The organism is Pseudarthrobacter sp. NIBRBAC000502772, assembly GCF_006517235.1.
Classification (GTDB): domain Bacteria; phylum Actinomycetota; class Actinomycetes; order Actinomycetales; family Micrococcaceae; genus Arthrobacter.
Map to the genome: position 1 here is coordinate 3986625 of NZ_CP041188.1, position 54847 is coordinate 4041471.

General features: G+C 64.9%; 54 protein-coding genes, 3 tRNA genes and 2 pseudogenes (2 of these 59 only partly in view). 24 read left to right on the top strand and 35 right to left on the bottom strand.

The annotated features are described in order from the left end of the window. From NIBR502772_RS18475 to NIBR502772_RS18495, 5 genes are all read right to left on the bottom strand, one after another. Positions 1-133, bottom strand: partial view of a low molecular weight phosphatase family protein gene (locus NIBR502772_RS18475; protein ID WP_141141248.1) — the beginning only. It extends 290 nt beyond the left edge of the window; only the first 133 of its 423 coding nucleotides appear in the window; its start codon is at positions 131-133; the stop codon falls past the left edge of the window. After that, complete coding sequence (locus tag NIBR502772_RS18480) at positions 130-801, bottom strand: arsenate reductase ArsC (RefSeq protein WP_141141249.1); 672 nt, start codon at positions 799-801, stop codon at positions 130-132. The genes NIBR502772_RS18475 and NIBR502772_RS18480 overlap by 4 nt, the downstream gene beginning before the upstream one ends. Positions 802-853: 52 nt before the next feature. After that, positions 854-2239: an FAD-dependent oxidoreductase gene (locus tag NIBR502772_RS18485; protein WP_141141250.1), complete on the bottom strand. Its 1386-nt coding sequence runs from the start codon at positions 2237-2239 to the stop codon at positions 854-856. A gap of 182 nt (positions 2240-2421) precedes the next feature. Then, a complete protein-coding gene (locus NIBR502772_RS18490; protein WP_141141251.1) occupies positions 2422-2844 on the bottom strand; it encodes an arsenate reductase ArsC in 423 nt (140 codons plus the stop codon). 149 nt (positions 2845-2993) lie between these two features. Further along, positions 2994-3668 carry a helix-turn-helix domain-containing protein gene (locus tag NIBR502772_RS18495; RefSeq protein ID WP_141141252.1) on the bottom strand — a complete coding sequence of 225 codons (675 nt, stop codon included), beginning with the start codon at positions 3666-3668 and terminating at the stop codon, positions 2994-2996. Positions 3669-3713: 45 nt separating this feature from the next. Here NIBR502772_RS18495 and NIBR502772_RS18500 point away from each other — a divergent pair, with 45 nt between their 5' ends. Further along, positions 3714-4454: an MIP/aquaporin family protein gene (locus tag NIBR502772_RS18500; RefSeq protein WP_141141253.1), complete on the top strand. Its 741-nt coding sequence runs from the start codon at positions 3714-3716 to the stop codon at positions 4452-4454. 111 nt (positions 4455-4565) lie between these two features. Further along, positions 4566-4916 carry a metalloregulator ArsR/SmtB family transcription factor gene (locus NIBR502772_RS18505; protein WP_141141254.1) on the top strand — a complete coding sequence of 117 codons (351 nt, stop codon included), beginning with the start codon at positions 4566-4568 and terminating at the stop codon, positions 4914-4916. Between the two features lie 6 nt (positions 4917-4922). Here the strand turns inward: NIBR502772_RS18505 and NIBR502772_RS18510 are convergent, their stop codons facing one another. The 5 genes and pseudogenes from NIBR502772_RS18510 to NIBR502772_RS18530 all read right to left on the bottom strand — a co-directional run bounded on the left by NIBR502772_RS18510 (position 4923) and on the right by NIBR502772_RS18530 (position 10978). Then, positions 4923-5891, bottom strand: coding sequence for an aldo/keto reductase family oxidoreductase (locus NIBR502772_RS18510; RefSeq protein ID WP_141141255.1), 969 nt, complete (start codon positions 5889-5891; stop codon positions 4923-4925). Between the two features lie 84 nt (positions 5892-5975). Beyond that, positions 5976-7688: a glycoside hydrolase family 13 protein gene (locus tag NIBR502772_RS18515; RefSeq protein ID WP_141141256.1), complete on the bottom strand. Its 1713-nt coding sequence runs from the start codon at positions 7686-7688 to the stop codon at positions 5976-5978. 53 nt (positions 7689-7741) lie between these two features. Then, positions 7742-8626, bottom strand: a complete 885-nt coding sequence (locus NIBR502772_RS18520; protein ID WP_141141257.1) for a carbohydrate ABC transporter permease — start codon at positions 8624-8626, stop codon at positions 7742-7744. Positions 8627-8636: 10 nt separating this feature from the next. Then, a pseudogene (locus NIBR502772_RS18525) lies at positions 8637-9563 on the bottom strand (carbohydrate ABC transporter permease); the annotation flags it as partial. A 26-nt stretch (positions 9564-9589) separates the two neighbouring features. After that, on the bottom strand, positions 9590-10978 hold the full coding sequence (locus tag NIBR502772_RS18530) for an ABC transporter substrate-binding protein (protein ID WP_246848582.1): 1389 nt from the start codon (positions 10976-10978) through the stop codon (positions 9590-9592). A gap of 131 nt (positions 10979-11109) precedes the next feature. Here NIBR502772_RS18530 and NIBR502772_RS18535 point away from each other — a divergent pair, with 131 nt between their 5' ends. Beyond that, positions 11110-12312: an ROK family protein gene (locus tag NIBR502772_RS18535; protein WP_141141258.1), complete on the top strand. Its 1203-nt coding sequence runs from the start codon at positions 11110-11112 to the stop codon at positions 12310-12312. 116 nt (positions 12313-12428) lie between these two features. On the opposite strand, the gene NIBR502772_RS18540 is transcribed toward NIBR502772_RS18535, so the two are convergent. The 3 genes from NIBR502772_RS18540 to yidC are packed head-to-tail and all read right to left on the bottom strand — an operon-like array spanning position 12429 to position 14487. Then, entirely contained in the window at positions 12429-13085 is a 657-nt protein-coding gene (locus tag NIBR502772_RS18540) for an SDR family oxidoreductase (protein WP_141141259.1), read from the bottom strand. Between the two features lie 16 nt (positions 13086-13101). Beyond that, entirely contained in the window at positions 13102-13659 is a 558-nt protein-coding gene (locus NIBR502772_RS18545) for a dihydrofolate reductase family protein (protein WP_141141260.1), read from the bottom strand. Between the two features lie 45 nt (positions 13660-13704). Then, a complete protein-coding gene (yidC, locus tag NIBR502772_RS18550) occupies positions 13705-14487 on the bottom strand; it encodes a membrane protein insertase YidC (protein ID WP_141141261.1) in 783 nt (260 codons plus the stop codon). Between the two features lie 529 nt (positions 14488-15016). On the opposite strand from yidC, the gene NIBR502772_RS18555 reads away from it, so the two are divergent. From NIBR502772_RS18555 to NIBR502772_RS18570, 4 genes are all read left to right on the top strand, one after another. After that, positions 15017-15262: a hypothetical protein gene (locus NIBR502772_RS18555; protein ID WP_141141262.1), complete on the top strand. Its 246-nt coding sequence runs from the start codon at positions 15017-15019 to the stop codon at positions 15260-15262. 75 nt (positions 15263-15337) lie between these two features. Beyond that, positions 15338-16069, top strand: coding sequence for an ABC transporter ATP-binding protein (locus NIBR502772_RS18560; RefSeq protein ID WP_168223571.1), 732 nt, complete (start codon positions 15338-15340; stop codon positions 16067-16069). Continuing rightward, positions 16056-17477, top strand: a complete 1422-nt coding sequence (locus NIBR502772_RS18565; RefSeq protein WP_141141264.1) for a hypothetical protein — start codon at positions 16056-16058, stop codon at positions 17475-17477. Before NIBR502772_RS18560 ends, NIBR502772_RS18565 begins: the two co-directional genes overlap by 14 nt. Beyond that, positions 17470-17787 (top strand): hypothetical protein, encoded by a 318-nt coding sequence (locus NIBR502772_RS18570; protein ID WP_141141265.1) that lies wholly within the window; start codon positions 17470-17472, stop codon positions 17785-17787. The genes NIBR502772_RS18565 and NIBR502772_RS18570 overlap by 8 nt, the downstream gene beginning before the upstream one ends. An 816-nt stretch (positions 17788-18603) precedes the next feature. Here the strand turns inward: NIBR502772_RS18570 and NIBR502772_RS18575 are convergent. The 5 genes from NIBR502772_RS18575 to NIBR502772_RS18595 form a co-directional block, all read right to left on the bottom strand. Beyond that, on the bottom strand, positions 18604-18870 hold the full coding sequence (locus tag NIBR502772_RS18575) for a hypothetical protein (RefSeq protein ID WP_168223572.1): 267 nt from the start codon (positions 18868-18870) through the stop codon (positions 18604-18606). 307 nt (positions 18871-19177) lie between these two features. After that, positions 19178-19251: transfer RNA gene (locus NIBR502772_RS18580), tRNA-Met, on the bottom strand. 62 nt (positions 19252-19313) lie between these two features. Continuing rightward, a tRNA-Thr gene (locus NIBR502772_RS18585) sits at positions 19314-19385 on the bottom strand. Between the two features lie 235 nt (positions 19386-19620). Beyond that, the gene (locus tag NIBR502772_RS18590) at positions 19621-21852 is read right to left on the bottom strand and encodes a DEAD/DEAH box helicase (RefSeq protein WP_141141267.1); all 2232 of its coding nucleotides are present in this window, start codon (positions 21850-21852) and stop codon (positions 19621-19623) included. A gap of 406 nt (positions 21853-22258) precedes the next feature. Beyond that, entirely contained in the window at positions 22259-22915 is a 657-nt protein-coding gene (locus tag NIBR502772_RS18595; RefSeq protein ID WP_141141268.1) for an MOSC domain-containing protein, read from the bottom strand. Positions 22916-23086: 171 nt separating this feature from the next. Here NIBR502772_RS18595 and NIBR502772_RS18600 point away from each other — a divergent pair, with 171 nt between their 5' ends. The 4 genes from NIBR502772_RS18600 to NIBR502772_RS18615 are packed head-to-tail and all read left to right on the top strand — an operon-like array spanning position 23087 to position 27667. Further along, complete coding sequence (locus NIBR502772_RS18600) at positions 23087-23680, top strand: Tat pathway signal protein (RefSeq protein ID WP_141141269.1); 594 nt, start codon at positions 23087-23089, stop codon at positions 23678-23680. A 2-nt stretch (positions 23681-23682) separates the two neighbouring features. Further along, entirely contained in the window at positions 23683-24894 is a 1212-nt protein-coding gene (locus NIBR502772_RS18605; protein WP_141141270.1) for a glutathionylspermidine synthase family protein, read from the top strand. A gap of 31 nt (positions 24895-24925) precedes the next feature. Next, on the top strand, positions 24926-26449 hold the full coding sequence (locus NIBR502772_RS18610; RefSeq protein ID WP_141141271.1) for an APC family permease: 1524 nt from the start codon (positions 24926-24928) through the stop codon (positions 26447-26449). Between the two features lie 9 nt (positions 26450-26458). Continuing rightward, the gene (locus NIBR502772_RS18615) at positions 26459-27667 is read left to right on the top strand and encodes an acyl-CoA dehydrogenase family protein (protein ID WP_141141272.1); all 1209 of its coding nucleotides are present in this window, start codon (positions 26459-26461) and stop codon (positions 27665-27667) included. A 36-nt stretch (positions 27668-27703) separates the two neighbouring features. On the opposite strand, the gene NIBR502772_RS18620 is transcribed toward NIBR502772_RS18615, so the two are convergent. Next, entirely contained in the window at positions 27704-28162 is a 459-nt protein-coding gene (locus tag NIBR502772_RS18620) for a TetR/AcrR family transcriptional regulator (protein ID WP_246848826.1), read from the bottom strand. Next, positions 28163-28315, bottom strand: a pseudogene (locus NIBR502772_RS22870) (TetR family transcriptional regulator); the annotation flags it as partial. It abuts the gene before it with no gap. A 172-nt stretch (positions 28316-28487) separates the two neighbouring features. On the opposite strand from NIBR502772_RS22870, the gene NIBR502772_RS18625 reads away from it, so the two are divergent. Continuing rightward, the gene (locus NIBR502772_RS18625) at positions 28488-31661 is read left to right on the top strand and encodes a glycoside hydrolase family 2 TIM barrel-domain containing protein (RefSeq protein WP_141141274.1); all 3174 of its coding nucleotides are present in this window, start codon (positions 28488-28490) and stop codon (positions 31659-31661) included. On the opposite strand, the gene NIBR502772_RS18630 is transcribed toward NIBR502772_RS18625, so the two are convergent. The 5 genes from NIBR502772_RS18630 to NIBR502772_RS18650 form a co-directional block, all read right to left on the bottom strand. Further along, positions 31662-32978: an MFS transporter gene (locus NIBR502772_RS18630; RefSeq protein ID WP_141141275.1), complete on the bottom strand. Its 1317-nt coding sequence runs from the start codon at positions 32976-32978 to the stop codon at positions 31662-31664. Beyond that, positions 32975-33463: a helix-turn-helix domain-containing protein gene (locus NIBR502772_RS18635; RefSeq protein ID WP_141141276.1), complete on the bottom strand. Its 489-nt coding sequence runs from the start codon at positions 33461-33463 to the stop codon at positions 32975-32977. The genes NIBR502772_RS18630 and NIBR502772_RS18635 overlap by 4 nt, the downstream gene beginning before the upstream one ends. 79 nt (positions 33464-33542) lie before the next feature. After that, entirely contained in the window at positions 33543-34706 is a 1164-nt protein-coding gene (locus tag NIBR502772_RS18640; RefSeq protein ID WP_141141277.1) for a cystathionine gamma-synthase, read from the bottom strand. A 13-nt stretch (positions 34707-34719) separates the two neighbouring features. After that, on the bottom strand, positions 34720-36105 hold the full coding sequence (locus tag NIBR502772_RS18645; RefSeq protein WP_141141278.1) for a cystathionine beta-synthase: 1386 nt from the start codon (positions 36103-36105) through the stop codon (positions 34720-34722). A gap of 43 nt (positions 36106-36148) precedes the next feature. Next, positions 36149-36541: a VOC family protein gene (locus NIBR502772_RS18650; protein ID WP_141141279.1), complete on the bottom strand. Its 393-nt coding sequence runs from the start codon at positions 36539-36541 to the stop codon at positions 36149-36151. 131 nt (positions 36542-36672) lie between these two features. Between NIBR502772_RS18650 and NIBR502772_RS18655 the strand changes: the two genes are divergently transcribed. From NIBR502772_RS18655 to NIBR502772_RS18665, 3 genes are all read left to right on the top strand, one after another. Next, positions 36673-37644: a DNA-3-methyladenine glycosylase gene (locus NIBR502772_RS18655; protein WP_141141280.1), complete on the top strand. Its 972-nt coding sequence runs from the start codon at positions 36673-36675 to the stop codon at positions 37642-37644. Between the two features lie 96 nt (positions 37645-37740). Beyond that, the gene (locus tag NIBR502772_RS18660; protein ID WP_141141281.1) at positions 37741-38709 is read left to right on the top strand and encodes an ATP-binding cassette domain-containing protein; all 969 of its coding nucleotides are present in this window, start codon (positions 37741-37743) and stop codon (positions 38707-38709) included. Beyond that, complete coding sequence (locus NIBR502772_RS18665) at positions 38709-39512, top strand: ABC transporter permease (protein WP_141141282.1); 804 nt, start codon at positions 38709-38711, stop codon at positions 39510-39512. Before NIBR502772_RS18660 ends, NIBR502772_RS18665 begins: the two co-directional genes overlap by 1 nt. Here NIBR502772_RS18665 and NIBR502772_RS22875 read toward each other — a convergent pair. Then, positions 39505-41187 carry a LuxR C-terminal-related transcriptional regulator gene (locus NIBR502772_RS22875; protein WP_246848583.1) on the bottom strand — a complete coding sequence of 561 codons (1683 nt, stop codon included), beginning with the start codon at positions 41185-41187 and terminating at the stop codon, positions 39505-39507. The genes NIBR502772_RS18665 and NIBR502772_RS22875 overlap by 8 nt on opposite strands. A gap of 192 nt (positions 41188-41379) precedes the next feature. On the opposite strand from NIBR502772_RS22875, the gene NIBR502772_RS18675 reads away from it, so the two are divergent. Further along, positions 41380-41802 (top strand): ester cyclase, encoded by a 423-nt coding sequence (locus NIBR502772_RS18675; RefSeq protein WP_141141283.1) that lies wholly within the window; start codon positions 41380-41382, stop codon positions 41800-41802. 99 nt (positions 41803-41901) lie between these two features. On the opposite strand, the gene NIBR502772_RS18680 is transcribed toward NIBR502772_RS18675, so the two are convergent. Continuing rightward, the gene (locus NIBR502772_RS18680) at positions 41902-43578 is read right to left on the bottom strand and encodes an AMP-binding protein (protein WP_141141284.1); all 1677 of its coding nucleotides are present in this window, start codon (positions 43576-43578) and stop codon (positions 41902-41904) included. 104 nt (positions 43579-43682) lie between these two features. Here NIBR502772_RS18680 and NIBR502772_RS18685 point away from each other — a divergent pair, with 104 nt between their 5' ends. Continuing rightward, complete coding sequence (locus NIBR502772_RS18685) at positions 43683-43961, top strand: putative quinol monooxygenase (RefSeq protein WP_141141285.1); 279 nt, start codon at positions 43683-43685, stop codon at positions 43959-43961. Between the two features lie 99 nt (positions 43962-44060). Here NIBR502772_RS18685 and NIBR502772_RS18690 read toward each other — a convergent pair whose 3' ends face one another. Beyond that, complete coding sequence (locus NIBR502772_RS18690; RefSeq protein WP_141141286.1) at positions 44061-44507, bottom strand: co-chaperone YbbN; 447 nt, start codon at positions 44505-44507, stop codon at positions 44061-44063. Between the two features lie 4 nt (positions 44508-44511). Further along, positions 44512-44637, bottom strand: a complete 126-nt coding sequence (locus NIBR502772_RS22955; RefSeq protein WP_256370760.1) for a hypothetical protein — start codon at positions 44635-44637, stop codon at positions 44512-44514. Between the two features lie 31 nt (positions 44638-44668). Between NIBR502772_RS22955 and NIBR502772_RS18695 the strand changes: the two genes are divergently transcribed. Then, positions 44669-45622 (top strand): ABC transporter ATP-binding protein, encoded by a 954-nt coding sequence (locus NIBR502772_RS18695; protein WP_141141287.1) that lies wholly within the window; start codon positions 44669-44671, stop codon positions 45620-45622. After that, entirely contained in the window at positions 45619-46419 is an 801-nt protein-coding gene (locus NIBR502772_RS18700; RefSeq protein ID WP_141141288.1) for an ABC transporter permease subunit, read from the top strand. The genes NIBR502772_RS18695 and NIBR502772_RS18700 overlap by 4 nt, the downstream gene beginning before the upstream one ends. Before the next feature lie 18 nt (positions 46420-46437). Here NIBR502772_RS18700 and NIBR502772_RS18705 read toward each other — a convergent pair whose 3' ends face one another. Continuing rightward, the gene (locus NIBR502772_RS18705; RefSeq protein WP_141141289.1) at positions 46438-47007 is read right to left on the bottom strand and encodes a thioesterase family protein; all 570 of its coding nucleotides are present in this window, start codon (positions 47005-47007) and stop codon (positions 46438-46440) included. Between the two features lie 71 nt (positions 47008-47078). Here NIBR502772_RS18705 and NIBR502772_RS18710 point away from each other — a divergent pair, with 71 nt between their 5' ends. Next, entirely contained in the window at positions 47079-47813 is a 735-nt protein-coding gene (locus NIBR502772_RS18710; RefSeq protein ID WP_141141290.1) for a potassium channel family protein, read from the top strand. A gap of 373 nt (positions 47814-48186) precedes the next feature. After that, positions 48187-49185 (top strand): LysM domain-containing protein, encoded by a 999-nt coding sequence (locus NIBR502772_RS18715; protein WP_141141291.1) that lies wholly within the window; start codon positions 48187-48189, stop codon positions 49183-49185. 107 nt (positions 49186-49292) lie between these two features. On the opposite strand, the gene NIBR502772_RS18720 is transcribed toward NIBR502772_RS18715, so the two are convergent. The 3 genes from NIBR502772_RS18720 to NIBR502772_RS18730 all read right to left on the bottom strand — a co-directional run bounded on the left by NIBR502772_RS18720 (position 49293) and on the right by NIBR502772_RS18730 (position 50537). Then, complete coding sequence (locus tag NIBR502772_RS18720) at positions 49293-49724, bottom strand: CBS domain-containing protein (RefSeq protein ID WP_104061841.1); 432 nt, start codon at positions 49722-49724, stop codon at positions 49293-49295. 296 nt (positions 49725-50020) lie between these two features. Further along, positions 50021-50102, bottom strand: a tRNA-Tyr gene (locus NIBR502772_RS18725). A 180-nt stretch (positions 50103-50282) separates the two neighbouring features. Further along, positions 50283-50537, bottom strand: a complete 255-nt coding sequence (locus tag NIBR502772_RS18730; RefSeq protein ID WP_141141292.1) for a hypothetical protein — start codon at positions 50535-50537, stop codon at positions 50283-50285. Between the two features lie 225 nt (positions 50538-50762). On the opposite strand from NIBR502772_RS18730, the gene NIBR502772_RS18735 reads away from it, so the two are divergent. Next, positions 50763-51254, top strand: coding sequence for a YajQ family cyclic di-GMP-binding protein (locus NIBR502772_RS18735; RefSeq protein ID WP_104061835.1), 492 nt, complete (start codon positions 50763-50765; stop codon positions 51252-51254). Positions 51255-51395: 141 nt separating this feature from the next. On the opposite strand, the gene htpX is transcribed toward NIBR502772_RS18735, so the two are convergent. Beyond that, positions 51396-52262, bottom strand: coding sequence for a zinc metalloprotease HtpX (gene htpX, locus NIBR502772_RS18740; protein ID WP_104061934.1), 867 nt, complete (start codon positions 52260-52262; stop codon positions 51396-51398). Between the two features lie 76 nt (positions 52263-52338). After that, positions 52339-53610, bottom strand: coding sequence for an MFS transporter (locus NIBR502772_RS18745; RefSeq protein ID WP_141141293.1), 1272 nt, complete (start codon positions 53608-53610; stop codon positions 52339-52341). Positions 53611-53688: 78 nt separating this feature from the next. Here NIBR502772_RS18745 and NIBR502772_RS18750 point away from each other — a divergent pair, with 78 nt between their 5' ends. Together NIBR502772_RS18750 and NIBR502772_RS18755 are read left to right on the top strand one after the other, a co-directional pair. Continuing rightward, a complete protein-coding gene (locus NIBR502772_RS18750; RefSeq protein WP_141141294.1) occupies positions 53689-54453 on the top strand; it encodes a hypothetical protein in 765 nt (254 codons plus the stop codon). Positions 54454-54483: 30 nt separating this feature from the next. Further along, a protein-coding gene (locus tag NIBR502772_RS18755) for a Fur family transcriptional regulator (protein ID WP_104061832.1) crosses the window boundary here: on the top strand, positions 54484-54847 show its 5' portion. 119 nt of this gene lie beyond the right edge of the window; the window shows 364 of its 483 coding nt (coding positions 1-364); the start codon lies at positions 54484-54486; the stop codon falls past the right edge of the window.

Sequence of the window (54847 nt, forward strand, 5' to 3'; positions counted from 1 at the left end):
GCTTGGTGCCTGCCGAATAAACGGTGACCCCTTCGCCGGCGAGGTCCCGCATGAGACCGGCCGCCAGCTGGGACTTCCCGCCGTTCTTGCTGCAGACGAACAGGATGCGGGGAGTCTTGGTGCTTTCGGTCATGAGTGGGTGTCTTCTTTCTGTTGTGCGGTCAGGAGTGAGCCGACGAGGGTTTTGATGCGGGCGTGGATTTCGTCGCGGATTTCCCGGACGGTCTCCAGGGAATGTCCGGCGGGGTCGGTGAGGTCCCAGTCTTCATAGCGTTTCCCGGGGTAGATGGGGCAGGAGTCCCCGCAGCCCATCGTGATGACGACATCAGATGCCCGCACGACGTCGTCCGTGAGTGGCTTCGGATAGTCCTTGCCCAGGTCCAAGCCCATTTCGGACATTACAGTCACAACCGTTGGATCCAGCTCAGCCGCCGGCATGGAGCCTGCCGACCGGACGCGGATCCTGCCCTTGGCTTCAACAGTGAGCAGCGCGGCAGCCATCTGAGACCTCCCGGCGTTCTGCACGCAAACGAACAGGACCTCCGGGACCTCGGAGACCACCGTCCCTTTGGATTTGGCCAGGGCGGCCAGCCGGTCGTTGGCGAAGTGTTCTGTGGTGGCAGGCAGGTAGGCGCTGATCTTCGCTGTCCGGGCCAAGGCCGTGTACGACTCGAAGACGTAGCGTTCGACGGTCTCGACGGCGAACACCCCGGTGAAACGCTCGGCGAGGCGTTCGCTGATCCGGTGCAGGATTTCAGTGTTGTCCTGCAATCCCAGCGTCGTTTTCTGGTGTTCGGTCATGGCAGTACTCCCTTGGCGTGCGTCCGGAACGGTGCGTCGTGGTCTGTTGTGGTCAGTGTTCCCCGGAGCGGCCGTGAGCCAGCCCGGTGGGGAATCCAACGAGGACCGGTTCCGGGGCGGCGCAACAGCCGCTCTCCGCCGATCCGTCAGTGTCTGCTATTGAGGCCGCGGGGACGTCGCAGCTGGTGCCGGCGTCTGTGGAGCAAACCCCGGTTTCGGGCAGTTCAAGGTGGACAGTGTCCGCCCCGGCCTGGTCGCCGGCGAGGGCCGCGGCGACGGACCTGACCTGTTCGTAACCGGTGGCCAGCAGGAACGTCGGGGCACGGCCGTAGGACTTCATGCCGACGATATAGAAGTCCTTCTCCGGGTGGGCGAGCATCTTGGCGCCGTGCGGCTGGACAGTGCCGCAGGAGTGGAATTCGGGGTCGATCAAAGGGCCCAGCTCGACGGGTGCTTCGACAGCGGGGTCAAGGTTGAGCCGGAGTTCGTGCAGGATGACCAGGTCCGGCCGGAAGCCCGTGCAGGGGACGATGATGTCCGCTTCCAGAGTGCGTCCGTCGACTGCTTCTACGGTGACGCCGGAATCCAGTGTTTTGAGGGCAGCGATCCCGAAGCCGGTGTGCAGTTCGATTGTTCCGGCCTCCACGAGTCGGCGGAGCCTGGCGCCTAGTTGGCCGCGGGCGGGCAGGCCGTCGGCGTCGGCGCCTCCATAGGCCTTGTCAGCGGATGCTCCGCGCACGGCCCACAGGATGGTGGTTCCGGGTTCGTCCTTGGCGAGGTCTGCCAGATTGATCAGGGTGTTCGCGGCCGAGTGCCCGGCTCCCACGACCAGGACGCGGCGGCCCGCGAAGGACGTGCGGTCCCGTCCTGTGACGTCCGGCAGGGGCGAGGAGATCCGGGCGGCCGCCGTGTCTTCGCCGATGGCGGGCAGCCCGGAAGTTCCGAGCGGGTTGCGGGTGGACCACGTGCCGGAGGCGTCAATGACGGCCGCCACCGTGTGGTCACGGATTTCACCGCCGTCGTGTACGACCCGGACGGTGAAAGGGGTGGCGTCACGGTCCCGGACGTGGGTTTTGTCCATGCCCTGGCGTGTAACGGCAATGACGCGTGCGCTGGTCTGGAGCCGGGAGGAGATCTCCGGGGTTGCAGCCAGCGGGGCGAGGTAATTGTCGATCAGTTCCCCGCCGTAAGGCAGTGCCGTCAGGCGAGGGGATTCCCAGCCGGCGTCCTCCAGCAAACGCACGGCCGCGGCGTCGAGGTTGAATCGCCAGGGTGAGAACAGCCGGATGTGGCGCCACTGTTCGATGGCGGATCCCGCTGTCGAGCCTGCCTCGAAGATCAGCGGCTCGAGGCCACGTTCGAGCAGGTGGGCTGCGGTAGCAAGACCGACGGGGCCGGCGCCGATGACGGCGACGGGAAGGGTCTTTAGCGGATCCATGCTGTCCTCTGTTTCATCCGTTGGTGTGCGGTTCGATCGGGGTGCCTGCCGGAGCCTTGTGGGACCGGCAGGCCGGGGCGCCTGTTCAGCAGCAGTCCAGATCGTCCTCGTCGCAGCAGCCCGTATCGGTGCAGCAATCGGTGTCCATCCAGTTCACCCCCCTCCCTAACGGCGGCGTGTGGTTACTTGGCGGCCGGGACCAGGGACTCGATGAGTCCTTCGATGCGGGTCTTGATCTCGTCACGGATGGGGCGGACAGACTCCACGCCCTGCCCGGCCGGGTCTTCCAGGACCCAGTCCTCGTAGCGCTTGCCGGGGAAGTACGGGCATTCGTCACCGCAGCCCATGGTGATCACGACGTCGGACTCCTTCACGGCCTCGGTGGTGAGGACTTTGGGGATCTCTGCAGACATGTCGATGCCCAGTTCGGCCATGGCCTCGACGGCGGCCGGGTTGACCTTATCCGCAGGCTGGGAACCGGCGGAACGCACCTCGATCCCGCCCTTGGAAATCGTGGTGAGGAAGGCAGCGGCCATCTGCGAACGGCCGGCATTGTGGACGCAGACGAAGAGGACGGACGGCTTCTTGGCGGTTTCGGTGCTCACGTGTTTCTCCTGGAATCAGTTGCGTGTGGATCAGTTTTGATGAGGTCGTCGTGTCCGCACCACCCACACCGACTAGACATTGATATGCGTCGATGTATGCAGTATCGGACAATATATTGATGGTTGTCAATATTTACGGGCGTGGACTATCAGGCAGCGTGCAGTCGGGGCGCGAGGCCGGTAACGCGGTGGAAGATGTCAGTGAAGGCGCCCTCGAAAGCATCCTCCGTGTTTAGGCGCAGTGGATCCGGAACAGACCAATGGATCCCTCCCAGGTTGAGGATTTCCTCGTGGGCGTTGTCGCACACGGTCACGACGAAGTCATCATCGTGCGCCACTTCATCGAGCCGGCGCGGGGGATGGTCCGCGAGAGCAACACCGTGGCGACTCGCGACATCAATGGCACCCAGGGCGATGCGGTCCGCGGGGTGGGTGCCCGCCGAGGCCGAGGGGATGTCGCTGACCTGATTCCAGAGTGCGACGGCCAGCTGGGACCTGGCGCTGTTGCGCGTGCAGACGAAGAGGACACGGCGGGCGCCGTGTTCGCGGCCGGGGGCCAGTCCCTCCAACGCCCCTGCGGCCAGCCGGATGTAGCTGCGGCGCTTGTCCGCCTCCGAACGGTGGCGCGTCGCCAGGCCCGCGGCTTCGAGTGTGCGCAGGTGGTGCGACAGCAGGTTCGACGGCATCCCGAGCTCGGCCTGCAGCTCCGTGGGGGAAAGATCCCCCAGGGTCAGCAGGTCCACGATGCGCAGCCGCGCGGGATCCGCCAGGGCCGCATGCTTGGCGACCCGCGCGCGGAAAACTTCAACTGGGTCAATGATCATTGATTCAATTTTGACTGAGTAAATATCTTGAGTCAAGCTGTTGGTATGACTTCTCAACAACCGCCGTTGTGGCGCCGCGCCTTCGCCGAACTACTCGGTTCCAGTTTGCTCGTTATGATCGTCGTTGGCTCGGGGATCATGGCACAGCAGCTCTCCCCCAGCGACATCGGCCTGCAGCTGCTGCAGAACAGCACGGCCACGGTTCTGGGTCTGACGGTGCTGATCCTCGTCTTCGGACCCGTCAGCGGCGCACACTTCAACCCCGTCGTCTCGCTCGTGGACTGGGCCCTCGGCCGGCGCAGCGGAACCGGATTAACACTTCCGGACCTGGGCACATATGTAGTTGCCCAAACCGTCGGTGCAATCAGCGGCAGCGTGGTGGCCAACGCCATGTTTGAGGTGGGCACTTCCATCTCGGTGAAGGACCGCGCCACCACCGGGCACCTGCTGGGCGAAGTCGTCGCGACGGCAGGGCTCGTCCTGTTGATCTTCGCCCTGGCAGCCACAAACCGGGGCACCCTCGCAGCCCCCGCCGTGGGTGCCTACATCGGCGCCGCCTACTGGTTCACGTCCTCAACGTCCTTCGCCAACCCCGCCGTGACGGTCGGCCGCATCTTCAGTGACACCTTCGCCGGCATCGCACCCGCTTCAGTTCCCGGGTTCGTCGTGGCGCAACTGCTCGGGGCGGCCGTAGGCCTGGGGCTTCTGCTCATCCTGTTCCCGTCTGCGGCCCGCAACGCAGACGACGTCGTTCTTCCGCACGCATCGGAAAAGGCCAGCTCCTAAGACTTCGTCGACCGGTCCGACGGCGGGCAAGCCTCCGGAGCGTAGCCACCTCCGGGTCGAGCGGCGGGATTAATACATTGATGATGGTCAATATTCGGGCATAATGGGTACATGAACTTGCTGCCCGTAATCGATCAGGCCACGGATGACGCCTGCTGCACCCCGGCAGGTCCGCCCGCATTGGGGGCCGAGGAAGCCAAGCAGAAGGCCCTGGTCTTCAAAGCCCTGGCCGACCCCAACCGACTGCGGCTGCTGTCCATCGTTAAGGCCGAATCCTCGGGCGAGTCCTGCGTGTGCGACCTGACCGACCCGCTGGACCTGGGCCAGCCCACGGTTTCCCACCACCTGAAAATCCTGGTGGACGCCGGTCTGCTGCACCGCGAAAAGCGTGGAACCTGGGCCTATTACTCCCTGGTTCCGGGGGCACTTGACGACGTAGCAGGGCTTCTGGCAACCCTCTGACCGGCCTCAGGGGAGGGTGCCGCCCCGCGCCGCAATCCACAGTCCGTACCAGTCGGCCCGGGTCATGGCCTCCGCCACGCGGGCGGCGTCCGCGCAGGCCGCGATTCTCGCCGGATTCACGGTGCCGATCACGGGCGCAATGCCGGCCGGATGCTTCATCAGCCACCCCAGGAGGACGGCCTCCCCGGTGGTGCCGTACTGACCGGCAAGCTCCGCAACCATCGCGGCCGCGGCAGTCTCCGCCGCCGTCGGGTTTTCCGGAACTGCCCCCGTGTACAACCCTTGCGCCAGCGCGCCGTAAGCCTGCACGGTAACACCGTTGCTGCTGCAGTACTCCAGGGTCCCGTGCGGGAAGCTGTAGTCCACCGACTCCGGATGGTTCACCAGTACCTGGCTTTCCAGCCAGGCCCGCTTCAGCAGGCTCATCTCCAGCTGGTTGGCCACCACCGGCACCTCCAGCCGTTCCTGCAGCGCCTCGATCTGCGCGCCGGACATGTTGGACACCCCAAGCGCCCGCACCTTGCCGTCGGCCAGCAGTTGCCCGACGGCGGCCGCCACCTCCGCCAGGTCCGTCAGGGGATCCGGGCGGTGCAGCAGGAGGACGTCCACGTAATCCGTCTGCAGCCTCTTCAGGCTCCCGTCCACCCGCTCGAGGATGGATTCGCGGCTGAGGTCATAGTGTGTGGCCAGCCCGCGTTCGCGGAGCCGGATCCCGCACTTGGTCTGCAGCCGGATCCGGTCGCGCAGGCCTGGTGTTGCCGCGAGAACCTCGCCGAACACCGCCTCGGACTTGCCGCTGCGGTAGATGTCCGCGTGGTCGAACAGCGTGATGCCGGCGTCCAGCGCGGCCTCGACGGCGGCGGCTGCCTCGTCCACATGCTGCACCTGATGCGGTTCGTCGGTCCAGCTGCCGCCCAGGCCCATGCAGCCGTAGATGAGTTCCTGCGCGGGGGATGGAACGGTGTGTTGGGTCATTGCTTCACCCTTTCATGAGCCGGGGCAGACGCACAGGTGGCGGGGCCCGGCCGGGTCCCGCCACCTGTTTGATCTTGGGTTATGTCAGCGCAGCCAGACGGTGCTGTTGGCGCCGAGTTTGCCGTCCACCAGCGGGGCGCTGCTGACCAGGACGGTCCCTGCCGGAAGGTCGACGGCGGTGTCCCCGAAGTTGGTCACGGACTGCCAGCTACCGGGGCGGCGGAAGTGCAGGACCTCCGGGTTTCCGGTCTCCACCCACTCCAGCTCCTCGCCGGCCTGCAGTTCGCGGCGCAGCTTCAGGGCAGTGCGGTACAGCTCCAGAGTGGAGTTTTCGCTGCCGTCCTGCGCCTCCACCGCATACTTGCTGAACCAGTCCGGCTGCGGCAGGTGCGCGCCGCCGTCGCCAAAGCCGAATGAGGTCCCTTCAACCTTCCAGGGCAGGGGCACCCGGCAGCCGTCACGGCCCACCTCAACGCCCCTGTTCCGGAAGAACGCGGGATCCTGGCGCTCGGAGTCCGGAATCTCCGCCACTTCCTGCAGGCCCAGTTCCTCGCCCTGGTACAGGTAGGCCGAGCCGGGCACAGCAAGCATCAGCAAGGTGGCGGCGCGGGCACGGCGCTCGCCAAGGTCCACGTCGAGTTCTTCCTTGGGTCCGCCAGCCAGCAGCCAGCCTTTCCCGTCCTGACCCTTGGCGTGCTTCTTGCCCTTGGACGCCTTGGGCAGGCCATAGCGCGTGGCATGCCGGACGACGTCGTGGTTGGAGAAAACCCAGGTGGAGGACGCGCCGGTCGCGGCGGCTTCGGCGAGGTTGCGGGTGATGATTTCGCGGAAATCCTCGGCATCGAAGTCGGCCTGCAGCAGGTCGAAGTTGAAGGCCTGGCCCAGGCCCTCCGGGCTGGCATAGCGGGCACGGCGGGTAGCGTGCACCCATGCTTCGGCGACGGCGGTGCGGGGCGGGTTGTACTCGTTGAAGACTTCGCGCCATTCGAGGTAGATGTCGTGAACGTCGTCCCGGTCCCAGAAGGGGTGCGAACCGTCGTCGAACCCGTCCGTCCCCGAGTTGGCCTCGGTCAGCTCCACCTTGGAGATGAGCGGCTCGGTGAGGTCCTTGGTGAGGGCATGGGCCACATCCACGCGGAAGCCGTCGACGCCGCGGTCGGACCAGAAGCGCAGGGTCTTGAGGAAGTCGTCGCGGACCTCCCGGCTGGCCCAGTTCAGGTCCGGCTGCTCCTTGGCGAAGATGTGCATGTACCACTGGCCGGGGGTGCCGTCCGGCTCGGTGATGCGCTCCCAGGCCGGGCCGCCGAAGACGGAGTCCCAGTCCGACGGCGGGAATTCGCCGTTGGGTCCTTTGCCGTCACGGAAGATGTAGCGCTCCCGCGCGGCGGAACCCTTCGGCGCGGCGAGCGCCTCTTTGAACCATTCGTGCCGGTTCGAGGAGTGGTTGGGGACGATGTCGGCGATCAGCTTGATGCCGGCGGCGTGCAGCGCCTTGGCCATCTCGTCGAAGTCCGCCAGCGTGCCCAGCTTGGGGTCCACGTCGCGGTAGTCGTCCACATCGTAGCCGCCGTCGGCCAGGGCCGACGGATAGAAAGGGCTGAGCCACACGGCGTCGATCCCCAGCGCCTTCAGGTACGGGACCTTGGCCGTGATGCCCCTGATGTCACCCATGCCGTCACCGTTTGAATCGGCGAAGCTGCGCGGATAGATCTGGTAGACCGCGGCCTGGCGCCACCAGTTGGGATCGGCCAGACGATCGGAATCGGACAGGGTTGCCAGCGTGGCAGTGGTGGACAAAGGATGATCCTTTTCTCTTGTTTGGGTTGTTCTTGCTGGGTGGATAGGTCTGGCTATTTAACGGCCCCGCGCATGACTCCGGACAGTACCCAACGTTGGGCCAGGATGTAAACCACCAATGTGGGTGCCATGGCCATCAGGTAGGACGCGAACGCGAGGCTGTAGTCCGTATTGAATTCGCCCTGGAACAGCATCTGGACCACGGGGAGGGTCTGCAGGGCCGGGTCGGCGATCATCATCTGCGGCAGCAGGAAGTCGTTCCACGAGCCCAGGAAGGCGAAGATGCCCACCGTGGCGTTCATGGGGGCCAGCAGCGGGAAGATGATCTTGCGGAATACCTGCCACGTGGTGGCGCCGTCAATCCGGGCCGATTCCTCCAGCTCCACAGGTATGGACCGGACGAAGGCGATGTACAGCAGCGCGTTGAACGAGATCCCGCCCAGCACGTGCAGGAAGACGACGCCGGCCGGGTTGTCCAGGCCGAGCAATGCCGTCTGCTTGATCAGCGGAAGGATGATCACCGGGAACGGAATGAACATGGCGGACAGAAGGTACACAAAGGAGCCGCGGAAGAACCGGTGGTTCCAGTTCCGCGCGATGGCGTAGGCAACCAGCGAACTGCAGGCCAGCGAGCCCAGGACGCTGAAAACGGTGACGAATGCCGTGGACATAAAGGCCCGGGGGAAGTTCGTGGCCACGTAGGCAGCGGCGAAGTTCTCCCAGTTCAGCGGGTTCGGCCAGGCAAGCCCTGTACCGGTGCCGATCTGGTCCGGTGACTTCAGCGCCATGGCCACGGTGAAGTACAGCGGCAGCAGGACAGTCAGCGAAGCCACCAGCATCAGGGCGGTGAGCCACCAGTTGATCTTGAAGCCTTCGCGGCTGGACGGGCGTTTTGTGAGGACGCGGGCGCTGCGCTGTGGAAGTAGTGATGCGGTCATTAGAGAGATACCCCCGGCGCTGGATGAGGCGCAGCTGGATGACGGAGATCAGCAAAGTGATCAGGAAGTAGATGACCGCATTGGCCATCTGGTAGGAATAGTCGCCACCCGTGAAGCCGGAGAAGATGCGCATGGCCACTGACTGGGTTGCCATGCCGGGTCCGCCGCCGGTGAGGCCCACGATGATCTCGTAGGTCCCCAGGAATCCCTTGAACCCGAGGATCACATTGATGACCAGGTACCCGAGGATGAGGGGCAGTGTGAGGCTCAGGAACTGGCGGAAGCTGCCGGCACCATCCAGGTCCGCGGCTTCGTAGACCTCCGCCGGGACGCTCTGGAGCCCGGCGAGGAAGATGATGGTGGCTCCGGGCGCGGCCTGCCATACGGTGACAAGCACAATGGCCAGCCAGGCGAGGTTTTCGTTGGCCAGGATGCTGGTGGCAAGCGGCGTTAAGCCGAACCGTTCAGCGAGCACCGGCAGGGTGTTGGAGAACAGGTAGTTGAAGACAAACGACACCACCAGGGCTGAGAGCACCATGGGGATGAAGAACACGGTGCGGATGCCGGTTCGCCACTTGATTTTCGCATTCAGCCCAAGGGCGATCGCCAGGGCCACGATATTGACCACCACGGTGGTGGTCAGGGCAAAGACGAACGTGAAGATGTAGGACTGCAGGATTGCAGGGTCCTTGAAGATGTTGACGTAGTTGGACAGGCCGATGAACTTCCAGTCACCGTAGCCTGCGTAGTTGGTAAGGCTGAAGAACACACCAACCAGCGCTGGCAGGGTGATGAAGAAGGCGAAAAGTGCGAGGACCGGCACCACCATCCAGTAGTACGTGGGGTCGATCCGGCGCTTGGACCGGATGGCGGGCGCACGGGCGGGCTCGTTGTGCGCGGCCGTGGCTGTCTCGGCCGGCAGGGCAGTTGCGGTCATGGGGGCTCCTGGAATCGTAGTGGGCATCAGACCGCTGTCCGCTCGGCGACGCGGCGCCATTCGTCGTCGACCGTGGTCAGGAACTGTTCACCGTTCTTGTTGAAGACGAAGGACTGGATGTAGTTGTTCATGGGGACCGACGGCGGGAAGTACGTTCCGGCGCCCTGGTAGTAGCGGCCTTCGGCCACGTGGGCGGCAACACCGCGGAGATGGGGGTTGCTCACGGCAGGGGCGCCTACCAGCGGAGAGAACGCCGCGTTCTTCTCGTTGTACCTGTTGACCACGGACGGTTCCAGCAGGTAGTTGAGGAACCTCTCCGCAGCGGCCCTTTTCCGCGTGTTCCGGGTGATGGAGAGGGCCATGTCCACGTTGACGCGCACCTTGGTCTGGTCCGGGTCGTTGGTAACCGGCAGCGGAAAGGTGCCCAGCTTGATGTCCTTGTTGGCCTGAACCAGCTGGGAGAGCGCCCACGGCCCCTGCAGATACATGGCGGCCTGGCCCTTGCCGAAGGCGGCATTTCCGTCAGAGTAGTTCTTACTGGCCGCCCCGTTCTGTGAGTAGGACGCAAGCTGCAGGATTTTTGGCAGCGAGGAGCGGTAGTGATTGCTGAATGACTCGGGGGCGGACTGCGGGATGTTGGCCCCCTTGGCCATCAGGTCCCGGAAGAATCCCCCGACGTCCAGCATTCCGCCGGTGACGTAGTCGAAGGCACCCTGGCGGAGGGTCCAGGCGTCCTTGAACGTCCCGTAGATCGGCGTGATGCCTGCTGCCTTGAAGGTCTCACACGCGGCGATGAAGGCGTCCCACGTGGTTGGAACAGCCACACCGTGGGCTGCGAAGATGTCCCGGTTGTAGATGACCCCGGCCGCAGCAATGGAGAACGGCAGGGCGCTGGTTTCGTTCCCCTTGTATTGTCCCCACGAACTGATGAGGTCCTGGAACTTCGGATCGACAGTCTTGGCCACGGGAAGGCCGGACAGGTCTGCGAAGATTCCCTTCCGGACGAACTCAGCCGTTTCGGTCGCGAATCCCCGGGTCACGACGTCGGGCGGATCGTTGCGGACCAGGCCGGGGACGAAGTTGCCCTCATTGAAGTCCTGGATGACCCGGAGATCCGGGTTCAGGGCTTCGAAGTCCTTGATCACCTGGTTGAAGTAGCCCACCACCTCGGGCTTGTTCTGCATAAACCGCAGGGTGGTGACGCCGGCCTGCTGCCCTGCGCCGGCGGCGCAGCCGGTGAGGGGAAGGAAGGCGGCTGCTCCGGCCAGGCCGGCCGCCCGGAACAGCGAGCGCCTGCTGGCCAGTGTTGCGGGCACGGTGCCGCTCACAGGGCGGGAGCCGACGGACGGCAGGGAGAGGACTGTGGTGAAGGCGGGCAGTGCTTCGGGATGCGGTTCACTGTTGCTCCTTTGCAAAGGCTGAATGAAGGATTTTGAAGACCGGTGGCTCGGCGGCCGTCCGGCCCACCTGGCCAAGCATTGTTTATTTGGAATCTAAATTTAGTTTCTCAAGTATTATGTGGTGCAGAACACAGGGGGTCAACACCATGTCCGAAATTTCCGTCGCAACGCCCCAGTTGCTCAGGCGCGTGAGTGCCGGAGCCGTCCTGGATTTTCTGCGCGCGTCGCAGGCCGTAACGGTCACCGACGTTATGGAAGCCACCGGACTGACCCGGGCCACGGCCATCTCCGTGTGCGAGGACCTCATGCACCGAGGCTGGATCCGGGAGCTGGAAAACCAGCGGGCCTTCGGCGGCTACCAGAAAGGCCGGCCGGCACGGCGGTTCGAACTCAACGAACGCGCAGGCTACGTTCTGGGCATGGACGTGGGTGTCTCCAAGGCCACCGTGGTGGTGTCCGACCTTCGCGGAAAGGCCCTCGGCAGGTCCAGCCAGCCCTTCGCGGAAGCAGACATCCCGGCCGAGGAACGCATCGCCGTCATTGACCGCACCGCCATGATGGCCCTCCACAGCGTGGGAGCCTCCCCCGATTCCGTTCTGGCGGTCTGCGCCGGCATTGCGGCGCCGGTGGACCGTAACGGCGAGGTGCTGGTGACGCAGCACTTCTGGGGACTGTTCGACGTCGGCCTGAAGGCCGCCCTGCGGGACCGGCGGGGCTGGGCGCTGCTGCTGGAAAACGATGCGAACCTGGCCGCCCTGGGCGACCGCTGGCGGGGCGCCGCTGCCGGCGTGGACGACGTCGTGGTCATCCTCGCGAGTGAGCGCCTCGGGTCGGGCGTGATCGACGGCGGACGGCTGCTGCACGGCCGCGGCGGAGGCGCCGGCGAGCTTGCCTTCCTCGACAGGCTGGAGGGAGTGGGAGACACCTACGGAATAGCGTCCCTGGCCAGGAGATGGGCCGCAGAGGCGCTTGCGGGCAAGGCCAAGACGTCGCTCCGGGATCACGCCGCCAAAGGCGCGGAAGCAGAGCACGTCTTCGCGGCCGCCGCGGACGGCGACGCCGTGGCGCTGAAGATCCTTGAACGGCTGGCCGACAGGATGGCCCGGATCATCGGGGCCGTCGCCACCATGATCAACCCCGAACTCGTGGTCATTGGCGGGGCCGTGGCGAACTCCGCCGGCGTGCTGCTCGAGCCGATCGCCAGGCACCTGACCAAGTACACCGCCACTCCCCCGCGGGTGGCGGTCTCGCCCTTGGGGGATTCAATCGTGACCGTGGGAGCCGTGCGGTGCGCCCTCGACTACGTGGAAAAGAACACCCTGGACCTGGAGCTCGCGGTTCCGGAGTAGGCTTCGTGCTCCAACGGCGCGAAGGGACATTTGAGGCCCGGAGCCGCATCGGTTCCAGGGGCCTCAGCCGTCCCTTCGCGCTGTGTTATTCCAGCGTCGCGGCCGGTCCCTCTCGGCTACGGCTGCGGCTCCAGCGCGGCGGCAATCGGGAGTGTGCCGTCACGGAATTCGATGGTCCGCCCCGCCGTTTCGGGCAGGTCAAGCACCGCGGCGGCCACACTGGCCGTGTTGCTGCGGGAGGTTGCCCGGCTGCCGTCCGTTCCGGGGTCCACTTCGATGAGTCCTGTTCCCGGCTGGTCCGTCAGCGTCCCCGGACCCAGGATGGTCCAGGCCAGTGAGGTGCCGCGCAGGTACTCATCCGCCGCTGCTTTGGCGTCCGCGTAGGCAAAGAAGCTGTTCTCGGCCGGAACGCCATGGTCCGGCCCCGCGCCCAGGTAGGACACCATCACATAACGCCCGACGCCGGCCTCCGCCGCCGCGTCCATCGACCGGATGGCCGCGTCACGGTCCACCGCATAGGTGCGTTCCGGGCTTCCTCCCCCGGCCCCGGCGGACCAGACCACGGCGTCATGGCCCCTGAGGGCGTCGGCGATTGCGGCCGTCGTCGAATTTTCAACGTCCAGGACCGACGGCGTAGCGCCGGTAGCCGCGACGTCTGCGGCATGGTCCGGGTTGCGGATGATCGACGTGACCCTGTGACCTTCGGTTGTAAGAAGCGTGGACAGGTGGAGGGCCACTTTGCCGTGGCCGCCAATGATAACGATGCTGGTCATGCCCCCATTCTGCCCCTTATGCCTGTGTGCGGTAGCGGAGGTAGACCACGCCGTTTCCAAAGGTGTGCTCTTCGAGGAGTTCCAGCCGCAGGCCCTGCCCGTCCGGCAGGAAGCGAAGGCCTCCTCCCACGGCCACCGGATTGAGGAACACGCGGCATTCCTCCACCAGCCCGGCCCGGAGCGCGGCAGCGGCCAGCGTGGGGCCGCTGATGCTGATGTGCGCGTCCGTGGCGTTCCTGAGGTCCCGGACGGCGTCGGGAACAAAGGTCCGCTCGATCCTGGTTTTGGCCGTGGATGCGGCGGTGAGGGTGGTGGAGTAGACAACTTTGTCTGCCTCTTGCCAGATCCGCGCGAAGTCCCGGATGTAGTCCGGCTGATCGGGGGTATCGAAGGTTTCCCACGCAGCCATGACCTGGTACATGCGGCGGCCGAAAAGGTAGGTGCCCACATCGCGTTCGAGATCATTGACGAACGTATGGACTTCCTCGTCCGGCTCGCTCCAGCTGAAGTTGCCGTTGCGGTCCGCGACGTAGCCGTCCAGGGACATGATGCCTGAGTAGATGAGCTGGCCCATCCGCCCATTGTGCCGCCGTCGCCCGCCGGTGGATAGGCGCACCCTTCATTTGATGGTGAACTGCTGCGCCATGGTCCAGAGGTTGGTGGTGGTCCAGTAGATCAGGACGCCGATTGGGAAGAGTACGCCGCCCACACCGAAGACGAACGGCAAGATGTACATGATCACCTTCTGCTGGCGCGCGAGCGGATTGTCTGCGGCATCGTCAGGCACGGTCCGGGCCACGATCCGTCGTTGCGTGATGAACTGCGCGGCCGTCATGGCCAGGATCATAACGATAGTCAGTACCAGGACCGCCGCTGGGTCGCCACCACTGCCGTGCAGCACGGACGCTGACAGCGGGGCGCCGAAAATGCTTGAGTCGTCGAACTGCACAGCCTGTTCGTGGGTCATCGCTCCGATGCCGTGGGCTTCCCTGGCTGCGGCTGGGATGCCGGAGAGTACTTGGAAGAGCGCGAAGAAGAACGGCACCTGGATGAGCATCGGCAGGCAGGCGGACAGCGGATTGGTCCCGTGTTCCTTGTAGAGGGCCATCTGTTCCTGTGCCATGGCCTGCCGGGACAGCTGATCGGTCTTGCCCTTGTACTTTTCCTGCAGCCTCTTCAGGTCCGGCTGCAGGAGCCGCATCCGGCGCTGGGCCTTGACCTGCTGCAGGAACACCGGAATCAGGGCGGCACGGATGATCAGCACCAGGCCGATGATGGACACAGTCCACGTCCAGCCGCTGGCCGCAGGCATCCCCATGCTGCTCAGGACGTCATGGATTCCGACCATGACGGCGGATACAAGCCAATTGAACGGACCCATGATGGTTCCGAAGAAGTCCACAACAATCCCCCATCGCCACGTGCAGCAAAGCTACGGCGAAAAGGAGCACTTGTCACGGCCTCGCGCCGCCGCAAACACACGGTCCTGCGGGGTTTTTGGGATCGGAACTGTTCGCGACCTCCGGGACATGGTCGCGTCCCTGAATTGTAGACGCCCGTCTACGGGTACCAACGTTGTCAGGACGATGACCTGCGGCCTCTCACCGAATGTCAGAGCATCGGGATAGAGGCCAGAGATTTCCGACCGCCTGAGGCCTGTTGTGCCGGCGAAAGGATCAGAAGTCTGTACACGTCGTGGGCTGCGTCCACCATTTGCAGCTTGTTCGGCGAATGCCGGGAGCTGTGCAACCGTCCGCGCGGCGGGATTCCTGATGGACTTGAAACTAGGGAAAGCCCTCTATGTCGTTCAGTAAACCATTACTCCATCGTTTTGACTAACTCATCGACGCTAGCTACGCTCATGCGGGGGTGCCGGTTAAAGGAGGGAATAAACTTTCCGCCGGCTCGCTCAAATAAGGGGGAAAATCTAAATGGGAACAGCACTTCAGCTCATGATTCCTGGGGGAGCCGTTATTGAAGCAGACATCAAACGTCGCTTTGACGAATCACTTGTTCGGTTTGATGCCTGGTATCTCGTGGCAGTTGCTATCTTGATTGTGGTCGGAGGCGCTGTGCTGCTCGGCATGGCTGCGTGGTGTGTCATCTTCCAGAATAAGCGCTTCAGCGGCCGGTTCTACTTCAATAATGGCTTTGAGGTCTTCATGGAGTGTGTGTAACTAGTTAGGTACTAGGGGAGCCTGTGGAGGTCTGCTTGGCAGGCTCCCCTTCACTTGGGAATTAAGGCAAAATTTGTGAAGACTATACTCGACGTTAGCAAGGTTTCATTTTCGTATGGATCCGGGCCGATCGTCCTGTTCGAAACAGACTTAGTCGTTGGCGAGGGCCAGATTGTTGGACTCGTAGGTCCCAATGGCTCGGGGAAATCAACGTTGATCAATTTAATTTTTGATAACTACCAACTTAAGCGGGGACGAATTCAGCTGTCCGGGCAGGATCACCAGCAGTTGGATGCGAAGAAGTCAGCTATTTACCTGCCCAGCGAAGACTTTCTTCCTGACTTTCTCACCGGACGCGAGTACTACCGGGCAGTCGAGCAAATGTATGGAACGTCCGAGGTCAGTGCTGATGAGGTCAGCGCAGTATTCCAAGCGTTAGGCATGGACGGACGGGAGGAGCACCTGATCGAAGACTACTCACACGGAATGAGGAAGAAGGTGCAATTCCTAGCCGCATTCCTCCTGGATCGACCCCTAACGGTTATCGATGAGACCTTCAACGGAATCGACCTGGACGCACAGCGCTATTGCGCGCGGCGTCTTGCTGAAATGAGAGAACGTGGCAGGGCTGTCTTGCTGTGCACGCACGACTTTTCAATACTCGAGGAGCTTGCCGACGATGTTGTTGTGATGAAGAAAGCCCTGATATTGGATCGGATTTCCATTGAGGAGTTGCAAAAAGAGGGGACAACGCTCAAGTCATGGGTTGATGAGATGCTGTTCGGAAGTGAGCATGAAAGCGTCTAATACCCTCCTACTTGTTCGCCTGCTGACGACGTACATGCGTCGGCGTGTCCTTTCACATGGCCTCTTGCGGGATTCATTTTTCAGGCTGGGCATTGCGGCTGCTGCAATCCTCACACTGGCAGCTCTAACCCTGTTTGCTTTCCTCTTCCTGTCGCCGGTGGTGGGCAACGCAGGCACTCTGGAGTTTCTCGTCCGCATAGCGAGCATTTCAACGGTCAATTGGACCATCCTCGCCTTCCTCTTCGTTCGAGTCCTTTTCGGTCGGTCGTCTGACATGATGGCTTTCACATGGCAGCTTCCTTTGACGAACCGGCAGCGGTCGGCTGCCTTGACAACGTTTGAAGCTCTTATAATTCTCGGAATCATCGGACTCGTATTCGTCCCTGCTAGTATCGCGGTAGTCATTCTGACCGGATTTACAGGGTTAATCTTCATTCTAGAAGGTATTGCTTTTCCCGCGGTATGTGCTTTCACTGTGCTTCTGATCATAAACAACCTTGTTATGAGGATCCTGAACGCCCTAAAACTGTCTCGTATTGCGACTCTTGTTAGCTTGGTCGTATGCGCCACGTTGTTGGGAACGTTCGCTGCAATAACGCAGACACTCGCGAATGTTATGTCCGTCGATTTTCTAGAGCGGCGCCCTGGCTACCACTTCACCGACAGCTTCGTTACTTTGGGTAGGACCTACGGAGACTTTGCGGCTGTCATTGCCTTTTTCGTTATAGCTATTTCGACCGGGATTATCGCTTGGCTAACAATCCCAGACTCATATACGACGGGACGGAAGTTCTTTGGAATCAGCTTCCGTCATACATGGACGTCCACAGAACTTGGTTGGTACGTCCTGGCATGGATTCGGCGGGCGGATACATGGTTGGCAATAGTGGGGACGTATGCCGTTGCGGCAGTACTGTTAGTGCAAGCACCTAATAACCTTGTATATTCAGTTGGTATCCTGACTGCCCAAGCCCTCTATCATTTTTCTGCAACCCGGTCACTCAGGCGCCTTCCTGGAACCGCAGGATCGGCGGGTCGAACGCTGCTCCTGCTGCTAGGTTCTCAGGTTATTGGCGTGGTCGTAGTATCGCTGCCGATTGTGGTAGTCGCCATTTTGACTGGCACTACTCTAATGCAGATTCTGCTTACGTTGGGTTCATGCATCAGCGGTGTAATCTTGCTAAATCTCCTCGGAATATTGTTTCCGCAGGACCGCGATAACCCTTTTTCAGCGATAGTGAGCTACCTCGTCTGCCTCCTTATTGTTGCCACGTTGGTTGTGGTTTTTGGAGTCATTGATCTGCCGGCGACAGTTAGCGCTGTACTTATTGGCGTATTCCATGCCGCGGGCTTGTACTATTCTCTTTTGGGTATTCAGACTGCAACACGGAAGGCGCGCTATGCGTAAATTGTTTTTGGGCGTTAATGCTTTGTTTGGTGGGGCGATCCTCACCTTGATTATTGCCGCAGGTGCACTCTTGCTACTAATGGCGACGACTCCGGAAGCTGGCGTTCGCAAAGAAGGTCTGTTTGGTGGCGTTTTCTTCAGCTCCACGACGTCACCCAGCGGCAGCATCGGCATGTCGCTGGGGATAAGTTCGTGGACTAGCATTGCGACGGTTTGGCTTATATGCAGCCTTTTCATTTTTGCCGTTATTCTTGTAGTTGCCAGACTCCGTCGGTACCGTGCGTCGCTTATTGCACAGTCGAGTTCGTAGCGACTCGGCTTATATGCCGACGGCGCGCGCAGTCAGGATACTTGGACTACATGTGGGCTTGTGGGCTGCGGTCGCAGCGTTCTTTCCTGTTGTAGGCATAATCTTTGGCTTATCAGCTAATGATTCCATCTTGGTGGGGCTGTCTGCAGAGTTGGCCGTCCATGTGGTCTTTGGCTTTGGTGGTTCCTATCTTCTGCATGAGGCGGGACATATTGTCTTGTTGACTAGGTACCCGTCTGTTGAGGGAATAGATGTAACAGCGTCGTGGACTCGTTTCTCCGTTCATCCCCGTGGTAGTCTCAGCCCGCTCCAAGTGATAGCCGTCGGATTAATCGGCCCCGTCGGTTGCTTCGTGATAGGCGCCGGCTTATGGCTGCTCGGTTCTAATCTGGCATTCTGGTACATGGGTCACATCATCTTCCTGCTCCCTATTTTTGGCGATGGCAGGGCTGTCCTCTTGTCCCTTACTAAGATGCGGGCCGTGCTGTAGCTTGCAAACGGCCTGACCGTTCTTGCTATGCCGGGCAATGGCGCGAGGCAAACGGGGGTCTTCCCCGGCCCGCGCCAAGCCATCCTTCGTCTCAGCAGCACCTGCACCAGGTAGACGTAGAGGCAATTGCCGCATAGATCCACGAGCCCTGTTGGCGGTCCGTCAGGATCAACACCGCAAGGATGAGCACCTATGCCCACCACAGAAGGTTTAGCGGCTCATAGTGGCCGCATGCGTCGTCTCGCGTGACATCCCAACCAAGTCACCCACGGTGAGGTCGGCGACCGTCTTCCAGCCGATAGGTGTGGCAACGCGGTGCGTAAGCGTCAGCGCCGGCCCTCCGGGAACCGCGGCCACCCTTCGGCCGCGGGCTGATTCAGTCGACCTGCACAGACCATCTGGTCATTCCGTTCGGGTCCGGACCCCTTCCGTGGACTCAGGGACGCCCCGGTTGTCGAGGGTTTGCCGTCGATGCCGACCTTGAAGGCATCCGCAGTGGTGTCGACGGCCCGGCTGGCGGCTGCCCGGACCAGCGGCAGGTAGTGGGATGCAGCGTCTGCCGTCGACTGCTCACCGCGCTTGGTGTGGGCCACTGCAACCATGTTGCGGTTGTAGGCCCGGTCCAGACGGCTGAGGGTTCTAGCTGGTGGCAGCCGACCTGGGCGCTTTAGGCGATCTAAAGGCCTTAATTCGACGGACGGTACGATCCGCGGCACACCAAGACGATGCGGCCGTAGAGGGCCACCGAGGGGCTACCGTGGCCACGACAGCCCAGCCCCCTTCCGGGAGCAGCCATCTACAGCCACCCCTCGGAGAATCTGAGAGACGCCTCTATTACGTGAGTCGTCATTCAAGACAGAAAAGCCCCCGGAATCTCGGGGATTCCGGGGGCTTAGCCTGTAGCGGTGGGGAGGCTCGATCTCCCGACCTCACGATTATGAGTCGTGCGCTCTAACCAACTGAGCTACACCGCCACGAATGAGAAAAACCTGCGCCAAGCCGGTCAAAAACCGCCTTGACACAGGCCCTCATCCAGAGCCCCCCACCGGAATCGATCCGGTGACCTCGTTCTTACCAAGAACGCGCTCTACCACTGAGCTAGGGGGGCAACGAGTAAATACTCTACCGGAAGATTTGGCCACCAACAAATCGGCTCCAGAACGACGCCCGCGGCGCCAAAAGTGCCGGAAATCCGGGCGTTCGGCGCCCTCCGGACGGCCCTTGAACCGGCCCGGAGACGGATCCCTGAGGGGATGTGACCAAGCCAACTTAAGCAGCAACCTTAAAGCAGAACGGGCCGGCAAGAAGCCGGCCCGTTCCCAGTTCACTTTAGGAAGCTGTGGTTACCACTTGTTGCGGGGCTTGAAGCCGCCTTCGGTGCGCGGCTTGCGTGCAGCGTCGGTGCCCACGCTGCGCTCGTTGCGGTCGCTGAAGGAGCGGCCGCCGCGGTCAGCGGAGCTACGCTCGCCGTCGGTCTTGCGGAATTCCTTCTTGAACCCGCCGTTGCCCTTGAAGTTGCCGCCACGGTCGCCGCCCCCGGCGCCGCCGCCGGAGTAACCACCACGGTCGCCACCGCCACGGTTGCCCTGGTAACCGCCGCGGTCGCCGCCGCCACGGTTGCCCTGGTAGCCGCCACGCTCGCCGTCGCCGGAGGGCTTGCGGCCGTTGTCCAGCTCGAGGTGGATCAGCTCGCCGCCGATCCGGGTGCGGGACAGCGCCTTCAGCTGGTCGGCGCTAAGGTCCGCCGGGAGCTCCACGAGGGAGTGGTCGGCGCGGATGTCGATCCCGCCGATGTTGGCCGAGGAGATGCCGCCTTCGTTGGCAATGGCGCCCACGATGGAGCCCGGCATAACGCGCTGGCGGCGTCCGACGGCGATCCGGTAGGTGGCATTGCCTTCGGTGAGCGTACGGGTCGGGCCACGTGAGCCGAAGCCGTCCTTGGAGCGCTCGCGCTTCTGGAAATCGGGAGCTGCAGCCAGTTCCTTGACGAGCAGAGGCTGACCGCCCTGGGCCATCACGGCCAGCGCAGCAGCGATCTCCGAGGCCGGCACGTTGTGCTCTTCCTCGTAGGAGGAGATGAGGTCGCGGAACGCGGCAACGTCCTCGGACTCGAGGGTTTCCGTGATGCGCTCGGCGAACTTGCCCAGGCGCAGCGTGTTGACGGTCTCGGCCGTGGGCAGGTGCATCTGCTCCACCGGCTGGCGGGTGGCCTTTTCGATGGAACGCAGCAGGTACTTCTCCCGCGGCGTCATGAACAGGATGGCGTCGCCGGAACGGCCTGCACGGCCGGTGCGGCCGATGCGGTGGACGTAGGACTCGGTGTCGTGCGGGATGTCGTAGTTGACCACGTGGCTGATGCGCTCAACGTCAAGGCCGCGGGCAGCGACGTCGGTGGCCACCAGGATATCGATGCGGCCTTCCTTCAGCGCCTCGACAGTGCGTTCGCGCTGCTGCTGCGGGATGTCGCCGTTGATGGCGGCAGCCTGGAAGCCGCGGGACTTCAGCTTGTCAGCCAGGTCCTCGGTAGCCATCTTGGTGCGCACGAAGGCGATAACGCCGTCGAACTCTTCAACCTCGAGGATGCGGGTCAGGGCGTCGAGCTTGTGCGGGCCCATAACCTGCAGGTACCGCTGGCGGGTGTTGGCGCCGGTGGTGGTCTTGGACTTGACCGAGATCTCGGCCGGGTTGTTCAGGTACTGCTTGGACATGCGGCGGATCTGGCTCGGCATGGTGGCCGAGAACAGTGCAACCTGGCGGTCCGACGGGGTCTGCTGGAAGATCTGCTCCACGTCTTCGGCGAAGCCCATGCGCAGCATTTCGTCGGCCTCGTCCAGCACCAGGTACTGGAGCTCGGACAGGTCCAGGGAACCCTTGGAGATGTGGTCGATCACACGGCCGGGAGTACCGACAACAACCTGAGCACCGCGGCGCAGGCCGGCGAGCTGGGGGCCGTAGGCGGAGCCGCCGTAGACGGGGAGGACGGTGAAGTCATCGATGTGCTTGGCGTACGAGGTGAAGGCCTCAGCAACCTGGAGCGCGAGCTCGCGGGTCGGAGCCAGGACCAGGGCCTGGGTCTTGCGTGACGGGCCGTTGAGGTCGTGGAGCTCGGCCAGGCGGGACAGGGCCGGTACTGCGAATGCTGCAGTCTTACCGGTGCCGGTCTGGGCGAGGCCCACAACGTCGCGGCCTTCAAGCAGCAGCGGGATGGTTGCTGCCTGGATGGGGGAAGGCTTTTCGTAGCCGACATCCTGCAGGGCAGCGAGGACGCGGGCATCAATGCCGAGATCGGCGAACTTGACGCCCTCTTCTTCGGCTTCCTCAGCCTTGGCGGGTGCCTCTTCGGTCTTAGCTACGGGAGCTTCTTCAAACTTGGCAGCAGGCGCCTCGGTCTGAGCGGCAGGCGCTTCTTCGACCTTGGCGGGGGCTTCTTCAGCGGGAGCGGCGGGCGCTTCAGCTTCGGTAGCGGCGGGCTCTGCTGCGGGGGCAACGGCCTCGGTGAACTCGACAGCGACGGTTTCGGCAGTTACTGCTTCGGCGGTGATAGCTGTCTCGTCGTTGGTCTGATTTTCAGGCATAGGGAAATTTCCTCATCCATAGGGGGCCAGGCGGCACAACCCGAGGTGAGCGGAGCCGCAGTACAATGTGCCGTGGGTGCCGGGCATACATTGACCGGCCGGTCACTTAGAAGTCCGGCGCTTTCGCAATCCCGTGGCAGGACTTCCCGCTGCATCTCTTGGCTGCTATCTCAGCAGTCTGTACAGCGTTTTCTTTAGCCGGCTCTCCCTATGAAAATGCCCGCATCACATTAGCGGGCCCCAACACTTGCCAGTCCTGCCTCAAAAATTGGGCAGGAATAAGGGATTTCCGGAGTGGGGGATATTTCTAGTGTAGGGTACGGATCCGCTTTGCGGCTAATTGAACGTTCGACGGCGGCGGTGAGCTTGCGCACATGGCTCCCCTACCAGCCACTCCAACGGGCCGCTACGGGGCCAACTGCCGCTGCAGCCGCTGGAACTTTTCCTCGTATTCGGGCTGCTGCAGGCGGATCTCGCGGTCGGCATCGGCATCCCGCAATGCCTCCATGGACTCCAGGTCAGGCTCGCTGAACCACTTGCCTACGGTGATTCCGTGCTTGGGCACAAAAATGCGGTGGATGTGGTCGCCGGTCTGGATGCTGCCGGTGCGGATCACCCTTAGGTAGGCGCCCACGCGCCCTGCCTCCGTGAATCGCTTAACGAAGCGGGGCTCGTCAAAGCGCCGCTGGAAGGTTGCGCAGGGCGTTCGCGGGGAGGTCACTTCCAGCTCCACCTCCAGCCCGATCTTCCAGCGCTCCCCGATGACGGCGCCTGTGGTTTCGATGCCGGCCACCCGAAGGTTTTCGCCAAAGATGCCCGGCGGAAGGTCGCGCTGGAGCTCGCCGGCCCAGTAGTCCGCGTCGTCCTGGGAGTATGCGTAGATGGCCTGGTCCTCCCCGCCATGGTTGATCCGGTCGGCCTGGACGTCACCGTGCAGGCCCAGCTTGTGGACGCGGACGGGGCCGTCCACCGGGCGCTTGTCGATGGCCGTGACTCCCACGTTCCCCTCATCGGCGAGGAGCTGGTGGACGCGGCAGACGGCAAGCACAGATGCGGTTTCCATGGCTCCAGTGTAGGTTCCCGGGCGGACATTGAACCCGGGCGGCAGGGTGGGGACTTCTCCCCCGGTTTCCGCTCGCAGCCGGCCGGGCCAGCGGCTAGGCTGAACTCAGGATTTGAGCTTCCGGCGCACAGCTGCGCCCACATTCAGCATGGACTACCAAGGGGGGACGTCATGGACCCGGAAAAGGACCAAGGCAACGGTCCGGACAAAGACCAGGCCAAGGACCAAGGCACCGGTCAAGGCAAGGACCAGGGGGCGCCGAAGCCGCCGCCGTGGCAGGTACCCAAGCCTGAGCTGCGTCCTGAACTCCTGAATGAACCCATTCCCACGGTTGATCCCTTCGCCCGGGACCGCGAGCGCCAGACCCATGATGCGGCCGCGCGCAAGAAGCGTTCCCAGCGGCGGACCGTTGTGGTGGGGTTGGGAGTCACGGCCCTCCTTGCCGGCACGATCACCGCCGTCGTGGCCAGCAACCAGGATGAGGCCGACTACGCCCAGGTCTGTTTCAATGACGAAACCGGCGAGCGCGTGGAAGATACGCAGTGCAACAGCTCCGCCGGACGCAGCGGCGCACTCTACGCGTGGTACTTCTACTCCCGCGGCGCCAGCGTTCCCGGGGTGGGCCAGAACCGGTCCGCGTACCCGAGCTACACCAGCACCATCCCCAGCGGCGCCAAGGCTTCCACCGGGTACAGCACCAAGGGCGGAACGGTCAGCAGGGGCGGCTTTGGCAGCAGCTCCAAAGGCGGAAGCACGGGGGGCTAGGCGTGAAGCGGTTGTTATCGGAGCCCAGGCCTGATTGGAAGCAGAAAATCGAAGAGCAGGGCCTGGTCTTCTCCACCACCGCCATGCCCGACGGTAAGAAGATCGAATACTGGAACGAGGCGGCCTACTACGAATTCACCATGGACGAGGTGGAGACGCTGGAGGTCACGGCCGAGGACATGCACAAGATGTGCCTGGAGGCAGCCAAGTTCCTGGCCACGGGCGCCATGGGGAACATCGGCATCGGCCCGCAGGCGCTGGAGCTCGCAGCTGAGTCTTTGCAGGCCGCGGACATGGATGTCTACGGGCGCTTCGACTTTATCTATGACGGTCAGGGCGGACCCGCCAAGATGCTCGAGTACAACGCCGACACCCCCACCGGCCTGATCGAGGCCGCCGTCGCGCAATGGTTCTGGCTGCAGGACGTGTTCCCGGAGAAGGACCAGTGGAACGGCATCCACGAGGCCCTGATCCGGCAGTGGAAGAAAATGCAGTACCGCACCGGCATGAGCACGCTCCACATAGCCCATTCCGAGGCTGAGGAGTCCGGCGAGGACTGGATGACGGCCGCGTACATGCGGGACGTGGCCAGCCAGGCGGGCTGGACCACCATCGGCATCAATATGTCCGATATCGGCTGGGATCCCAACCTGAACCGCTTCGTGGACCTGGACAACTTCATGATCAGCACCATGTTCAAGCTGTATCCCTGGGAGCTGATGATGAAGGAGCCGTTCGGGCACCGGCTGCTGCAGCGCGCACATAATCCCCGTTGGGTGGAGCCTGCGTGGAAAATGCTGCTCTCCAACAAGGCCTTGCTGGCTGCTCTGTGGCACCTGTACCCGGACCACCCCCACCTGCTGCCGGCCTACCTCAACGAGCCCGGACCCCTGAAGGAATGGGTGGCCAAGCCGCTGCATGGGCGCGAAGGCGACAATATCAAGATCCATGCGCCGGGCATCAGCCTGGAGCAGCCCGGCGGGTACGGCCGAGAGGGCTGGTGCTACCAGCAGTTCCATGCGTTGCCCGACTTCGACGGCAACCACCCCGTCCTTGGCCTCTGGGTGGTGGATGGCGAGTCCGTGGGCTGCGGGATCCGCGAATCGGACGGCCCCATCACCGACTACTTCTGCCGTTTTGTGCCCAACACCATTGACGCCCCGGCGCCGCTTTCAGCGCAGGCCCACTCCAGCAAAGCAGGTATCGCACTATGAGCACCCTAATATTCCAGAGCCCGGTGACCGTATGAGTGCGGAGACGACGACGGCGGGCGGCGCTTCCGGCGGACCGTCCGGCGGTGCCGTCCCCGACAAGGGGCTCCGTGCGGGGATCCTGGACCTCGGCGACTCAGTCATGCTGGGCCTCGCATCCACGGCGCCCGTGTATTCGCTGGCCGCCACGCTGGGCCTGATCGTGGCCGTCAACGGGAACTACACTCCCCTGATCCTGGTCCTCGGGTTCATCCCCGTCCTGTTCATCGCCTACGCCTTCCGGGAGCTGAACAGCGCCATGCCGGACTGCGGCACAACGTTCACCTGGTCCCGCCGGGCGTTCGGCCCGTGGGCGGGTTGGCTGGGCGGCTGGGGTGTTGCCCTGGCCGGCATCGTGGTCCTGGCCAATCTCGCCCAGGTGGCAGGCCAGTATCTGTGGCTGCTGATCGGCGACGGCTCACTGGCGGAAAACAAGGTGGTGGTCACCGCCACCGGCGTGCTGTTCATCGTGTTTATGACCCTGGTGAACTACCGGGGCATCCGGCTGGGCGAGCATGTCCAACGGGTGCTGACGTATGTGCAGTATGTCTCGCTGGGCATCTTTGCGCTGGCCATCATTGTGCGGATCGCGGGCGGTGCGCCCGAGGGCCAGGCCTTTGACATCGAGTGGTTCAACCCTGCCGGTGCCTTCGCGGACCCCTTCGCCGTGGTGCACGGTTCGCTGCTTGCCCTGTTCATTTATTGGGGCTGGGATACCTGCCTGGCCGTGAACGAGGAGACCGAAAACCCGACCACTACGCCGGGGCGTGGCGCCGTCATTTCGGCCTTTGTCCTGGTGGCCATCTACGTCTCGGTGGCCTTGCTGGTGATGATGTACGCCACGGTTGGCACCGAGGGCATTGGCCTGGGCAACGAAGCGAACCAGTCCGACGTCTTCCTGGCGATGAAGGACGTGGTCCTGGGTCCGTGGGGCTGGCTGATTGTGGTGGCCGTGCTGGCCTCGGTCCTGTCGTCCACGCAGACCACCATCCTGCCCACGGCCCGCGGCACACTGTCGATGGGCGTGCACGGTGCGCTGCCGCCGAAGTTCGGCGAAGTCCATGCCCGCAACCAGACCCCCGGATTCTCCACCCAGGTCATGGGCGCCGCCGCCGTGGTGTACTACGTGGCCATGAGTTTCCTCAGCGAAAACCTGCTCTCCGATTCCATCAGCGCCATCAGCCTGTTCATCGCCTTCTACTACGCGCTGACGGGCTTCGCGTGCTTCTGGTATTTCCGCGCCACCCTCCGGAGCTCAGCCCGCAATCTCTGGTTCCGGGGCATCCTCCCCCTGCTCGGGGCGCTGATCCTCACGGCGGCGTTCTTCATTTCCGCTGTCCAGATGTGGGATCCGGCCTACGGCGACACCCAGATCTTCGGCGTCGGCGGGGCGTTTGTCAGCGGCGTGGTGCTACTGGCCCTGGGCGTTGTCCTGGCCGTTGTCTGCAGGTTCCTGCCGTCAACGCGGGAGTACTTCACCGGGAAGCCGGCGGCGGCCGCCACACCGACGTCGGCCTAAGATACTCAGATGAGCGACGCTGACGTCACTGCCGAAGTACTTGCCTCACCGGACCCATCGGACATCCTGGCCCTTGATGCGCTGCTGAGCGCTGACGAGCGTGCGCTCCGGCAGCGGATCCGCGACTTCACCGACCAGCGGATCAAACCAAACATCGCCCGCTGGTACGACGACGCCGTCTTTCCGCTGGAGCTCGCTCCCGAACTCGGCGAGCTGGGCGTCCTGGGGATGCACCTGGAAGGGTACGGCTGCCCCGGCCGTTCCGCCGTCGAATACGGCCTGGCCGCGATGGAACTTGAGGCCGGCGATTCCGGGATCCGGACCTTCGTCTCGGTGCAGGGGTCCCTGGCCATGACGGCGATCCACAAATGGGGTTCGGAGGACCAGAAGCAGGAGTGGCTCCCCCGGATGGCCGCCGGCGAAGTGATCGGCTGCTTCGCCCTGACTGAGCCCACGGCAGGCTCCGACCCGTCCTCCATGACCACTGTCGCCCGCCGGGACGGCACCGGGGACAGCGCCGGCTGGATCCTGGACGGTGCCAAGCGCTGGATCGGGCTGGCCTCCGTGGCCGGGGTGATGGTGGTGTGGGCCCAAACCGACGACGGCGTCCGCGGCTTCCTGGTGCCGGCCGGTACGCCGGGCGTGACCGCAACGCCCATTACTCAGAAGCTCTCCATGCGCGCTTCCATCCAGTGCGATGTGGTGTTCGACGGCGTCCGGCTGGGACCGGAGGCCATGCTGCCGGCCGCCATGGGCCTGCGCGGGCCATTTACGTGCCTGAACGAGGCCCGCTACGGGATCATCTGGGGTGCCATGGGCGCCGCCCGTGATTCTTACGAAGCCGCCCTGGCGTATTCCCAGGACCGGCTGCAGTTCGGCAAGCCGCTGGCCGGGTACCAGCTGACGCAGGAGAAGCTGGTGAATATGCTGCTGGAGATCCAGAAGGGCACCATGCTGGCCTACTACCTGGGGCGCCTCAAAGACGAAAGAAAACTGCGGCCCGAGCAGATCTCGCTGGGCAAGCTGAACAACGTGCGCGAGGCCATCAAGATCGCCCGCGAGGCCCGTTCCATCCTCGGTGGCAACGGCATCACGCTGGACTACTCGCCGCTCCGGCACGCTGCCAACCTGGAGTCAGTCCGCACCTACGAGGGCACCGACGAGGTCCACATGCTCGTCCTTGGTCAGCACATCACCGGCCTCGGCGCGTTCCGGTAAGCCCGCCCGCCCCTCCCCAACTGATATATAGGGCGGTTATTCGGGGAGGATGACCAGTTCGAGGTAGCCCCGCAGGCACCCTGCCATGTCGACGCTCTCGGGCGATAGCAGCCACTGTGTCTGGATGCCGTCCCACAGCGCAATCAATGATGCCGCGGCGGCTTCGGGTTCCACCCCGGGGCGCAGCCGCCCTTCCTCGGCGAGCTGCTCAAACCGACGGGCGTAGCTCCGCCGCAGCCGTTCAAATCGTTCGATGAAGAATTCGCGCCCCGGATGGCCGTCCGTGACAGATTCCGCGCAGAGCACGGTGTACAACTCAATGACGCCCGGGATCTCCTCGTTGAAGCGTGCCTGGCGAATCACGGCATCGACCAGCGCTTCCTCCGGATCGGGAAGTGTGGTGCCATCGCCGGTATGCGAGTCGCGCCAGTTGAGCACGGCCAGCAGCAGATCGCTTTTCGATGGGAAGTAGTGCAGGAGGCTCGTCTGGCTCATTCCAACGCGGTCGGCAACGTCCTGCAATGAGCCTCCGCGGTATCCGCGGGCCGCAAACACAGCGTGCGCAGCACCAAGTATCGCGTTCCGGCGTTCCGCCGACTTCGCGTACGGTCCCCGCCGGGAGGGCCTGCTCGCCTCGTTTGTGGTCATGGCAAGCCAGTGTACAGGCGGAAATGCGGACAAATTCAAAACTCGAGTGACTACTCGAGTTTTGTGTTAGCCTTGCTCGTGTCGGCCCCGGACGTGGCGGACGTCACAGCATCGCCATGGTGGTCCTGCAGCGCTTCTGGCGCGGCGGGCTTACAGAAGGAGCAGTCAAGTAATGTCCCAGTCCACAGCATCCGGGCGCCCTGCCGATGTTTCCTACATCACGGACCGCGGACCGGGTTCGGGCAGGCGGACAGCCGCCCGCTCCTGGCTGCACAGCGACGCCCCTACCCAGTCACTCAACGGCAACTGGCGCTTCCGGCTCCTGCCCGGTGCACCCGGAACCCCCGGAGGCCGCGGCGCGCTTCCCGCCGGCGAGGCTCCCGAGGGCGTCGCCGAGGAGGCCTTCGATGACTCGTCGTGGGACGAGATCGCCGTCCCGGCACACTGGGTGCTGGAAGGCGACGGGCGTTATGGGCGGCCCATCTACACGAATGTCCGCTTTCCCTTCCCCACCGATGCACCCAACGTCCCCGACGAGAATCCAACCGGCGACTACCGGCGCACGTTCGAACTGCCGGAGTCATGGACCGAAGCCGAACGGATCCTCCTGAGGTTCGACGGCGTCGAGTCGCGGTACAAGGTATGGGTCAACGGGGTGCCTATCGGCGTCGGCGTCGGGAGCCGGCTGGCTCAGGAGTTCGACGTAACCGGTGCGGTGCGCCCAGGGACGAATGTGGTGGCGGTCCGCGTGCACCAGTGGTCGGCGTCGAGCTATCTCGAAGACCAGGACCAGTGGTGGCTGCCGGGCATCTTCCGCGACGTGACGCTCCAGGCTCGGCCGGCGGGCGGCATCGACGACGTCTGGCTGCGCACCTCGTTCAGCGGCTCCGGTGATTCCGGCGCCGGCACCATTGACCCTGAAATCACGGCAACCGGTGACGCCTTTCCGGTGACGCTGTCCCTGCCGGAGCTGGGCGTGGACGTCACGTGGACCTCCGCGGCGGACGTTGCCCCGGTGGCGATCGACGCCGTCGAACCCTGGTCTGCCGAGATCCCGCGGCTGTATGACGCAACGGTGAGCAGCGCTGCCGAAACACTCTCCCTCCGCCTGGGCTTCCGCACGGTGGAAATCGTGGGCGACCGCTTTCTGGTCAACGGCCGGCGCGTGGTGTTCCACGGCATGAACCGTCATGAGACCCATCCCGACCGGGGCCGCGTCTTCGACGAAGAATCTGCCCGCGCCGATCTGGCCCTTATGAAGCAGTTCAACGTCAATGCGATCCGCACCAGCCACTATCCGCCCCATCCCCGGTTGCTGGACCTGGCCGATGAAATGGGGTTCTGGGTGGTCCTCGAGTGCGACCTCGAAACGCACGGATTCCATGCCCAGCAATGGGCCGGCAATCCCAGCGACGATCCCGCCTGGCGCGAAGCCTTTGTGGACCGCATCGAGCACACCATCGAGCGCGACAAGAACCACCCCTCCATCGTTATGTGGTCGCTCGGCAACGAGGCCGGCACGGGCGCCAACTTGGCAGCCATGGCCGCGTGGGCCCATGCCCGCGACACCGGACGCCCCGTGCACTATGAGGGTGATTACAGCGGCGCCTACACGGACGTCTATTCGCGGATGTACTCCTCCGTGCCCGAGACCGAGGCGATCGGACGCGACGACACCGGCTCCCTGCTGCTCGGCTGTTCCGCCGCCGAGTCGGCCCGGCAACGGACCAAGCCCTTCATCCTGTGCGAATACGTTCACGCGATGGGCAACGGCCCCGGCGCCATCGACCAGTATGAGGACCTCGTTGACCGCTACCCGCGGCTGCACGGCGGGTTCGTCTGGGAATGGCGGGACCACGGCATCCGCACACACACGGCAGACGGCACCGAATTCTTCGCCTATGGCGGCGATTTCAACGAGGTCATCCACGACGGCAACTTCGTGATGGACGGAATGGTCCTCTCCGATTCGACACCGAGCCCGGGACTGTTCGAATACAAGCAGATCGTGGCGCCGATCCGTTTGGGCTTCGGCACCGACGTGCCCGCCGGAACGGCGTCCGACGGCGGTGCGCGGCGATTCTTCACGGTCGCCAACCTGCGGCACTCGGCGGACGCCTCCGACGTCGTGCTCCAGTGGCGGACCGAAGTGGATGGGGTCCGCAGCGACTCAGGCGAACTGGCAATCGCCGGCGCGTCCGGCAAGGCGCTTGCGGCCGGCGAATCAGTGACCCTCGCGCTACCGGAATTTGCCGTCTCAGGTGCCGTCCCAGGTAAAGGTGAGAACTGGCTCACCGTTGAAGCCGTGCTCCGCAAGGACACCGTCTGGGCTCCGGCCGGGCATGTGATTTCAGCGGCCCAGCTGGATCTCTCGGTGCCGGCGGCCCCAGTTCAGGCGCCGCGTCCCACGGCTTCCGTCGGCAGAACCGGCTCCTTGAGTGCCGGGCCTGCGGGTGCAAGTTCCTTGCGAACCGGAAAACTGAACCTCGGACCCGCGGTCTTCGAGGAGGGCCGGCTCGTGTCGCTGGGCGGTTTGTCTGTGGCCGGTCCCCGTTTGGAGCTCTGGCGCGCACCGACGGACAACGACGAAGGAGCAGGCCACGGCAGTTACGATCTTGGCGACCCGTGGCAGAACAACGGAAACGGCGTACTGGCCCCGCCGTCGGCCGCTGTCTGGCGCAAAGCAGGCCTGGACCGCCTGACCGCCCGCGTGGAAAAGATCGTTGCGAACGACGAATCCGTAGTGGTCCGGACGCGGTATGCGCCGGCGGACAGCGCCGACTCCGTGACGGTCGAAGAGCAGTGGCAGCTCGCGGATGGGGAGCTTTGGCTTCGCCTGGACATCGTCCCCAGCGCTGGCTGGAACATGATCTGGCCACGCATCGGCGTCAGGTTCGATTTGCCCGGCTCCGTGGATGGCGCGTCGTGGTTCGGTGCCGGGCCCCGCGAATCGTATCCGGACAGCATGCACGCGGCCCTGATTGGGCGGTATTCAGCAGCAATCGACGACCTCACGGTGACGTACGCGAAACCCCAGGAGAGCGGGCACCGCAGCGCCGTGCGTTCACTTGACCTGAACAATGAGGGGGCGCCCTGGCTGAGGATCGAGACGGTGGCGGATGCCCGCGGGCGCCGGCCCGGTTTCACTTTGGCCCGTCACACGGCACAGGAGATCAGCTCCGCAGCCCATCCCCACGAGTTGCCTCCGAGCGAGCACAGCTACCTCTACCTGGACGCCGCCCAACATGGGTTGGGTTCACGGGCCTGCGGCCCGGACGTCTGGCCGGACTTCGCCCTTCGTCCGGAGGCCCGCACGCTGACGCTGCGCATCGGGACTGCCGGGTAGCTACGCAGCTCCGACCGGGACGGGTTCCTTGGCGCCTGCGTCCTTGCGGATGGTCGCGCTGATCACGGCGGCGATGGTGCACATGGCGGCCGCGCCGAACCAGGCGTAGGTGTACTGGCCGGTGGCGTCCCGGATGGCACCGGCGCCGAGGGCGGCGGCGGCCGCGCCCAGCTGGTGGGCCGCGAACACCCAGCCGAACACCACGCTGCCGTCCGCGCCGAACGTTTTCCGGCAGATTGCCGCGGTGGGCGGTACCGTCGCCACCCAGTCCAGGCCGTAGATCACCACAAAAACGATCATGCTCGGCTGGACGGTGGCGCTCAGGAGCAGCGGCAGCACGAGCAGGCCGATCCCCCGGAACTGGTAGTAGACGGCCAGCAGGATTTTGGGGTTGTACCGGTCGGTCAGCCAGCCGGACGCGATGGTGCCCAGGATGTCGAAGATCCCGACGACGGCGAGCAGCCCGGCCGCTGTGGTTTCGGGCATGCCGTGGTCGTGGGCGGAGGGGATGAAGTGGGTGCCGATCAGCCCGTTGGTAGTGGCCCCGCAGATCGCAAAACCGGCCACCAGCGCCCAGAATGTCCGCACTTTGCTGGCCCGCTTGAGTACCTGGAGGGCGCGCACTGCGGCGTTGCTGCTGCGCCCGCTTTCCACGGCAGGGGCGGCGGCAGACTCAGCCGTTCCCTCCTCAGGTGCCGTTTCACCGTAAGGCAAGGCGCCGACGTCGGCCGGTGAGTTCTTGAGGAACTTCAGCACCAGCGGCACCACCGCCAGCGCGCCGGCGGCGATCAGCAGCGAGGCCTGCCGCCAGCCCGGATCCTGGGCCAGCATGGCGATGAACGGCAGGAAGACCAGCTGGCCCGCGGCGCTGCCGGCGGTCAGGATGCCGATCACCAGGCCCCGGCTCTTGGAGAACCAGGTGTTGGCGATGGTGGCGGCGAAGACGAGCGCCATGGAGCCGGTGCCCAGCCCGATCAGCAGGCCCCAGGTCAGGAGGATCTGCCAGGACTCGGTGACCAGGACCGTGAGCGCACTGCCGGCGCCGATCATCACCAGGGCGGTGGCGGTGACGGTCCGGATCCCGAACCGTTCCATCAGGGCAGCGGCGAAGGGGGCGGTCAGGCCAAACAGCACCAGGTTGATGCTGACGGCTGCGGACAGCACGGTGGTGGACCAGCCGAACTCCTGCTGCAGCGGCACCATGAGGACACCCGGGGCGGCCCGGAATCCGGCGGCGCCAACGAGGGCCAGGAAGGCGACGGCCGCGACGATCCAGGCGGGGTGCAGCCGGCGGCGCGTGGTTTCGGTGGCACTCATGCGGCCGTGGCCAGCTGCACGGGCGCGTCCGTCCGGGTGAGGCTGTGCCAGCTGGTGTTGGCGGCAGTGAGCCGTTCCCCGCAGCCGGTGCAGGTGTCCGCGGAGCTGGTCCGCTGGCCGCAGCCGGAATGGATGACGTACATATGGGCCTGGTCAGACGGCGCCGGGAGGTGCTTTTCCGCCCACATGACCACGGCGTTCAGGACCGGGAGGGCGTCCTCACCCTTAGGAGTCAGGACGTACTCCTGGCGGGGGCGGCCGCCGTCGTCGTACGCCTTCTTCTCAAGCAAGCCCGACTCCACGAGACCCGCCAGGCGCCTGGTGAGCACGGAATCCGCGACGGCCAGCCGGGACTTCATGGCGTCGAAGCGCCCGTTGCCGAAAAAGACCTCGCGGAGCACCAGCATGCTCCAGGGGTCACCCAAAATGTCGAGACCTCGTGCCATGCTGCAGTTGCGCTGGGACCAGTCGGAGCGGAGAACCATAAAGGCACCCTAGCTAACTTTCTTGAAGAAAGCCAGAGTGCCTTTGGCTGGCGAGCGCGGTGCTACTGGAGGGGCGCTGCTACTTGAGGAAGGTGAAGGCGCGCTCGAGGTCGGCGATGAGGTCTTCCACGTCCTCGATGCCGCAGGACAGCCGGATCAGGTTGACGGGAACCGCCAGTTCCGTGCCCTTGACCGATGCGTGGGTCATCTCGGACGGGTAGTTCATCAGCGATTCGATGCCGCCCAGGGATTCCGCCAGCGTGAACACCGACGTGTTTTCCGCGACCGTGCGGGCCGCCGCCTCGCCGCCCTTGAACTGGACGGAGACCATGCCGCCGAACTTCTTCATCTGCTTCTTCGCCAGCTCGTGGCCGGGGTGGGACGGCAGGCCCGGGTACAGGACGGCCTCCACCTCGGGGCGCTCGAGCAGCCATTCGGCCACGGCCTGGCCGTTGTCGCTGTGCCGGTCCATGCGCACGCCGAGTGTCTTCAGGCCGCGGGTGGTGAGGAAAGCGTCCATGGGGCCGGACACCGCACCCACCGCGAACTGCACAAAGCCGATCTTCTCCGCGAGGTCCGCGTCGTTGACCACGATGGCGCCGCCCACCACGTCGGAGTGCCCGCCGATGTACTTGGTGGTGGAGTGGACCACGACGTCGGCACCCAGGGCGAGCGGGGTCTGCAGGTAGGGCGACGCGAAGGTGTTGTCCACCACGAGGAGGGCCCCGGCGTCGTGCGCTATTGCGGCGAGCGCCTCGATGTCGGTGACCTTCATCAGCGGGTTGGAGGGGGTCTCCACCCAGACGAAGCGGGTCTTGTTCGCGGCCACGGCTTTGCGCACCGCGTCCAGGTCCGCCATGTCCACGGGGGTGTTCCCGATCCCCCAGTCGCCGAGCACGCCGTTGATCAGCCGGTACGTGCCGCCGTACGCGTCGTTGCCGAGCACAATGTGGTCGCCCGGCCGGGTCAGCGCCCGAATGAGGGAGTCCTCCGCCGCGAGGCCCGAGCTGAAGGAGTACGCGTGGCTTCCGCCCTCGAGCGCCGCGAGCTGCTCCTGCAGGGCGTCGCGCGTGGGGTTGGTGCCACGGCCGTATTCGTAGCCGTCGCGGAGCCCGCCGATGCCGTCCTGGGCGTACGTGGAGCTGAAGTGCACCGGCGGGACCACGGCGCCGGTGCGGGGCTCGAAGGCCTGGCCGGCGTGGACGGCGCGCGTGTTGAAACCCTGGTTTTCAGAAACAGACATGGAGTTCCTTTAGCTAGTTGCTGAGGTAGGCGAGGAGGTCGTGGCGGGTGAGGATTCCCACGGGGGCGCCGACGAATGTCACCATCACGGTGTCCACGTCGGAGAGCAGTTCGCGGGCTGCGGAGATGGTTTCCAGCGAGCCGATGACCGGCAGGCGGGGGCCCATGTGCTCTGAGATCTTGTCCGTCAGCTTGGCCTCGCCGCGGAACAGCTTGGAGGTCAGGCTGCGCTCATCCACGGCGCCGAGGACCTCGCCCATCACCACCGGCGGTTCCTGCGAGAGGACCGGGATGTGGCTGACACCGAACTCGTTCATGATGTTGATGACGTCGCGGACGGTCTCGTTGGGGTGGATGTGGACCAGGTCCGGCAGCTCGCCGGTCTTGGACTTGATGACCTCGCCCACTGACGTCTCCTCGCCGCCGGAGAGGAAGCCGTAGGAACGCATCCACTGGTCGTTGAAGATCTTGGCCAGGTAGCCGCGGCCGGAGTCCGGGAGGATGACCACCACCACGGCGCTTTCCGGGAGGTCGCGGGCGGTCTGCAGCGCAGCCACCACCGCCATGCCGGACGAGCCGCCCACCAGCAGCCCTTCCTCGCGGGCCAGCCGCCGCGTCATGGCGAAGGAATCGGCGTCGGTGACGGCGATGACGTCGTCCGGGACGGATTTGTCGTAGTTCGCCGGCCACATGTCCTCGCCCACGCCCTCGACGAAGTACGGGCGCCCGGTGCCGCCGGAGTAGACCGAGCCTTCGGGGTCAGCCCCGATGATCCTGACCCGGCCGCCGTCGGCCTCCGGACGGTCCGCCGAGATCTCCTTGAGGAAGCGGCCGGTGCCGGTGATGGTGCCGCCGGTGCCGGCGCCGATCACGCAGTGCGTCACCGTGCCGTCCGTGTCCCGCCAGATTTCCGGCCCCGTGGTCTCGTAGTGGCTGCCGGGGGCGGCCGGGTTGGAGAACTGGTCCGGCTTGTAGGCGCCCGGAATTTCCGTGACCAGTCGGTCCGAGACGCTGTAGTAGCTCTGCGGGCTGTCCGGGGCCACGGACGTGGGGGTGACCACCACTTCGGCGCCGTAAGCCTGAAGCACCGCGCGCTTGTCCTCACCCACCTTGTCCGGCACGACGAAGATGCATTTGTAGCCTTTTTGCTGGGCCACGAGCGCCAGACCCACGCCGGTGTTGCCCGACGTCGGCTCAACGATGGTCCCTCCGGGCAGGAGTTTGCCGGTCCGTTCGGCCTCTTCGATCATTTTCACCGCGATGCGGTCCTTGATGGAACCGCCGGGATTGATGTATTCCAGCTTGACCAGGACTGTGGCTTTGAGGCCTTCCGTCACGTGGTTGAGCTTGATGAGCGGCGTGTTTCCGATGAGGTCCAGGACGGACTGCGCGTACTTCATAGGTACAAAGTTACCGCCTGCCGCCACAGGTCCTGCCCGGGGCTCAGCTCCCTGCCGAGGAATCTGTGTGCCAGAGGCCCAGGGTGTTGCCCTCGGTGTCCTTGAAGTAGGCGTAATAGCCCATGCCGGGAACGGCGTCCTTTGCCTGGGCGACAGTACCTCCAGCGGATTCGACCTGCGCCAGCGCGGCGTCCACGTCCTCCACATCGATGGTGATGATGGGGGTCTTGAGGTTGTCCGTGCGGGGGAACAGGGCCCCGTTGATGGCCCCTGGCGCGCTTGGCATGCCTGTCTGTTCGTCCGACGGCGTGGTGATGGCGATGGTGTAGTCCATCTCCTGCATGGGGGTCAGGGTCCAGCCAAACGCACTTTGGTAAAAGGTGTTGGCGCGTTCCTTGTCGTCGGAGGGGATCTCGAAATGCACAACTCCAGCCACAGCATGCTCCTTTGAATGCGAGGGGAAGACGCGGACTCCCCGCGCCACACGTTGGAGTCTAGTCCTGGCATCTTCGGCCTGAAAGGGGCTCCGGAAGCTGCGTTGCCAGCCCATCGTGGGACCATGAATACATGACCATCCTTGACGCTCCGGCCCGGCTTGCCGCCGCCGCGGATGCGTCCCTGCGGTGGCATCCGGACGGCCCGTACAGCCTGCACCAGACGCTGGGAACGCTCCTGCGGGGTACCGGAGATCCGTCGTTTTCGTTCCGGCCGGACGGGTTATGGATGGCGTTTACGACGCCGGACGGCCCGGTCACGCTGCGCCTCACCGCGGCTGCGGATGGGGCTGTTGACGCCCAGGCCTGGGGTCCGGGTTCCGCCGCCGGACTCGCCGGCGTGCCCCGGCTCCTGGGCGCTGAGGACGATTGGTCGGCGTTTGACGAACCGGATTTCCACGCCACGCTCCCCCGGATGGTCCGTGATGCCCGACGCCGGAACCTGGCTGTCCGGCTGCCCTCCACCGGGCGGGTGGTTGATTGCCTCGTGCCCACCATCCTTGAGCAGAAGGTCACCGTCATTGAGGCCCGCCGCGGCTACCGGTACCTGATGTACCGGTTCGGCTCGCCGGCTCCGGCGGCAGGAAGCGCGGCGCCGGAAGGGCTCCGCCTCCAGCCCACGCCTGAGCAGTGGCTGCGCATCCCCTCGTGGGAATGGCACCAGGCCGGCGTAGGACCCCAGCGTTCGGCGACCGTCATGCGGGCGCTGCGATCCGCCGTCGCGCTTGAACGGCTGGCCGCCCTTCCGTCCGCGGAGGCGGCAGCAAAGCTGCAGGTGATTCCCGGTATCGGGGTGTGGACCGCGGCCGAAGTGGTGCAGCGGACGCACGGCTGCCCGGACTCCATTGCGGTGGGCGACTACCACCTCGCCGCCTATGTGGGCGCCGCCCTCACCGGCCGCCGGACGGACGACGCCGGCATGCTGGCCTTGCTTGAGCCGTGGACGGGGCACCGGCAGCGTGTGGTCCGGATGATCGGCCTGAGCGGCTTCCGCAAACCGACGTTCGGGCCGCGCATGACCATCCAGGACCACCGCCGGCACTGACGGTTCCGCCGTGGACTCGGGCCGCGGATGGGTATAGCGTGGCGCCATGGAGCCCGCACCAGAGCCCCGGAATTCCGAATTCTCTGGGAGTCAGCCATGATCCACACTGACAAGCTAACCAAGACATTCACCGTCAAGAAGGAAACGGTAGAAGCCGTCAAGGGGGTCGACATCGATGTTGCCCCGGGCGAGCTTGTGGCGTTCCTTGGCCCGAACGGTGCGGGCAAATCCACCACCCTGCGCATGCTCACCACCCTGCTCCGGCCCACGTCGGGCACGGCAACCGTCGCGGGTGTGGACGTCACAGCGGACCCGGCCGGCGTACGCGCCCGGATCGGCTACATCGGCCAGGGCAACGGCGGCGGGCACAGCTTCCGGGTCATCGACGAACTGATCATGCAGGGCCGCTTCTACGGTATGAACTCCACGGATGCCGCTGCCCGGGCACACGAGCTCCTGATCTCCATGGACCTGGCCGACCTCGCCAAACGCACCGTGGTCAAGCTGTCCGGCGGGCAGCGGCGGCGGATGGACGTGGCGCTGGGGCTGATGCACTCCCCGCGGCTGCTGTTCCTGGATGAACCGTCCACCGGCATGGACCCGCAGAACCGGGCCAACCTGTGGGACCACATCATGCGGTTGCGCGCCGAGCACGGCACCACCATCGTCCTCACCACGCATTATATGGACGAGGCCGATTTGATGTCCGAGCGCGTGATCGTGATTGACCACGGCCAGATCATCGCCGATGACACAGCTGCCCGGCTGAAGGCCAACCTGGCCGGCGACCTGCTCGCCGTCGAGGTGGCGGCGGAGTCCGCCGCGGGCGTGCGCGGGCTGCTGGGCCGGGCCGCTGCGGGCGGTGAGGTCAACGAAAACTCGTACGACGGCGTGGTCCGCTTCCGCCTCCGGCTCACCGAAGGCGCCCGGCTGGCACCGGCGCTGCTGCAAGAAATGAACGACGCCGGTGCTCCCGCCCAGTCCCTGGAGCTGAAACCGCCCACCCTGGACGATGTATTCCTGGAGCTGACCGGCCGCAATCTGCGGGAAGGAGCAAACCGCTGATGGCTGTGCAAAGCACCGAGGTCCTGGAAAAGCCAGGCCTGGTCCAGATCCTGCATGACACCAGGTTCGTCTTCTGGCGCGAGATGCTGCTGCCGCTGCGTGACCCGTTCTCGCTGATCTTCTCGCTGCTCCAGCCGCTTGTATTCCTGGGTCTCTTCGGCCCGTTGCTCGGCGCGGCCGTGGGGGCACCCGCATTCGGCGGCCAGTCCACGCTGCAGTGGTTCCTGCCCGGCGTCGTGGTCATGATTGCCCTGTTCGGCACGTCCATGACGGGCTCCAACCTGCAGTACGAGCTCATGACCGGTTCTTATGAGCGCATCCTGGCCACGCCGCTGTCCCGCTCGTCGCTGATGATCGGGCGGGCGCTGAAGGAATGGGCGCCGCTGGTGGTGCAGGGCCTGCTGATCGCCCTGGTCTGCATCCCGTTCGGCTTTGTCTTCTATCCGCTGCACGTGCTGTTCGGCCTGGTCATCCTGGGGATCTTCGGGATCGGGCTCGGCGCCCTCTCCTACGCGCTGGCGCTGGTATCGCAGAACAAGGAGTGGATCTTCTGGGGTGTGCAGCAGACGCTGCTCTTCCCGCTGATGATCCTGTCCGGCATCATGCTGCCCATCGAGGCAGGGCCGGACTGGATGAAGACCGCCAGCCTCTTCAACCCCCTGACTTACCTGGTCAACGCCGAACGGGAGCTGTTCTCCGGCAGCGTCGGGACCGACACGCTCCTGGGCCTCCTCGCCGCATCGGCGACGGCCGCCGTCGGGCTTGTAGTGGGTGTGCGGGCCATCAACCGCAACATCAATTAGAGCCCAGGCGGGCGGCGTAAGCAGCGGCTTCAGCACGGTTGCGAAGGCCCAGCTTCTCCAGCACACTGCTCACATGGTGGGCCACCGTTTTGCTGCTGATAAACAGCTGCCCCGCAATTTCAGGATTTGAATAGCCCTCAACCAGCAGCCCCAGAATTTCATGCTCACGCCGGGTGAGAATACCTGCCTCGCGGGGAACGGACCGGCCCCCGGCGCCCCACGATCGCAGCAGTGCCGCTGCCGTATCGGCATCATGGGACGCCCCCAGCCTGTCCATCGCTGACAGGGCAGCGCGGGCTTCGGAGATAGCGAGTGTGGGCTGGACTTGGGCTAAAACACGCGCAAGTTCCAGTCGTGTGCGCGCGGCTTCCAGCGGAAGGTCCAAGTGCCCGAACCACTTGAGGGCGTCCTCAAAATACAACGTGGCAGGCTCCAGCCGGCCCTCGGCGGCTGCAACCCGGCCCCTAGCCAGAGCGGCATGCGCGGACACCAGGCATACTCCTCCGGCGCTGGCGTCAAGGTCGCCAAGGTGCTCGGCGGCCACTGCAGCAGCGGCAGGATTGCCTGCTGCCAGCTGTGCCTGCACCAGCAGGCTGCGTGCGCTCGCTGTTTCCAGAGAGGTCCGGTGCCCGCCGGCGTGCAATGTCGGAACGACGTCGCCGGTACCCTCATTTTCCGAACGAAGCCAACGCTCGGCCAGTGCCACGGCCGCCACCGGTTCGTTGCTTCCGAGGGCCAGGCCCGCCGCCACCAGGCTGGTCTCGACCGGAGCGCCGATCCTCTCGATCAAGGCCTTTGCCTCGTCGAAATGCCCTTGGCGCACGCGGAGTTCGGCGAGGCTCGCGATGGCCCTGTGGTACATACCGGGGAAGACGTCCTTCGTACTCGCCGCCGCATGCCGCAGCTCGTCCTCGGCTTCGGCCCAATGACCCGTCAGCAGGAGCACCCGCCCGTGGACCATGCGGCACTGGGCGTAAAGGTATGGACAGCCGTAGGTCCTCATGTAGTCATCCGCAGCCAGCGACCACTGGGTAGCCCGCCCGAGGTCGCTGAGCAGGTCGCAGACCGTCAGCATCGAGCAGCTCGCCATGACCACCGTATAGAACGTCGTTCCGTCGCCACCCAGGGCGCTGGCCATGGCCTCATCCACACAGCGAAGCCCGGCCTGGACGTCTCCACCCTTGACCAGGACGACCCCGCGCTCCGCAAGCGCACAGACTGCCAGGTCCGGGTCGCCCAACTCATGCGACGCGGCCAGCGCTCTGTCGATCAGGTCGCGGCAGCGATGGGCATCCGTAGCCAGCAGCGCCGCACAATAATCAACCCACGCAAGGGACAGTCCGTCGTCGGGTCCGGCCATGCTCTCCGCACGGGCAAGCCAGCCCCGCGCCGCCGCCTCGTTGCCGAGGGACATTCCATAGACGAGGCACAGCCATACGGCGGAGTCGATGGCCTCCGGAACATTGCCCGCGCGGCGGCTGGCGGCGTAGGCGCGCTCACGGCAGCGGACGCTTTCACTGAGCTCACCGAGGAAAAAGAGGGCGTCGCCCAAGCCCGCGAGCGTGGCCGACGATCCGGTGCCTGAGAGGACCTCCTCAAAGGCGGCGCGCGCATCCGCCCACCGCCCCGCTTCCAGTGCCGCGTAGCCCCTCGCTGTCACTTCCTCCAGCGTCACGCTTCAATTACAGCACTTCACACTGCCGTTCCCTAGGACGGAACTTCGGGCGCGGCCGAACCGAATCCGCCTGATGGGCGCTGCCGGCATCGGCCACAAAATGGGTCAGTTGACCGATCCGCCCGTCCTTGAAGCCGGGCAGTCTGGAATTGTCCCAAACAGCGGACCACAGGACCAATCAAGGAGCAAACGATGAGCGCGGACGCAATTGCCAAGTCAGTAGAAGCCCTTAACTCTCACGATGCGAAGGCCTTTGCGGCAGCCTATGCCGCGGACGCGGTTGTCCACGACCCGAGCTACCCGCAGCCGCTGAAGGGGCGGGATGCTATTGAGCAGGACGTGGTGGATCTCCTGCGGGCTTTCCCGGATGTCAGTCTCACCGTGGGGCCCGTGCTCCAGGATGGCGAGACGTTCGCAGCCGAGTACACTCTGCGCGGAACGCACCAGGGACCGTTGGCATTGCCCGGCGGCGAGATTCCCGCCACCGGAAAGTCCTTCATCAATAACGCGGCCGTCTTCTCGAAATTCAATACTGACGGGGAAGTCACGGAGGAAAGCCGCTACTACGATGTAGCCGGCCTCATGGCGCAGCTTGGGGTGACTCCGACAACCTGAGCTCGAAGCCTCGGGCCTCAGGTGTCCGTTCACGCTAACACCGGTCACATACAGCGCGAGCGGACACTTGAGCCCCCGATGGTGTGACCCGCTTTGCTGTCAGAGCCCCAGGCGGGCCACGGCTTCCTCGCGCATCTCCACCTTGCGGATCTTCCCGGAAACGGTCATGGGGAAACTTTCGCGGACGTCCACGTAGCGGGGGATCTTGTAGTGCGCCAGTTTCCCGCGGCAGAAGTCGGCGACGGCGGCCGCGTCCAGCGGTTCCGCGCCGGGCGTGAGGATGATGCAGGCCATGAGTTCCTCGCCGTACTTGGCATCGGGCACCCCGATCACCTGCACGTCCTGGATGGACGGGTGGCTGTACAGGAACTCCTCGATCTCACGCGGGTAGATGTTCTCGCCGCCGCGGATCACCAGGTCCTTGATGCGGCCTTCGATCACCACGTAGCCCTCGTCATCAATCCGGGCGAGGTCGCCGGTGTGCATCCAGCGGTCGGCGTCGATGGCCTCCGCCGTCTTCTCCGGCTGGTCCCAGTACCCGGCCATGACGGCGTAGCCCCGGGTGCACAGCTCGCCGATCTCGCCGCGCTCCAGCACCTCGCCGGTGCCGGGGTCCACGATCTGGTTTTCCAGCCTCGGCATGGTGCGGCCCACGGTCTCGGTGCGATGCTGCAGCGTGTCACCGTGCCGGGTCATGGTGGACACCGGGGAGGTCTCGGTCATGCCGTAGCAGATGGCCACATCCACCATGTGCATCTCCGAGATCACCCGGTTCATCACATCAATGGGGCACACCGATCCCGCCATGACGCCGGTGCGGAGCGTTGCCAGGTCGTAGGAGGAAAAGTCCGGCAGCGCCAGCTCCGCGATGAACATGGTTGGCACGCCGTACAGCGATGTCCCGCCGAAGTCCTGGACCGCCTCCAGCGCGGCCGCCGGCGTGAAGCCGCGCCCGGGGATGATAGTGGCCGCACCGTGGCTGAGGGCTGCCAGGTTGCCGATCACCATCCCGAAGCAGTGGTAGAACGGGACCGGAATCACCACCCGGTCGTGCTCGGTGTAGCCCAGCAGCTCACCGATGGAGTAGCCGTTGTTCAGGATGTTGTGGTGCGTCAGCGTTGCGCCCTTGGGGAAGCCCGTGGTCCCGGACGTGTACTGCAGGTTGATGGGATCGTGCGGGTCCAGCTCCGCCATCCGCGCCTTCAGGGAGGAATGGCCGACGGCGTCAGCCCGCTTGAGCAGCTCGGCGTACGTCAGCTCCCCGTCACTTTGGGGATCCCCGGCGTCGAGCCCGTCCATGCCGTAATCCGGCAGGAACACCAGTTCCCGCAGGTCCGGGCAGCCGGCGAGCGCCTGGCGCGCCATCCCCACGTAGTCGCTGTTCCGGTCCGACGGTGCCGCCACCAGCATCCGCATGCCGTTCTGCTTCACCACAAACTCCAGCTCGTGGCTCCGGTAGGCCGGGTTCACGTTGACCAGGATGGCACCGGCTTTGGCCGTGGCGTACTGCAGCAGCGTCCACTCAGCGCAGTTCGGGCTCCAGATGCCCACCCGGTCCCCTTTGGCCACCCCCGAGGCGAGGAGCGCACGCGCGAGGCGATCGACGTCGTCGTTCATTTTCGTGTAGCTCCAGCGGCGGGCATCAGCGCCCGGGACCGGCGCGGCCTCGATCAGTGCGTCGTGGAGGGGGAACCGGGCCACCACCCGTTCAAAGTTCTGGCCGATGGTTTCCTCAAGGAGCGGGACGTCAGTGTCCCCGGCTGTGTAAGCGCGCATGCTGGCACGCTACCGTCTGGCCCCCGGCAATGAAAGCGCAACAGGAGGGTGTCCGCGCGTAAACAGGGCGGGCGTGCATCCCGAGTCCCGGTATTGTGAAATCCATGAGTGCACCCATCGACCTGCAGGCAACGTTCATCCCCAACGACGGCGAGTTCTTCCGTGTGAAGCTCGCCCTGGAAATCGCCATCGACGAGGTGGTGAACGAACCCGGCTGCATCCGCTACGAGCTGACCGAGGCTACCGAAGAGAAGCTGGTCCTCACGGAACAGTGGGAATCCGAGGAACTGCTGGCGAAGCACTCCAAGGGCACCGCAGTCCAGGACCTGAACGAATCCCTGAGCGCGCTGCTGGCCGAACCCGTGCAGCTGGCCCGCCTCTAACCCTCGCTTAACCATCGACTGCTCCGTAAGTGCCGTTTTGAACGTTCAAAAGGGCCCTTACGGAGCAGTCGATGTTTTTTACAGAGGAACCAGGGGCGCTTAAGCCTCGGGGATCTGCGATCCGTCCTGAGGACCCGACGTCTTTCCGGCGGTGGCCGGGTTGCTTTCCGCGGCTGCTGCGGCTTCCGCCTGTGAGCGCGCCACATGGGCGTGGACCTCGTCCATGTCCAGGGCCTTGACGGCGTCAACAACCTGCTCCAGCTGCTGGGCGTTCAGGGCGCCGGGCTGGGAGAAGACCAGGACTTTTTCGCGGAAGGCCATCAGGGTGGGGATGGACGTGATGCCGGCCTCGGCGGCGAGCTGCTGCTGGGCTTCGGTGTCCACCTTCGTGAACAGGACGTCGGAATGCTTCTCCGACACGGCGCTGTACGTGGGCCCGAACTGCTTGCAGGGACCGCACCATTCAGCCCAGAAGTCCACCAGGACAATGTCGTTGCCTTCGATGGTCGTTGCGAACTGTTCACCTGTGATGTCTACGGTTGCCATGCCTTCAACGGTACGCGAGGCACAGGCCGATGTCCCAGCCGGGGGCGTCCTGTTCGCTCCCCGCGTCATCGGGAATATCCGGTACGGGGCCGTGTACACCGGGCACGGCGAGGCCTACCCTTGGGGTCATCAGCCGCTGACTGCCGCACACAGGAGGGTTCATGGCCCAGGCTATTTCCACCCGGTCCCTCACCAAGAAGTTCGGCCGGCGCGAGGTGCTCCACGGGGTGGATTTCAGCGTCGAAGCGGGCTCCGTGTTCGGCGTGATCGGCCCGAACGGCGCGGGCAAGACCACCACCATGCGCTGCCTGCTGGACATCATCCGCCCCACGTCGGGGGAGGTCAGGGTCCTGGGCAAGGACCCCCGGGCGGGCGGCCCGGAGCTCCGCCGGCGGATCGGTTACCTTCCTGGCGAGCTGTTCCTCGAGGGCCGTGTCACGGGCCGGACGCTCCTGGCCCACTACCAGGCCATCAGCGGTCCGGTGGCCCCGGGCAGGATCGATGGCCTTGCCGAACGGCTGGGGCTGGACCTGGACCGCCACACGCGCAAACTGTCCAAGGGCAACAAGCAGAAGCTCGGGCTGGTCCAGGCGTTTATGCACGACCCCGAGCTCCTGGTTCTTGACGAACCCACCAGCGGCCTCGATCCGCTGGTCCAGCAGGAATTCCACGCGATGGTCCGCGAGGCGCAGCACCGCGGCCAGACCATCTTCCTCAGCTCCCACGTCCTCAGCGAGGTCCAGCAGACCGCTGACACCGTGGCGATCCTCCGGGAAGGACGGATCATCGCCGTCGAGTCCGTGAGCGGGCTTCGGGAAGGTGCGGTGCGCCGGGTCCGGTTCACCGCGAACGGAATAACAGCGCACGACGCCGGCGCGCTGCTGGGTGGGGTGCCCGGCGTCGGGCACGTTGAGGTGCTGGAGTCCGGCGGCAGCATCACCTTTTCGGCGACCGTGGAGGGGGCCATCCAGCCGCTGGTCAGGGCCCTGGGCACCCTGGAGCTGACGGACCTGGTGCTGGAGGAACCGGATCTTGAGGAGTCGGTGCTCAAGATGTACTCAACTCCCGCAGCCACGGACCCGGCATTGCCCGGCACGGCGGAGGCCGCCCGATGAGCACCACCCTGCCGCTGTTCCGCCGGGCCTTCTTTGATTCCTGGCGCTCCACCGTGGCGTGGGCCGCGGGCCTGGCCGCCGCCACGTTCCTCTATCTGCCGCTGTACCCGTCCATCGGCGGGAGCGCGCAGATGCAGGACATGATCGACGCCCTCCCGGCCGAGATGACCAAGGCGCTGAACTACGACCAGATCGCCACCGGTCCCGGGTACACCCAGGCCACGCTGTTCGGGCTGATCGGGTTCCTGCTGATGACCATCGCTTCGGTGGGGTGGGGCGCCGCCGCGGTGGGCGGGGACGAGGAATCGGGCCAGCTGGAACTGACCCTCGCGCACGGGGTGACCCGCGTCCAGGTGGTGCTGGAACGAGCGCTGTCCCTGTTCCTGCGGGTAGTGCTGCTCGCGGCCTTCGTTTTTGTGCTGGTCCGGCTGCTCAATGATTCTGCCCAGCTGAATATCCGGCCCGAGAACCTCTTCGGCGCAGCAGTGCTGTTTGCCGGGCTGGCCCTGCTGAGCGGTATGGCCGCATTATGCGCCGGGGCAGTGTCCGGAAGGCGGACGTACGGGCTGGCCGCGGGCGCCGCCGTCGGCGTTCTTGGTTACGTCTTCAACGCCGTCGGCCGGCAGAGCGCGGACGTCGAATGGCTGCTGGACCTGAGCCCCTACCACTGGGCTTACGGGAATTCGCCGGTGGCCAACGGCGCGGACTGGGCCGCGGCAGGGTGGCTCTGGGGAATTTCGGCTGCGCTGGTGGCCGTGGCCGCGTTCGCCGTGAACAGGCGCGACGTCGGCGCGTAGCTTCCGGGTGACCGGCGCTCAGGCCTTGCGTTCCCGGGTGAGGCTGTCCCAAACGTGCGGCGCCGGCGTCCGGCTACCGGGCAGGGCGTTGGTCTCCCGCCATTCGTGGATCCACTCGGGCAGCACCAGGTCCGCCGGGGGCTGGCCGAACTCGCGCAGGATCTCCTCCTGGCTGACTGGCCTGCCCTTGTTGACCAGGCGGGTGGCGATGTAGGCACGCGCGTAAATCTCGCCGTCGGACACCATGCGCTGCTCAAAGTAGATGGCTTTGGCATCCAGGCCGATGATCTTTGTTTCGATGGTGTACTGCTGCCACAGCTGCAGCGACTTCCGGAAGGCGATGGTCTCCCCCGCCGCCACAGGGCTCCAGCTGCGCCGGCGCATTGTCTTCCATACGCCGCTGCGGACCATGAGGTCGAACCGGCCCAGGTCCATGAGGGAAAAGTACATGCCGTTGTTAACGTGCATGGCGATGTCGATGTCGGTGGGAAGGACGCGCAGCGGCAGGGACGACGCGTCCCAGATTGTCAGTGTGGAGCGGCGGGCGGACGTGAACAGCATCAGGAGGGTTCGCAGAAGCAGGTGCATGCTCCAATGTTACCCATCAGTAACTTACTGGCAAGCCTGACTCCTGTGCGCTCCCGCGTAGGATGTGGCGCATGACGCAACAACGCTACCGGGACCTCGCCGAGTGGCCGCTGATGGGGACGGCACTGGTGTTCCTGGCGGCCTATGCGTGGCAGGTGATTGGCCGCGTCGACGGCAGCGGCGCGGAATGGCTTGAGTCGGTGATGTGGCTGACGTGGGGTATCTTCGCCCTGGATTACGCCGCGAACCTGTGGCTGGCCAGAGAGCGCCGCCGCTGGTTCCTCTGGAACCTGCACGAACTCCTGATCGTGGCCCTGCCATTCTTCCGGCCCCTGCGCCTGCTCCGGCTGGTCACGCTGCTGTCGGTTCTGCACAGGACCATCGGCGAAACCCTCAGGGGCCGGGTGGTCACGTACGTGGCCGGGTCAGCGGTGCTCCTGGTATTCGTGGGCGCGCTGGCGGTGCTCGACGTTGAACAGTCGGCCCCGGACGCCAAGATCCTGACGTTCGGCGACGCCCTGTGGTGGGCCATCACCACCATCACCACCGTTGGGTACGGCGATATGTACCCCGTGACGCCGATCGGCCGGATGGTTGCCGCGGCCCTCATGATGAGCGGCATCGCCGTGCTGGGTGTGGTCACCGCATCCATCGCTTCCTGGCTGGTCCAGCGCGTTGAGGAGTCCACGGAAGCTGCCGCGGAGTCCATAGAGGAACCTTTGCGGGCAGAACTGACCGGCCTGGTCACGGAGATCGCTGCGCTGCGGCGCGAAGTGGCCGAGCTCAGGGACCGCCCCTCGTTGTAGGAATGTCCCGGTAGAAATGTCCAGCGGGGCAGGCGGCTGGACACCGAGTAGTCGCCGCCGCGGGGCCAAGTATTCGGCGGAAAAACTCAGGTAACGCCTACTCGTGCAGTGCCTGGCGCAGCTTCCTAGACTCGAAATTCCTAGGGCCAAACAAAGTTGCCGGCGCATCCTCCGAGCTGGGGTGGATGATGCCGCTACATAGCGGGGCATCCGTATCTTCTGGGTATGCGGGCGCTCCCATCATGCGCGCTTTCCGTGCGCGGTTCCGTCATAGACCGGCACCGCGCAAGCGCATCACTCCTCGATCCGTCCTGCATTGGAACTTGCGGCCCACTGCCGCCCTGTTGCCGGACCGACCTGCGATGGGCCACCCATGTACCAGTTGACCGCACCTATTCCCAAACCACCCCGCCGAAATTTCGAAACCGATGTCCCGCGGGCCGACCTCCTGTCACCGGTGCACCGGCCGATCAGCAACAAGCTGTGGGCCGGCATGGCCACCGCCGCCGTGATTTCCGCCTTCGGAGTCGGCGCGTTGGCCGGCCCCGTCCCCACGGCAGAGATATCCGCGCCACCGGAGGCCATCACGACGGCGGCGTCCCCAGTTGTGCGCGTTGCCCGGCCTTTGGCCGCGGTGCCGTTGGATGCGCCCTATGTTGGGTCCGTTGAGTTTGGCAGTGCGGGAGTTGGCAATGCGCAGCCGGAAGTCGCAGAAGCAGCGGTGCCTCCGGCGCCTGCCGAGGCTCCTCCACCACCGCCAGCGCCCGAACCTGCTCCGGCACCTGCCGGCGACCCCAACCTCTACACGGTTGTCCCCGGCGACACGGTGGGTGGGATCGCGGGCCGGTACGGCGTTGACACGAACGCGATGCTGGCCGCCAACGGGCTGGGCGTCTACAGCATCATCGTCCCGGGCCAGACGCTGAAGCTGACGGGGCCCGCCGTCGAGGTTTCCGCCCCGGCACCGGCCGCGGTTGCGGCGGCACCCGCTGCTGCTTCGCCGGCCTACATCCCCGCCCCGGCGCCGGTCCAGGCCGCGCCCGCTGTCCGCACCATCTATGTCGCGGGGGCTGGCGGACAGGCCATGGTGGACGCGTGCATCGGGCCGATCCACTTCACACCCAACGACGGCTACTCGCTGTTCATCACGGAGCACGACTTCTGCGGCGGGTGGGCGCGCTTCTCCGGCATCGGCGTGGGCGAGACCGTCAGCATTCCGGGCTACGGGACATACACGGCGACCGCCCGGGGCCAGGTCCCCAACCCGGGAACCACCAACGATGTCATCGCGGTATTCGGCGGATTCCCTCGGGCCATCCTGCAGACGTGCATCCCGGGGACCAACCAGATGCTGCTGATCGCCCTGAACTAGGCTCTGGTCCGGCCGGGTTTCGCGGTCCAGGGTTTCCAAAGCTTGTTCGCGGTTCCGAACCTTCAAGGCAAGGAGCCGCGAACAAGGCCATGCGGGAATTAGTCAGACTATGCAGACATCGGGTGGCGTTCGGAAATGTGCTCCACCAGTTCGCCCACGCGCTCCTCGGTGTAGTTGCGCGCAATATCGCCCTGGCTGATGATGCCGACCATCTTGTGGTCGACGATAACCGGGAGGCGCCGGACCTGGTGCCTCTCCATGATTTCGATGGCTGCGTCAACGCTGGCATCGGCGTCCACCCAGTAGGGCTTGCCGGTGGCTAGCTCGCTGGCCAACATCTCGCGGGGATCACGATCGGCCGCAACGCACCTGAGTACGATGTCGCGGTCGGTGATCATGCCCTTCAACTTGCCGTCATCGCCGCAGATCGGCAGCGATCCACAATCCAGATCCAACATCATCCGAGCGGCATCTGCGAGGGACTGATGCTCCTTAATACACTGTGCATCCGTGGTCATAAATTCACGTACAACGCTCATGGTTCTCCTTCATCGATTGATGTATCGACGCAGGGCATCGGGGTCACATGCGCCGATGCTGCCAGCCTACGCCGGGGGCAACGCTGCTGTCGACGACGGTTTCTTGGCTGACTTCCGACGCTGCTTTTCCCCTCTTCGTGGTCAAATCCCCGTGTAACGCCGCGGGGAACAGACCATACGGCGGGGAAAACCCGAAGCCCGACGGAAGCTGCGGACGTGCCAGGCTGCAGGGGCCTCTGGCTTTCGGGCACAAAAAGGCCTCCGGAACCTGGTGGTTCCGGAGGCTTTTCCTTGGGTGGCAGATGAGGGATTCGAACCCCCGTAGGCGTTGCCAGCTGATTTACAGTCAGCCCCCTTTGGCCGCTCGGGTAATCTGCCGAACTTCAAAAGAAGATCACCCCCGGCTGCAGTGTTCAGAACGTCCATTTCCGGGCCGTTCCGCTTCCAGTAACCGCGGGCAAGACAACTTTACAGAACTTCTGCCGAAACATCGAATCGAGGCTGCAGACCCCTGGAAATGCCGTCAGAGGCCCCGCAATTCCGCGGAAAACCGGCGGCTCAGGCGTCGCCGAGAATCCGCCCGGCCAGCCGCGCCTCGAACTTCACGGCCTGCTCCTCGGTGATCTGGTTCAGCTGGACCGCCCGCAGCAGGTCCTCGCTCACACCCTCCATGCGGGCCGAGGCATCCGGGACCGGGCTGAAAATAATAGAGCCTGCCAGGGCTGCAGCGGCGACTGATGTGGCAGCAGTGGCGACAGCGCCCGCAGCTGCGGCGGTGGTTCGGGTGACGTAACGGACGGCTTTGTGTTGCATGGCTTTCCCTTCGACCTGTTTCCAACTCGTTCAACTCTCGCCTGCCCGGCTTCGTTCCCGCAGTGCGTCCGCTATGAGAGAACTGTGAATCACGAACAGCGCCGAATCCACAACAGCGCCGCTCCCGCACCAGCGCCACAGGCGGGCGATCCGTATTAGGCTGGAATGCAGAGATCCACGCCCTGCAGAGCCATTGTCAGGGCAACCACCGGCACAAGGAGAATCATGGCAGGCGAGTCAACGTTCGACGTCGTAAGCAAAGTGGACAAGCAGGAAGTGGCCAACGCGCTGAACCAGGCCCAGAAGGAACTGGTCCAGCGCTACGACTTCAAGGGCGTCGGCGCCGAGGTCGAATTCAGCGGCGAGAAGATCCTGATGAAGGCGAACTCGGAGGAACGCGTCCTGGCCGTGCTGGACGTCCTCCAGTCCAAGCTGATCCGCCGCGGCATCTCCCTGAAGTCCCTGGACACCGGCGAGCCTTACCCCTCCGGCAAGGAATTCCGCCTCGAAGCCTCCATCAAGGAAGGCATCGAGCAGGACCTGGCCAAGAAGATCAACAAGCTGATCCGCGATGAGGGCCCGAAGGGCGTCAAATCCCAGATCCAGGGCGACGAACTCCGCGTCTCGTCCAAGTCCCGCGATGACCTGCAGTCCGTCATGGCGCTGCTGAAGGACTTTGACGAGGCGGACCTGCAGTTCGTCAACTTCCGCAGCTAGCGGACCAAACCCTCGTTTTCGAGGCGCAAAGATTCCGCCGCTGACAAAAGACGCCGGCGCTACCGGAATACGGGCAGCGCCGGCGTTTTTGCGTGTCCCGGGTGAAAGTACGACGGCGGCGCCCGGGTCGGTCAGTCAGCCTCAGTTAAGCGGCCGGCCGGCAATCCGTTCCAGCCGGGCGATCCGCTCCTTCATCGGCGGGTGCGTGGCGAACAGCTTGGTCATGGCCCCGCCGCGGAACGGGTTGGCGATCATCAGGTGCGAGGTGTTGACCAGCTTCTGCTCCTGCGGCAGCGGCGCGATCCGTACGCCCTGCTCAATCTTGCGCAGGGCTGAGGCGAGCGCCAGCGGATCGCCAGTGAGCTGCGAACCGTCCTCGTCGGCGTCGTACTCGCGGGTCCGGGAGATGGCCAGCTGGATGAGCGAGGCGGCAAACGGTGCCAAAAGGGCCATCGCCAGCATGGCCAGCGGGTTGGAGTTGCGCCGGTCGCCGCCGAAGAACAGCAGCATCTGGCCCACGGACGTGATGACGCCGGCCACCGCGGCTGCCACCGAGGACGTGAGGATGTCCCGGTTGTACACGTGCATCAGCTCGTGGCCCAGGACCCCGCGCAGCTCGCGGGTATCCAGCAGCTGCAGGATCCCTTCGGTGCAGCACACGGCGGCGTTTTTGGGATTCCGGCCGGTGGCGAACGCGTTCGGGTTCATGGTGGGTGATAGGTAGATGCGGGGCATCGGCTGGTTGGCCCGGACGGAGAGCTCCCGGACAATCTGGTAGAGCTGTGGCGCCTGGGCCTCCGTGACGGGGTAGGCCTGCATGGAACGGATGGCGATCTTGTCGCTGTTCCAGTAGCCGTACGCGGTGGTGGCCACGCCGATCAGGGCCATGATCCAGATGGGGGCTGAACTGCGGGTATTGATCCCGATCAGTCCGCCCAGGCCCAGGAGCACCGCCCACAGGACGCCGAAGAGCGCCGCAGTTTTCAGGCCGTTGTAATGCTTGTGCACGTCCACTCCTCCACGTCGCCCTGACAAAGTTGCCCCGACAGGTTGCCTCGACAGGTTGCCCCAACAAGGCATGGCCCTAAGGCACGGGGTCGCGGGCATCGTACTGCCGGAAGCCCGGCTGCAGCAGTGCCGCCAGCCAGGCCACCGCGATGCACAGAACCCCGCCCAGAAGCAGGACCCAGCCCTCACTGAGAATCTTAGTCCCGCCGCCTGCCAGCAGGTCACCCACGCGCGGCCCACCGGCCACCACCACGATGAAGACCCCCTGGAGCCGGCCGCGCAGGTGGTCCGGCGCAGCGGCCTGCAGGATGGTGTTGCGGAAGACGGCACTGATGGAGTCTGCGATTCCGGCCAGGGCGCAGCACAAAGCCGCCGGGACCAGCCAAACGGTGGCCCCGCCGTCGTCCGTCCGTCCTGCCAGGAGCACCACCACACCGAATCCGGCAATCGAGGCGCCCCAGCCCATCACCGACCACACCACGGCACTCCCCTGCCACCGGACATGGCCGAGCGGCCCGGAAAACAGGCCGGCCAGGAACGCGCCCACCGCGCTGGAGGCCAGCAGGATGCCCACCGTGGTTTCGCCGCCGCCGATCATCAGCGCACCGATGGCCGGCATCAGCGCACGCGGCTGGGCGAGGATCATGGCCACGAGGTCGATGATGAAGGTCATCCGCAGGTTGGGCCGGGTGCCCAGGAACCGGAACCCCTCGACGACAGACCGGATCCCGGCCCGCCCGGCGCTTCCCGACGGCGGCATGGACGGGAGCCTGAAGACCGCCCAGAGCACAAACGCGAAGCTGATGAAGTCGATGGTATAGGTCCAGCCGAAGCCCACCCACGCCACCAGCACCCCCGCCAGCAGAGGTCCCACCGTCAACGCCAGCCCGAACGACATCATGCTGAGCGCGTTGGCCGCGGGAAGCAGTTCCTTGCGGATAAGCGTGGGGATGATGGCACTGCGGGCCGGCTGGTTGATGGCCTGGGCACCGCTTTGGAGCGCCACCAGGAGATAGAGAATCCAGACGTTTCCCAGCTGCAGCCAGGACTGCAGCGCGATCAGGCCGGTAGTCAGCCACAGGACGGAGGTTGCCAGGAGCGCCACCGTGCGGCGGTTGTGGGAGTCGGCGATGGAGCCGCCCAGCAGGCCGCCGAACACCAGCGGCACCAGCGCAAACACACCCAGCAGTCCCACATAGAAACTGTCCTGCGTGAGCCGGTATACCTCCAGGCTCACGGCCACCAGCGTGAGCTGGCTCCCCACGGCCGAGACGGCGGAACCCAGCCAGAGCCGGCGGAAGGCCGGGCTCTCCCGGAGCGGTGTGATATCGGCCAGCAGTTTCCCCACCCTGCAACCCTAATAGCGCATCAGTGTCCTGTTCTGTCACACGCTTGGTATCCTCAGGCGGGGGAAAGGAGTCGGCAGATGCATATGTCCAGGCGGCTGCTTTTTGCCTCGGCTTGCTGGGAGGTTGCCCGGCCCCGGACCGCCCTGAACGCCGGCCATCTCCTGATCAGGCTCACGAATCCGGCCATGGCGTTCGATCTCCGCTCCGCCACCGACTGGCTGCACTGCCACAACACCGCCCGGCAGGCCCTCGCCGAAGTTCTGGGGGCCGGCCGCTGCACCGTTATGTTTGCGCACCAGTGGCACCCCATCGGAGCGGCCATCGGCGAACCGGAAGCGGAATCCTCCACGCCCACGTTCCACGTCTTCGGGCGCTGGGACGCCGAGCCGGTCACGCCCGGCGAACAGCTGCGCCTGCCCGTTCAGCGCCGCGTGCCGGCCGCAGCGGAAGAACTTAGCGAGTACGACGGCGGCCTCCGCACCGCCCTGCGCCGGCTGGCTGTTGCGCGCCCGGCGGAGCCCGTCCCGCCAGTGGAAGGCACCCTCCCGGAACTCACTGCCAGGACTCCGAATTTCAAGGCCGGCGCGCACCACACGGTGCTCGCGCCGGCGTTGCCGCCGGCGCCGGGCCGTCCCGGCCTGACACCCGGCCACCTGCTGGCGCTGGCCGCCGCCGTCGAGGGCCTGGCAGCCCGCCCCGGCGTGACCGGGCTGAGCTGCGTGGTGCCGGAACCCGGACCCGGCGGCCTGGAAGTCCATGCCATGGGCCGCTCGGCAGGAGAATCCCGCAACCCCATGCAGGAATTCCTGGACCTGCCGAAGGTAAGCCAAGCCTTATTGTGATCGACTCATAATAAGTGCTTCAATAGAAGCATGACGGAACACTTTGGCGGCCACGATGCATGGGCTGCCGCCCTGCGTGCCCACGGCCGCCGGGTGACCAAACAGCGGCTCGCCGTGCTGACCGCCGTCGAACACCATCCGCACTCCCCCGCGGAGAGCATCCTGGCCGCCGCGCGCACCGAACTTCCGGAGCTGACCGCGCAATCGGTATACGTGGTCCTCGGCGACCTGACCGATCTGCACATGCTGCGCCGCTTCGAGCCGCCGCATTCCCCCGCCCTGTACGAGACCCGCGTCGGTGACAACCACCACCACGCCATCTGCATCAGCTGCGGCCGCGTGGAGGACGTCGAATGCGCCGTCGGGCACGCGCCCTGCCTCACGCCGCACTGGG

Excerpts from the sequence above, each read along its gene's own strand:
- NIBR502772_RS18480 (WP_141141249.1), bottom strand. The coding sequence starts at position 801 with ATGACCGAACACCAGAAAACGACGCTGGGATTGCAGGACAACACTGAA.
- NIBR502772_RS18485 (WP_141141250.1), bottom strand. The coding sequence starts at position 2,239 with ATGGATCCGCTAAAGACCCTTCCCGTCGCCGTCATCGGCGCCGGCCCC.
- NIBR502772_RS18495 (WP_141141252.1), bottom strand. The coding sequence starts at position 3,668 with ATGATCATTGACCCAGTTGAAGTTTTCCGCGCGCGGGTCGCCAAGCAT.
- NIBR502772_RS18500 (WP_141141253.1), top strand. The coding sequence starts at position 3,714 with ATGACTTCTCAACAACCGCCGTTGTGGCGCCGCGCCTTCGCCGAACTA.
- NIBR502772_RS18505 (WP_141141254.1), top strand. The coding sequence starts at position 4,566 with ATGAACTTGCTGCCCGTAATCGATCAGGCCACGGATGACGCCTGCTGC.
- NIBR502772_RS18510 (WP_141141255.1), bottom strand. The coding sequence starts at position 5,891 with ATGACCCAACACACCGTTCCATCCCCCGCGCAGGAACTCATCTACGGC.
- NIBR502772_RS18520 (WP_141141257.1), bottom strand. The coding sequence starts at position 8,626 with ATGACCGCATCACTACTTCCACAGCGCAGCGCCCGCGTCCTCACAAAA.
- NIBR502772_RS18535 (WP_141141258.1), top strand. The coding sequence starts at position 11,110 with ATGTCCGAAATTTCCGTCGCAACGCCCCAGTTGCTCAGGCGCGTGAGT.
- NIBR502772_RS18540 (WP_141141259.1), bottom strand. The coding sequence starts at position 13,085 with ATGACCAGCATCGTTATCATTGGCGGCCACGGCAAAGTGGCCCTCCAC.
- NIBR502772_RS18545 (WP_141141260.1), bottom strand. The coding sequence starts at position 13,659 with ATGGGCCAGCTCATCTACTCAGGCATCATGTCCCTGGACGGCTACGTC.
- NIBR502772_RS18555 (WP_141141262.1), top strand. The coding sequence starts at position 15,017 with ATGGGAACAGCACTTCAGCTCATGATTCCTGGGGGAGCCGTTATTGAA.
- NIBR502772_RS18565 (WP_141141264.1), top strand. The coding sequence starts at position 16,056 with ATGAAAGCGTCTAATACCCTCCTACTTGTTCGCCTGCTGACGACGTAC.
- NIBR502772_RS18570 (WP_141141265.1), top strand. The coding sequence starts at position 17,470 with ATGCGTAAATTGTTTTTGGGCGTTAATGCTTTGTTTGGTGGGGCGATC.
- NIBR502772_RS18590 (WP_141141267.1), bottom strand. The coding sequence starts at position 21,852 with ATGCCTGAAAATCAGACCAACGACGAGACAGCTATCACCGCCGAAGCA.
- NIBR502772_RS18595 (WP_141141268.1), bottom strand. The coding sequence starts at position 22,915 with ATGGAAACCGCATCTGTGCTTGCCGTCTGCCGCGTCCACCAGCTCCTC.
- NIBR502772_RS18600 (WP_141141269.1), top strand. The coding sequence starts at position 23,087 with ATGGACCCGGAAAAGGACCAAGGCAACGGTCCGGACAAAGACCAGGCC.
- NIBR502772_RS18610 (WP_141141271.1), top strand. The coding sequence starts at position 24,926 with ATGAGTGCGGAGACGACGACGGCGGGCGGCGCTTCCGGCGGACCGTCC.
- NIBR502772_RS18615 (WP_141141272.1), top strand. The coding sequence starts at position 26,459 with ATGAGCGACGCTGACGTCACTGCCGAAGTACTTGCCTCACCGGACCCA.
- NIBR502772_RS18620 (WP_246848826.1), bottom strand. The coding sequence starts at position 28,162 with ATGAGCCAGACGAGCCTCCTGCACTACTTCCCATCGAAAAGCGATCTG.
- NIBR502772_RS18625 (WP_141141274.1), top strand. The coding sequence starts at position 28,488 with ATGTCCCAGTCCACAGCATCCGGGCGCCCTGCCGATGTTTCCTACATC.
- NIBR502772_RS18630 (WP_141141275.1), bottom strand. The coding sequence starts at position 32,978 with ATGAGTGCCACCGAAACCACGCGCCGCCGGCTGCACCCCGCCTGGATC.
- NIBR502772_RS18635 (WP_141141276.1), bottom strand. The coding sequence starts at position 33,463 with ATGGTTCTCCGCTCCGACTGGTCCCAGCGCAACTGCAGCATGGCACGA.
- NIBR502772_RS18640 (WP_141141277.1), bottom strand. The coding sequence starts at position 34,706 with ATGTCTGTTTCTGAAAACCAGGGTTTCAACACGCGCGCCGTCCACGCC.
- NIBR502772_RS18645 (WP_141141278.1), bottom strand. The coding sequence starts at position 36,105 with ATGAAGTACGCGCAGTCCGTCCTGGACCTCATCGGAAACACGCCGCTC.
- NIBR502772_RS18655 (WP_141141280.1), top strand. The coding sequence starts at position 36,673 with ATGACCATCCTTGACGCTCCGGCCCGGCTTGCCGCCGCCGCGGATGCG.
- NIBR502772_RS18660 (WP_141141281.1), top strand. The coding sequence starts at position 37,741 with ATGATCCACACTGACAAGCTAACCAAGACATTCACCGTCAAGAAGGAA.
- NIBR502772_RS18665 (WP_141141282.1), top strand. The coding sequence starts at position 38,709 with ATGGCTGTGCAAAGCACCGAGGTCCTGGAAAAGCCAGGCCTGGTCCAG.
- NIBR502772_RS18675 (WP_141141283.1), top strand. The coding sequence starts at position 41,380 with ATGAGCGCGGACGCAATTGCCAAGTCAGTAGAAGCCCTTAACTCTCAC.
- NIBR502772_RS18680 (WP_141141284.1), bottom strand. The coding sequence starts at position 43,578 with ATGCGCGCTTACACAGCCGGGGACACTGACGTCCCGCTCCTTGAGGAA.
- NIBR502772_RS18685 (WP_141141285.1), top strand. The coding sequence starts at position 43,683 with ATGAGTGCACCCATCGACCTGCAGGCAACGTTCATCCCCAACGACGGC.
- NIBR502772_RS18690 (WP_141141286.1), bottom strand. The coding sequence starts at position 44,507 with ATGGCAACCGTAGACATCACAGGTGAACAGTTCGCAACGACCATCGAA.
- NIBR502772_RS22955 (WP_256370760.1), bottom strand. The coding sequence starts at position 44,637 with ATGACCCCAAGGGTAGGCCTCGCCGTGCCCGGTGTACACGGCCCCGTA.
- NIBR502772_RS18695 (WP_141141287.1), top strand. The coding sequence starts at position 44,669 with ATGGCCCAGGCTATTTCCACCCGGTCCCTCACCAAGAAGTTCGGCCGG.
- NIBR502772_RS18700 (WP_141141288.1), top strand. The coding sequence starts at position 45,619 with ATGAGCACCACCCTGCCGCTGTTCCGCCGGGCCTTCTTTGATTCCTGG.
- NIBR502772_RS18705 (WP_141141289.1), bottom strand. The coding sequence starts at position 47,007 with ATGCACCTGCTTCTGCGAACCCTCCTGATGCTGTTCACGTCCGCCCGC.
- NIBR502772_RS18710 (WP_141141290.1), top strand. The coding sequence starts at position 47,079 with ATGACGCAACAACGCTACCGGGACCTCGCCGAGTGGCCGCTGATGGGG.
- NIBR502772_RS18715 (WP_141141291.1), top strand. The coding sequence starts at position 48,187 with ATGTACCAGTTGACCGCACCTATTCCCAAACCACCCCGCCGAAATTTC.
- NIBR502772_RS18720 (WP_104061841.1), bottom strand. The coding sequence starts at position 49,724 with ATGAGCGTTGTACGTGAATTTATGACCACGGATGCACAGTGTATTAAG.
- NIBR502772_RS18730 (WP_141141292.1), bottom strand. The coding sequence starts at position 50,537 with ATGCAACACAAAGCCGTCCGTTACGTCACCCGAACCACCGCCGCAGCT.
- NIBR502772_RS18735 (WP_104061835.1), top strand. The coding sequence starts at position 50,763 with ATGGCAGGCGAGTCAACGTTCGACGTCGTAAGCAAAGTGGACAAGCAG.
- NIBR502772_RS18750 (WP_141141294.1), top strand. The coding sequence starts at position 53,689 with ATGCATATGTCCAGGCGGCTGCTTTTTGCCTCGGCTTGCTGGGAGGTT.